The sequence below is a fragment of the Rhizobium sp. BK008 genome (assembly GCF_014197345.1).
In the GTDB taxonomy this organism is placed as follows: domain Bacteria; phylum Pseudomonadota; class Alphaproteobacteria; order Rhizobiales; family Rhizobiaceae; genus Rhizobium; species Rhizobium anhuiense.
In genome coordinates this window covers 109,297-164,677 of record NZ_JACIFK010000004.1, presented here as the reverse complement: position 1 = coordinate 164,677, position 55,381 = coordinate 109,297, and the positions used below count along the sequence as shown (strand labels likewise).

The following is a 55,381-nucleotide window of genomic DNA, read 5'->3' as shown; positions in this document are numbered from 1 at the left end:
GCTGCGGCCACGAAAATCATCAAGTGCGATCTTCCCCTCGCTCGAGATCGCATCAAACACAACGTTCGGGACCCGGTCGCCCGGTTGTAGCGGATGGTCGACATGGCTCGTGGACATTGGACAACCTCCTCGCTCGGGGATCAGTCGAGAAAAGGCGCCGAGTTAGTGCATCGAGGTCGAGATTGAGCGCTGCAAGGCCTGACCTCTCGTCTTACCGCACCGCCTGGATCCGATCTAAGAATGGCCCCACATTGGCCCGCGGGCAAGCGGAAAACAGCGAATCGTGAATTGGAAAAGTCCGTTTTCTGCAAACTCTGATTTTTTTAGCGGCTGTAGAGGCCGACACAGAAAATTGAGCTGGGGAAGCCCCTATCGCAAAGTCTCAGGTTCTGATCGGTTCTTGGCCGTTCGGCAGGGAGTCCGCCAGCCGCAGCCAGAGGATTCGGCCTCGGTAAGGGGCCAGTCTTGCTGGCCCCTATCCCTAATCAGATATCGCTTGCGGCGCTCGACCAGAGATCGGCCGCTTCGGCGGCCGTCATGCGTCGTACCTCGGCCTCATGGCTGCGGCTGGCGAAGAGTTCGCTTGCCATGATCTGCTCGGCAAGATCGGCCGGAAGCGAGAGGATGACGCGGGCTTCGCCATTGTGGAGGCCGCCGAGTTCGGTGCGCTTGCCGGTCACCATGCCGCCGGCGACCGTATTGTTGGTCTCCGGATCGATCAGGATGAAGGACCCGGAAAGCCGGTTCTGCTCATAGGGATCGAAGATCGCCGCTTCGTCGAAGACGAGCCGGACCTTGCCGATGGCGTTCATGTAGAGCCGCTGGGCGGCGTTCCAGCTGCCGGTCTTCAGCTCCAGCTGGCTGAGCGGCTGCACCTGCACACGCTGGCGGCGGCTGCCGCTCTTCAGCCAGTAGCGCTTGCCGGGCTCGATGCCCTCGGGCTGGAGTGCGACGATCTGCGCGTCGAAGGCAAGGCCGACCTGCGGCTGGGCGTCGATCGAGACGATCATGTCGCCGCGTGCCACATCCACCTGGCGGTCGAGCACCAGCGTGATCGCGTCGCCGGCAACGGCGGCATTGCGCACGAGATCGAAGGTGACGATCTTGGAGACGTTGGCGACCATGCCCGACGGCAGGATCATGACGCTGTCGCCTGGTTTGACCGAGCCGCCGGCAACCGTGCCCTGATAGCCGCGGAAGCTTTCGCCGGGACGCGAGACGCGCTGCACGGAAAGACGGAAGCCGACCGTCTGCGACGAGCGCACGGTCGCAAGCTCCAGCGTCTCCACCAGCGTCGGGCCGGTATACCAGGGCATCGCGGCATGGCCGGGATAGACGACGTTTTCGCCCTTCAGCGCCGACATCGGAATGGCGGTGATCTGCTTGACGCCGAGCGACAGGGCAAATTCCCGGAACTCGTGGCTGATCTTGTCGAAGCCGGCGCGGTCGTAGCCCGTCAGGTCGATCTTGTTGACGGCGAGCACGAACTGCTTGATCCCGAGCAGCGAGGCGATCGTCGCGTGGCGGCGCGTCTGCTCGAGAATGCCGAAACGCGCATCGACCAGCAGGATGGCGAGATCGGCGGTTGAGGCGCCGGTCGCCATGTTGCGGGTATACTGTTCATGGCCGGGCGTATCGGCGACGATGAAGGAGCGCTTGTCGGTCGAGAAGTAGCGATAGGCGACATCGATGGTGATGCCCTGTTCGCGTTCGGCCTGCAGGCCGTCGAGCAGCAGCGCGAAATCGGGCAGGCCGAGATCGTTCTGCTTGCCGGTGGAATCGCGCTGCAGGGTGGCGGCCTGGTCTTCCTTGACCGCCTTGGTGTCCCAGAGCAGGCGGCCGATCAGGGTCGACTTGCCGTCATCGACGCTGCCGCAGGTAATCAGGCGCAGCGGGCGCGAGTCGCGCAGAGCTTTCTGCTGCTCGGCGGCGGGCAGGTTGACGACGGTGGCGGCCGAGACGGCGGTTTGGGCTGCGGTCATCTCAGAAATATCCTTCACGCTTCTTCTTTTCCATGGAGCCGGACTGGTCGCGATCGATGGCGCGGCCCTGGCGTTCGGACACAGTTGCAATTTCGAGTTCGGCGATCACCTCTTCGAGGGTGGTGGCCTGGGAGCGGATGGCGCCGGTCAGCGGGAAATCGCCGAGGGTGCGGAAACGGATCATGCCTTCCTGGCGGACCTCGCCGGGCAGCAGCTCCAGGCGCGGGTCTTCGGCGAGGATCATCATGCCGTCGCGCTCCACGAACGGACGCTTCTTGGCGTAGTAGAGCGGCACCAGCGGAATGTCCTCGGCCTGGATGTAGCGCCAGATATCGACTTCGGTCCAGTTCGACAGCGGGAAGGCGCGCACGCTCTCGCCCTTGCGGATCATGCCGTTATAGATGTTCCAGAGTTCCGGCCGCTGGTTGCGCGGATCCCAGCGATGGTCGGGCGTGCGGAAGGAATAGATGCGCTCCTTGGCGCGGCTGGCTTCCTCGTCGCGCCGCGCGCCGCCGAAAGCGGCGTCGAACTGGCCGGCATCGAGCGCCTGGCGCAGGCCTTCGGTCTTCATGATGTCGGTGAAGGCCGCCGATCCATGGGTAAAGGGCGTGATGTTTTCGGCAGCACCGCGCGGATTGATGTGCTCGATCAGATCGAGATCGTATTTCTTCGCGGTCTCGTCGCGGAAGGCGATCATCTCCCTGAACTTCCAGCCGGTATTCACATGCAGCAGCGGGAAAGGCACGCGGCCGGGATAGAAGGCCTTGCGCGCCAGATGCAGCAGCACCGAGGAATCCTTGCCGATCGAATAGAGCATGACGGGACGCTCGAATTCGGCTGCAACCTCGCGGAAGATATGGATGGATTCGTTTTCCAGCGCCTTCAGATGCGGGTCGAGCGGCGCCTTGGCGCTCTGGGGATTGCTGAGTTCCGTATCGAGACGGCTATCGGGCATGTCTTACTCCAGACTGTCGGTCGGTCGTTTGCGGCTCACCGCAAACAATTCCTTGATGTGGCTTCCCCAAGAATGTTGCTTTCCCTGGGAATGTTGGCTTTCCCAAGGCTGCGGCGGTCGCCGCGCCTTGATTTTTGGGAAAGCCGTGGGGTGATTTACTGTGCGGCGATCGCCGCGGCCTCTTCGGCGACATGCAGGCCGCATTCGCGCGTTTCGTCCTGCTCCCACCACCACCGGCCGGCACGTTCCGGCTCGCCGGGCTTGATCGCCCGCGTGCAGGGCTCGCAGCCGATCGAGGGATAGCCGCGCTGATGCAGCGGATTGACCGGCACGCCGTTTGCGGAAACGAAGGCCTTGATCGCCTCCAGGTCCCAATCGGCGAGCGGATTGACCTTCAACAGGTGGCGTTCGGCATCATACTCGGCAAAGGGCGTTTCCGCGCGGTTGGCCGATTGGCCGCGGCGCAGGCCGGTGATCCAGATCGCAGCACCCTCCAGCGCGCGGGCAAGCGGCTTCAGCTTGCGCACGCCGCAACAGGCATGCCGGGCTTCGACGCTCTCGTAGAAACCGTTGAGGCCGTATTGCGCCGCATAGGCGTCAATATCGGCCTTCTCCGGCTCGAAGCGGTGGATGCGGATGTCGTACTGGTTTTCGGTCTCGTCGATCAGCGCCAGCGTTTCGGGAAACAGCCGGCCGGTCTGCAGCGTCGCGACATCGATCGGCAGGCGGTGCGTGCCGATCTCGGCGGTGATCACCTGGTCCTCGATGCCGAGTGACGTCGTGAACACCACGCGGCCGCCGAGGCCGGAGACCAGCGACAGACGTCCGGCAAGGTCGAGGCCCGCCAGCCTGTCATTCAGCGCCTTGGCTTCCGCAATCGGCCCTTCTTCCAAAATTGGATTGATAGCAGTCATGAGAATCCTGTCCTTCGTTGACGGGAGTATCGCAGTTCATACGGGGATCGGACAGAAAAAGGGATTTCGAAAGCTGCGGCCGGAGGAGCAAATATCTCTCCGAAGCTGCCGCGATGCAGAAAAGCAGCCGCATGCGGATGAAAATCCACATCGGCAGCTTGAATGTCTATAGAAATAGTAGAGTTACACGCAGCCTGTCAATCCGAAATCTGAAGTGATGCCGAAAATGGTGCGGAAGGCGCGGTTTTGGCATAGATTAAGAGAGCTTGGCCGAGAGCAAAAAACAAGGCCAAAACGCTTGTCTCTCAAGGCTTTCTCCAGCGCGTTCAAATTCGGTTCATGCTGGTTGTGCCATAGAGGTGAAAGTACTTCCGTAGCAGTGCGGAAATTCGCGCTGCCTGTGTGTGTCGATGGTCAAAAATGATTACGCAAAAGGCGAAATATGCGCTGCGGGCGCTCACGGTCTTGGCTGACGCCGATGCCGGAGAACCGGTGATGATTTCCGATATCGCGGCGCAACAGAAGATCCCGAAGAAGTTTCTCGAACAGATCCTGCTCGACCTGAAACATCACGGCGTCGTCGCCAGCCGCCGCGGCAAGCAGGGCGGTTATCTCCTCCTCAAGCCCGCCCACACGATCACTTTCGGTGAGATCCTGCGCATCATCGACGGCCCGATCGCCCCGCTTCCCTGTCTCTCGATCACCGCCTATCGCCAGTGCGACGATTGCGACGGCGAACAGAACTGCCAGATCCGCCACGTCTTCGCCAAGGTCGCCGACGCCACCCGCAAGGTGCTGTTCTCGACGACCATCGCCGATGCCGTCGCTCCAAAACACAGCGCCGAAGTCACCCGGCTGCTGGCCTGAAGATCGCGCATCTTTCTTCAAGATTTGGTGAAATCCCTTTTCTTCCAGCCGGCATGCTCCACCTGCCTGCCCATAGGGTAGGGAGGACATCATGTTCAGAATCTCAGCACAGCGCATCATCGCTGCGGCCATGCTGTCGACGGCTTTCGCCACCGGCGCCATTGCCCATCATGGCTGGTCCTGGGCCGAGGCGGATCAGATCGAGCTTGCCGGCACCATCGAGAAGATCTCCATGGGCGGGCCGCATCCGACCCTTGACGTCGCCACCGCCAATGACGGCGTCTGGCTGGTCGAGCTCGGCAATCCGCGCCAGACGGAACGCTCCGGCTTCGTCGAAGGTGTCGCTAAGCCCGGCGATAAGGTCGTGGCGCTTGGAAACCGTTCGCAGGATCCAAAGGAGAAGCGGCTGAAGGCGGTGCGCCTCACCATCGGCGAAAAGCGCTACGATATCTATCCCGACCGCATCAAGACGAACTGACCCGGGCCAACCGAGCTGTGATCGACATTCTCGAATGGCTGTCAGCCACGGCACCTGCGGCCGCGCTCCGGCGCTCCGGAACGCTCTACATGTTCGTCAACGCCGCCCATATCCTGGCGATCGGCCTTCTCGTCGGCGCCATCCTGCCGCTTGATCTCAGGCTCGCCGGCCTCTTCCGCAGGGTGCCGGTCGAGATCGTTGCGCTGTTTCTCTCCCGCTGCGCCGGCATCGGCCTTGCCGCGGCTCTTGTCACCGGCTTCTGCCTGTTCAGCGTCCGGGCGGTCGAATATGCCGGCAATCCCGCCTTCCTCGCCAAGCTCGGGCTGATTGCCTTCGGATTACTCAACGTGCTCGTGGTGCATACTGGGCAGGGTTGGCGAACGGCAATCACGGCCGGCATTCTGCGCCCTGCCATAAAGGTTTCGGCGGCTCTGTCGGCGGTGACATGGATCGCCGCACTTGTGGCGGGACGCTGGATCGGATTTCTCTGATGCGATTCGGCGACAAGGGCGGGGGTCAGCGTCTCAGCACGCGCCGCGCCTCGTAAGCTTCCAGGAACTCCGGAGAAGCGACATCATCGGCCAGCGCGCGAAGCGCAGAAGCGGAACGACCCAGGACCACCTCAACGCGTTGGTTAGCGTCAGCCCACAAGACCAAGGCCTCGTGCAGACGATGCTCACCAGACGTCGTCAGCGTCGCATGCTTCGTGCGGCCATCGTGTTCGTCCGGCATGAGCCCGACCAGTCCGTCCCGGACCAGCGGGCGAAGTGCGTGGGTCAACGCGGAGATGCTGACGGCGAGGCGCTCGGCCAGGGATTGCAGGGTAGGCCATTGATGGCCGCCTTCGCGCAACGCAGCTATCTGGGTCAGAAGCCCGACCTGGGTGGCCTTCAGGCCGGTTGGCGCTACCGCATCGTCATAGAGCTGGCCTAGTCGCCGTGACGCGCGTCGAAGAGCGGTGTTTGTGCACACAAGTTCGGACAGGAGTTCGGGCGGGCTCAGCCTGCCCCCACGCAGTTCCTCTCCAAGATTGCCAATCGAAAGTTTCTTACCCATCTCGCCAAAATAGTTGAGCACTCAGCCATTGACAAGAGTCAGATCTAGCCATACTTAAACTTGAGCACTCAACCAAATAGGAATTTGACATGTCTGTATCGCTTAAGCCTGTTGCCGTCGTCACCGGCGCTTCTGCCGGCATCGGCGCTGTGTACGCCCAACGCCTTGCCGAACGGGGCTATGACCTCATCCTCGTAGCCCGGCGCGCCGATCGTCTGAAGGCGCTCTCGGCCAAACTGGACGCTGCCCACGGCACGACAGTCGAGGTCGTGGAAGCAGACCTCACGAAAGATGCCGACGTGACCCGTGTCGAAAATATGCTGAAGGCGAATTCGGCGATCACGCTCCTCGTCAATAACGCCGGCAACTCAACGCTGGCTCCGGTGGCCCAGACCTCGGAGGAAGACGCGGCAGCGATGATCGCACTCAACGTCACCGCGCTCTCGCGCCTGACGCGTGCCATTCTGCCCGCATTCCTCGACCGCAACGACGGCGCGATCATCAATGTCGCTTCCGTCCTGTCCTTCCACGCCCTGCCCATCAGCGCGATCTACAGCGGCACCAAGGGCTATGTGATGAATTTCAGCCGGGGCCTGCAGCAGGAACTGGCTGAGACCAATGTCCGTCTGCAACTCGTCATGCCGGCAGCCACGGCGACCGAACTCTGGGATTTGTCAGGCGTGCCGCTGGCATCGCTCAACCAGGCGACGGTTATGACATCCGAAAACCTGGTCGATGCGGCCCTGGCCGGTTTCGACAAGGGCGAAGACATTACGCTGCCATCCGTTGCCGACGCCACTCTATGGGATAAGTTCGACGAAGCCCGATCCGCGCTCTTCGCCGCGACGCAGACCGGTGAACCTGCGCCCCGTTACCGCGCCGTCTAAGTATCCGAGGGATCGACCGCACGGAGTAACGCCTGCGCCGGCCGGCGTCGGAGGAGCCGTGCGGGAGATCGATATTCATCTTAAGGAGATCCCCTTGCCCAGCTTATTCGACCAATACACGCTGAAAGGCGTGACGCTCCGAAACCGGATCGCAATTTCCCCCATGTGCCAATATTCCGCGATCGATGGCCTTCCCAACGACTGGCACAGCGTCCATCTCACAAGCTTGGCGCGCGGCGGCGCCGGCCTCGTCAACGTCGAAGCCACCGCCGTCTCCCCGGAGGGCCGGATCACGCCGGGCTGCACCGGTCTTTGGAATGATGACCAGGCAGAGGCCTTTGCGCCGATCGTCGCCGGTATCGAAAAGGCCGGCGCGGTCGCGGGGATCCAGATCGGCCATGCCGGCCGCAAGGGCAGTGCAAACCGTCCTTGGGAAGGTGACGATCATATCGCCGACGGCGATCCCCGCGGCTGGGACACCATCGCACCATCCGCCATCGCATTCGGCGGCGGCTTAAAGAAGGTGCCGCGCGCCATGACGAAGGCCGACATCGATCGCGTCCGTGGCGACTTTGTCGCTGCGGCGATCCGCGCGCGTGACATCGGATTCCGCTGGCTCGTGCTGCATTTTGCGCATGGCTACCTCGGCCAAAGCTTCTTCTCGTCGCATTCAAACCAGCGTGACGACGAATATGGCGGCAGCGCCGATAACCGCGGACGCTTCCTCTTGGAGACGCTGGCGGCCGTTCGTGAGGTCTGGCCCGAGGATCGTCCGCTGACGGCTCGCTTCGGCGTCATCGAGTTTGATGGCCGTGACGAGGAAACCCTGCAGGACGCGATAGAACTCGTCGGAAAATTCAAAGTGGCCGGCCTCGACTTCATTGACGTCAGCCTCGGTTTCTCGACCCCCGCCGCCAATATTCCCTGGGGCCCGGGGTTCATCGCGCCTTACGCCGATCGGGTCCGGAAGGCGGCAGCCCTGCCCGGTGCGGCGAGTTGGAACATCACTCAGCCGGAGCAAGCGGACGAGCTCATCCGAAGCGGACAGCTCGACCTGGTGATGGTCGGCAAGGCGATGCTCGCCGATCCGCATTGGCCCTACGCGGCCGCGCGCAAGCTCGGTGTCGAGCGTCCGTCCTGGACATTGCCTGCCCCCTACGCACATTGGCTCGCCGCCTACCGCACTGCCTGAGTGATCGGGGCTCTCGGACTCGTTGAGGGCCCCTCGTTCTCTTCGCTTTGAAAAAACGCGAAGCACGGCCGCTGATTCACGGTTGCGATGTCATAGACACATCGCGCCTCACGTCAGACGGTTGAGCCGTGGCCGGAGCAGGATTTCCTTGATACGACATCTCAGGCACGTTCACCGCGACAGCGACGGTTCGGGCGAACGTGTCGGGACCGACGATCTTGCTTACGAATTCCGTCGTGCCGGCCTGAATGTCCTTCACTGATGTTGGTTTCTCATCGGTCGCTGACCGCCGCGCGCGGATTGATCCACGGTTCCTGGTTCGAGCGTGCCAGCGGCTGTTTGCCGAGGATATGGTCGGCCGCCTTTTCTCCGGTCATGATCGACGGCCCGTTCAGGTTGCCATAGGTCACGTGCGGGAAGATCGAGCTGTCGGCGACACGCAGGCCGTCGACGCCGATCACCCGCGTTTGCGGGTCGACCACCGCCATCGGATCGTCCTTGGCGCCCATGCGGCAGGTGCCGCAAGGGTGATAGGCGCTTTCCAGATGTTCGCGCAGGAAGGCGTCGATTTGTTCATCGCTCTGCACGCCTTCGCCCGGCTGGATCTCCGGGCCGCGATAGTCGTTGAAGGCGCTCTGGCCGAAGATCTCGCGGGTGAGGCGCACGCAGTGGCGGAATTTTTCCCAATCCTCGGCATGGCTCATATAGTTGAAGCGCAGCACCGGATCGGCCTTGGGGTCTGCGGAGCGCAAGCTCACGCTGCCGCGCGATTTCGACAGGTTGTAGCCGACATGGACCTGGAAGCCGTGGCTTTTCGCCGCCGCCTTGCCGTCATAGCTGATCGCCACCGGCAGGAAATGGTATTGGATATCGGGCTGCTTCAGCCCCGGTGCCGAGCGCAGGAAGGCGCAGGCTTCGAACTGGTTGGAGGCGCCGAGACCGCCACGCGAGAGCAGCCATTGCGCGCCGGCCACGCCCTGCCAGAACCATGGTAGCCACGAATAGAGCGACACCGGCTTGGTGCTCACCTGCTGGAAGTAGAATTCCATATGGTCCTGCAGGTTGGCGCCGACGCCCGGCCGGTCGGCTTTGACTTCAATGCCCATGTCCTGCAGATGGCCGCCGGGACCGATGCCCGACAGCATCAGGAGCTTCGGCGAATTGAAGGAGGAGGCCGAGACGATCACCTCGCGGTTCGCCTTCACCACCTCGATCTTGCCCTTGCGTTCGATCTCGACGCCGGTGGCGCGTCCGTCCTCGATCACGATCTTCCGCGCCAGGCCGTAGACGATCCCGACATTATCGCGCTTCAGCGCCGGTTTCAGATAGGCATTGGCGGCAGACCAGCGGCGACCGCCGAAGATGGTCTGCTCCATCAGCCCGAAACCTTCCTGCTTGCTGCCGTTGTAATCCTCTGTCGTCTCGAAGCCTGCCTGTTTGCCGGCCTCGATGAAGGCGCGGAACAGCGGATTGGTGAAGCCGCCGCGCTGCACGTGTAGCGGCCCGTCCGTGCCGCGCCAGCCCTCTTCGCCGCCATGCGAATGCTCCATCCGCTTGAAATAGGGAAGCACGTCGGCATAGGCCCAGCCGCTGGCGCCGAGTTCCTCCCAGCGATTGAAGTCTTCGGCATGGCCGCGCACATAGACCATGCCGTTGATCGAGGAGGAGCCGCCGATCACCTTGCCGCGCGGCGCGGTGATGCGCCTATTGTTGAGGTTTGCCTCCGGCTCGGAGAGATAACCCCAGTTATACCGCTTCATGCTCATCGGCCAGGCAAGGGCTGCCGGCATCTGGATGAACGGCCCGAAATCGCTGCCGCCCGCCTCGATGACAAGGACGCTGTTCTTGCCGTCTTCCGACAGGCGATAGGCGAGGGCGGAACCGGCCGAGCCCGAGCCGATGATGACGAAATCTGCTTGTTGCATGACGTTCCCTTAGATTCTTTGCAACGGTTCCGAAGACCCCGGGCATTAAGACCCCGCCCCAAACCCTTCCCCACAAGGGGGAGGGGCTTAACTTGCGGCACTGCCTCACTTCAAAATCAGCGCCGTAGGCGATGCGATGGAAGGAGGGCAGAACCGGTGCCCCGGATTGGCCCCTCCCTCTTGTGGGGAGGGGTCTTCACTCCTTCAATAAGGCGCCGCCACCGGCCCCATGCCGACATAGACCGTCTTCAGCTCGGAATAATGCTCCAGCGCGGCCAGCGAATTCTCGCGGCCGAAGCCGGATTGTTTCGAGCCGCCGAAGGGGATTTCGACCGGGCAGAGATTATAGGTGTTGATCCAGAGCGTGCCGGCTTCCAGCCGGTCTACGACGCGGTGGGCGCGGGTGAGGTCGGCGGTGAAGACGCCGCCGGAAAGGCCGAATTCGCTGGCATTGGCGCGCGCGATCACCTCGTCTTCGGCGTCGAAATCGAGCACTGACATGACCGGTCCGAAGATCTCTTCGCGGGCGATGCTCATGTCGTCGGTGACATCGGCAAACACCGTCGGCTGCACGTAATAGCCTTCGCCGGAGACATTGTTGGGAATGCCGCCGCCGGCAATCAGCGTTGCGCCCTCGGCCTTGCCCTTCTCGATGTAGGAGATCACCTTCTCGCGCTGTGCCCAGGAGACCATCGGGCCGATCTGCGTCGCCTCGTCCATCGGATCGCCGATCAGCATCGCCTCGGTGCGCGCCTTCAGCCGCTTGAGGAACTCATCCTTGATCGTCTTCTGCACGAAGACGCGCGTGCCGTTCGAGCAGACCTGGCCGGTCGAATAGAAATTGCCGAGCATCGCGCCCCCGACCGCCGAATCGAGATCGGCATCGTCGAAGACGATCAGCGGCGACTTGCCGCCGAGTTCCATCGTCACATGCTTGAGGTTGCCGGCCGCCGCCGCCGCGACCCTGCGGCCCGTCGGCACCGATCCGGTCAGCGATACCTTGGCGACGTCGGGATGGTTGACGAGCAGCGGCCCGGTGTCGCGGTCGCCCTGGATCACATTGAAGAGCCCCTTCGGCAGTCCCGCCTCATAAAGGATCTCGGCGATCTTCAATGCGCCGAGCGGCGTGTTCTCGGACGGTTTGAACACCATGGCATTGCCGCAGACAAGCGCCGGCGCAGCCTTCCAGCAGGCGATCTGCTGCGGATAGTTCCAGGCGCCGATGCCAACGCAGACGCCGAGCGGCACTCGCTTGGTATAGGCAAAGTCCTGGCCGAGCGGGATCTGCGAACCGTTGAGACCGGCCGGCGCAATACCGCCGAAGAATTCGAAGGCATCGGCACCCGAGGTCGGGTCGGCGACGATTGTCTCCTGGATCGGCTTGCCGGTATCGAGCGTTTCCAGTTCGGAGAGTGCCTGGTTTCTCTCGCGCATGATGTCGGCAGCCCGCTTCAGGATGCGCCCGCGCGCCATCGGGCTCATCGCCGCCCACTCCGGTTGGGCGCGTTTGGCCGCCGTGATCGCCCGCTCGACGATCGCAGGCGTTGCGGCATGCAGCCGGGCGATCACTTCGCCGGTCGCGGGATAGAGGCTCTCGATGACGGTGCCGTCGGTATCCTCGACATATTCGCCGTCGATGAAGTGCGACGCTTTCGGCTGGGCTTTCATGTCATTTGTCCTTGGGTGGTTCGATGGGGTCGTCCCTTCTCCCCTCGGGAAGAAGGGGAGGCGGTGGCCAGGAGCGCATTCAGGTAATCCTCGGTCAGCGCGATCGAGGCTTCGATGCCGATCGGCGCGGATTTCAGACTTTGCCTGATATAGAGCCCGTCGATCATCGCCGCAGCGCCTTCGGCGATGCGTTCTGCGGCGTCAGCCGGCAGGAGTGCTTTCAGATCGGCCAAGAGATTGGAACGCAGCCGCCGGGCATAGATCACCAGGAAACGGCGGGTCTCTTCCGAGCGCTGCGCCTCGGCGTAGAAGGCGAGCCAGGCGGCAATCGTCTCCGGCGCGAACTGGTCGGCGTGGAAGCTGACGCGGATGACGGCCGAAAGCCGCGCCCGCGGCGTTCTGACCGCCTTGAGTGCTGCCACCGTATCACTGCGCAGCTGTCGGAGAAGCGAGCGGATCGTCTCGATCAGCAATTGCTCCTTGCTGCCGAAATAATGATGGGCCAGGGCTGGCGACACGCCGGCCTGCCGGGCAATGTCGGACATGGTGACGGCAAGCGAGCCGTGATCGCCGATCACCCGCAGCGCCGCATCGACAAGCGCCTTGCGGCGCATTGGCTCCATTCCGACCTTTGGCAAGCTGCCAGCTCCTGTAAAAATTGAAGCAGGTTATTTTTGATTGACTGATCAATCAATAAAAATCTTTCTCGATTTGATCTGGCGCAGATCTTTCCGTGAAAAATTGCTGCAACATATTCCAAATCTCAGGAGGTGCATCATGGCCGATGTCTTTGAGGGAACACCGACATCTTCACTGCAGTCGAAATGGATCTGGTTCGTCGGCCTCGGCGTGGTGTTGCTCGTCTGCGGTCTGATCGCGCTCGGCAATCTGATGCTCGCCACCGTCGTCTCGGTCTACTATGTCGGCATGCTCATGCTGTTCGGCGGCGTGATCTATCTCGTCCATGCCTTCCAGGTGCGCGGCTGGGATCACGCGCTGTTCTGGGTGCTGAGCGGCCTGCTCTACCTGCTTGCCGGCATCTGCGCCTTCATCAATCCGATCCTCACCTCGGTGGCGCTGACGCTGTTCCTCTCTTTAACCCTCGTCATCGCCGGCGTCTTCCGCACCTGGGTCGGCATGCGCATGAAGCCCACCAAGGGCTGGCGCTGGATCGTCGCAAGCGGCGTCATCACCGCCCTTGCCGGTTTCGTCATTGCGCTTGGCTGGCCGGTGAACAGTCTCTGGATTCTCGGCCTGTTCCTGGCCGCCGACCTCATTATCCAGGGTTGGACGATGATTGCCTTCGGCATCGGCATCCGCAGTGGGGCTGTGGAAAGTGATGCTCCGGCGTCGCTTTCCGACCGTTCTTTTTGACAAGGGGATGACAGGGGATTAGACTTTAAGGGTTAATGCCGGTCCAAAGACAGAGGACCGGCTACGTGCGAATGCACCAAGGCACCGGCTGGTATCGCCGAGAATGCTGAAAATGGTCATGCGTCCCCCAGAGGCAGGGTTCTGCCTGATCAGAAAAGGGAGGAAGTTCATGCCGATGGTCACCGTATCCATCTCTCCGCAACAGGCAGCGGGTATCCGCGCCGCCGTCGACAATGGCGGCTATGCCTCGAGCAGCGAGGTCGTCCGCGAAGCGCTGCGCCTGTGGGATACCGCCCGCAAGCTCAACGAATTCCGGGACGATGTCCTCGACGATGAGGGCGCTCCATCCGGCGGCAGATGTGTCGCCGACATGTTCGCCGATCACGAGGCGGAGCGCCGTCGTTCCGCCTGAGCAAGCATTTGATTGCATTTGAAAAATTGAATAAACGCGGAACGCGCGGCGAGTCTCTGCGCGTTTCATAAAACCTTCACACTGGCGAAAGAGTTCGTTGATCCTTCTGCGGCATGTTCCGGACGAAAAGAACAAGTCACAGTGGAGATCCGCCACAATGAATACCGGCCACGTGAAGACCGACATGTCTTTGGTTGCTACCGTCGAGCCGGGTGTTCTGCGCCGCTACGCCAGCGATCAAATCGTCACGCTTGCCAAGCTCGTGGTCGAGAACGCCTTCCAGCCGATCGTCGAGGCCGGCACCGGCACGGTCTTCGGTTATGAATCCCTGATGCGAGGCCAGGAACGCATCGGCTACGACACGCCGGTCGAACTCCTCGACGAGGCCCATCAGCTCGGCCAGCTGCTGCAGCTCGAACAGATGCTCGCCAGCCGGGCGCTCGCCAAATTCGCCACGCTGTCGAATTTTGCGACCTCCACGCTATTCCTTAATCTCGACGTCCGGCTGATCCCGCATGGCGAACGCCTGGTCGAGAACCTGCTACAGCATCTGCGCAAGGCCAATATTCCGCCATCCTCAGTCTGCTTCGAATTCTCCGAACGTTTCGACAATACCAGCGTGCCGGAATTTTCCGCCCTGGTGTCCAGGCTGCGCAAGGCCGGTTTCAAGCTGGCGATCGACGATTTCGGCGTCGGTCACGGCGAGATGAAGCTGCTCTGCGATTATGCCGTCGATTACCTGAAGATCGATCGACATTTCGTCGCCGAGATCGACCGCAGCCCGCGCAAGCGCCATCTGTTGAAGAGCATCGTCAACATCGCCCATGTGCTCGGTACCCGTGTCATCGCCGAAGGCATCGAGACCGAGGCCGAATTCATCGCCTGCCGCGAATACGGCGTCGACCTCGTCCAGGGCTGGTTCATCTCCCGCCCGACGACGCATATATCGGAGCTGACGCCGTCATTCCCGCATCTGCAGGAGCTCGGCAAGAGCAAGCGGGGCAGCCAATCGCTCGACGAAATCCTCATCCGCAAGCAGATCGAACTGTTGCCGACGGTTTATGAGAACGACAGCATTGACAGCGTCTTCGAACTCTTCCGCCGCAATCCGCGCCAGGCCTTCTTTCCGGTTCTGAATGCCAATGACGAGCCGCGCGGCATCATCCACGAGCATCACCTCAAGGAATATATCTACCAGCCCTTCGGCCGCGATCTCCTGAAGAACAAGATGTATGAGCGCTCCATCTCGCATTTCGTCGAGATGGCGCCGATCGTCGGCCTCGATAGCGATGCCGAGCAGTTGATGGCGATCTTCGCCAATATGGAGGGCAGCAACTGCCTGATCCTGACTGATAATATGCGTTATGCCGGCGTCGTCTCCGCCGCCTCGCTGATCAAGGTCATCAACGAGAAGCAGCTGAAGACCGCCCAGGACCAGAACCCGCTGACCGGCCTGCCGGGCAATCGCGCCATCCGCGATTTCATGCGCCAGTCCGGCCGCGACGGCGATGAGGTCCGCCACTTCTGCTATTGCGACTTCGACAATTTCAAGCCGTTCAACGATGCCTACGGCTTCCATCTCGGCGACCACGCGATCTCGCTGTTTGCCGCGCTGATGCGCCGCTATTTCTTCGCCGAGCGCCATTTCCTCGGCCATGTCGGCGGCGACGATTTCTTTATCGGCGTCGTCGGCTGGACCGAGGAAGAGCTGAAGGAGATCCTCGACCGGCTGATCAGCGATTTCCATGACGATGTGCGCGATCTCTATTCCGACGAGGACCGGGCCGCCGGCCGCATCCTCGGTCACGATCGCACCGGCGCCGAAGCCCTGTTTCCGCTGATGCGCTGCTCGATCGGCGTCATCGAACTGCCGGAAGGCCTCGTCATCGACGATATCAACCGCGTCAGCGCCGAGATCGCCATCATCAAGTCGGCCGCCAAGGAAAGCGAGGAAGGGCTCGTCTTCCACCTCCTACAGCGCCGCGCGTCTTTCTAGACGCGCAAAGGACGCTGTAGCACTGATGCAGTGGCCGAGGCGAATTGACGCCCTTGCCACTTCCAGCCTTCCCAAGCCTCCGGGGCTGATCTATTCCGAACATTCGGGATCAGGAGGGCCGCGACATGTCACTGCCTCAGGAAATGCACTTCGTCGATCTGCCGTCCTTCGGCGGGCCGGAGGTGATGGTGATCGGCAAACGCCCGCTGCCGGTGCCTGGTGAAGGTGAGATTCTCGTGCGCGCCGAGGCCATCGGCGTAAACCGTCCGGATATCGCCCAGCGCCAGGGCAGCTATCCCCCGCCCAAGGGTGCGAGCCCGATCCTCGGCCTGGAACTTGCCGGCGAAATCGTCGCGATCGGCCCAGGCGTCACCGGCTACGCCGTGGGCGACAAGGTCTGCGGCCTTGCCAATGGCGGCGCTTACGCCGAATATTGCCTGCTGCCGGCAGGCCAGATCCTGCCCTTTCCCAAAGGCTATGACGCGGTCAAGGCGGCGGCTCTTCCCGAGACCTTCTTCACCGTCTGGGCCAATCTCTTCCAGATGGCCGGGCTGACGGAAGGCGAGAGCGTGCTGATCCATGGCGGCACGAGCGGCATCGGCACCACGGCGATCCAGCTTGCCCGCGCCTTCGGCGCCGAAGTCTACGCGACGGCAGGTTCGAAGGAGAAATGCGAGGCCTGCGAAAGGCTCGGCGCCAAACGCGCGATCAACTACCGGACCGAGGATTTCGCCGCGGTCATCAAGGCCGAGACCGGTGAGGGCGTCGACATCATCCTCGACATGATCGGTGCAGCCTATTTCGAGCGCAACCTCGCCTCGCTCGCCAGGGACGGTTGCCTGTCGATCATCGCCTTCCTCGGCGGTGCGATCGCCGAAAAGGTCAATCTCTCGCCGATCATGGTCAAGCGCCTGACGGTCACCGGTTCCACCATGCGCCCGCGCACGGCGGAGGAAAAACGCGCCATCCGCGACGATCTGCTCTCGGAGGTCTGGCCGCTGCTCGAAGCCGGCACCGTCGCCCCGGTCATCCACAAGGTCTTCGCCTTCGAAGAGGTCGTGGAGGCGCACCGCCTGATGGAGGACGGCAACCATATCGGCAAGATCGTGCTCACCGTCCGAGGTTAGTGGACAAGGCACAGCGTTCAATTGTGAAAAGGCGCCCCGAACCCGAGGCGCCTCTTTCAATTCCGGCGGTCTCTCAGCGTCATCGCCGCCGCAATCGCGACGATGCCGGGCAGCGCCATCAGCAGATAGAGCCAGTGGGCCGCCGAGATGCTGCCGGCAATACCGCCCGGATCGACGAGGCCGGCGCCATTGGCAATGACCCCTGAGAAGGCCGCGCCGAAAGCCCCGCCGAGCGAACTCATCGTCGGGATCGCCGAAGAGGCCTTGTCCTGCTCATTGTCGGCAACGAGCCTCAGGACCATGGCGACGAGATGCGCCCAGCCGAGACCGATGCCGAAGCCCATCATGAACATGCCGATTGCCGCCGGCACGATGAGGAGCAGGTGCCCTTCCGGATTGTCGCTGCCGAGGAAGACGGCGAGCAACGCGGTCGCCGCCGCCTCGATGAGAGCGCCGATGACGATCGCCGCATGGGCTCGGCCGCCGGTTAGCGAGCCGCTGAGGAAGGCCGCGAATGTCCAGCCGAGGGCGACCAGCGCCACCAGATAACCCGATAGGAGTGGCGTCACCCCATGCAGCGTCTGCAGGAAATAGGGAATGAAGACGTCGCTGACCAGCACGACGGTCAGGGCGAACATCGTCAGATAGACCCGTGCAATCGGCCGGGACAGGCTGACGGCGCCGGAGGGCAGCAACCGGTTCGCGCTTCGCCTCTCGATGAGAAACATGCCGGCGACGGCGGCGACCGCGGCGGCAATCAGCGTCGCTTTTGCGCCCGTCGTCTCGATCGCGCCGGCGGCGCTGACCATCAGCACGGCCGCCAGCAGCAGCCCGATCTGCGCAACCGGCGTTTTCGTCTGCTCGCGATCGTCCTCGACTTCGGGCAACAGCCGCGGCGCCAGCGCCGCCATCAGCAGGCCGAGCGGCACGAGCACGATGAAGGCGTAGCGCCAGTGGCTGCCGGACGAAAAGAAACCGCCGAGCGTCGGCCCGATGACGGTCGCCACACCCCAGATCGCCGCATAGAGCGTCGAGGCCTTCGGCCAGAGCGGCTCGGGATAGACGAAGCGGATGAAGGCATAGCCGAGCGCGGCCAGTGCCCCGGTTCCCAGACCCTGGACGGCGCGTCCGATCAGCACCACCGGCATCGAGGGGGCGGCTGCGGCAATCAGGCTGCCGACGCCGAAGACCAGTGCTGCGATCACATAGACGGTGCGAAGCCCGATCCCTCGCGGCCGCATGGCGACGAAGATCGAGCCAAGCACGGCAGCCGCCACGAACAGGCTGGTGACCCAGGAAAACAGCGCGAGCCCGCCGATATCGCGCACGATCGAAGGCGCGATCGTCGCCATGATGTAACTCTCGACGGCATAAAGCATCACGCCGCCGGCCAGCATCAGCGTTGCCGGCAGGTGCTCGGGCAGGAACAGGCGAAAGACGGAGCCGGGATTCGGGAGGGCTGCGGTCTGGTCGATATTCGACATGGGAGAATCCCCGAGATTTTGACTGGCGAAGGATTATTTTCCAAGTTATAAATTGGAAAATTGCATGCTGTCTCGAATTAAACAAGACTTGACTTGGAAAAATATGCGCCAGTCCCCTGCCAACCGCATTCTGATCCTGATCAAAACCGACGGCCCGCAGCTCGCCGCCGCGATCGGCGATGCGCTCGGCATCTCAGGCGAGGCCGCCCGCCAGCAGCTTTCGAAGATGGCGGAGGAGGGGCTGGTGGAACCGGTCACAACAGCCGCCACCGGCAGGGGCCGGCCGCGCCAGCTCTGGCAGCTCACAGCCGCCGGCAACCGCCAGTTTCCCGATGGCCACGCCGAATTGACGGCAAACCTGCTCGGCACGCTGGTCGAACAGCTCGGACCCGCAGCCCTCGATACCGTCATCTCCGCCCGCGAGGCCGAGACGCTGCAGCGCTATCGGAAAGAGCTGGAGACTGCCGGCGACCTTGCTGCCCGCGTCGAGGGGCTTGCCGGCATCCGCACCCGCGAAGGCTATATGGCCGATCATTGGCAGGAGGCGGACGGCGCCTACATGCTGGTCGAAAACCATTGCCCGATCTGCGCCGCCGCCACCGCCTGCGCCGGCTTCTGCCGCTCCGAACTCGAAACCTTCCGCACCGTCCTTGGCGCCGATGTCGAGCGCAGCGAACACATCCTCCTCGGCGCCCGCCGCTGCGCCTATCGCATCACGCCGCGTTGAGGCGGATTGTTCGGAACGTCGCACTTCATGCCGGCTGCCGCGCCTGACGCTTGCTGCTTTCGAGATAGAGCAGGGCGCCGATCGACGCCAGACCCGCGACCGCACCGACGAAAGCGGTGCCGGAATAATCGGTGATCGCGGTGCCGAAGGCGAAGAGGCCGGCGCTGATGCCAACCCCGATGAAGGTGTTCAGCGAGATCAGCGAGCTTCCGAGCCCCGGCCGATCGGCGATCAGGTCCTGCAGATAGGTGATCGGCACGCTGAGGATCGCTGCCACCCCGCAGGCATTGACCAGCAGCAGCGCATAGATGTGCCAGCGCGCGGACGCAAAGCCGAGCAGCGAGAGATAGACGCAGTAGATCAGCGCGCCGAAGGCGAGCACGTGCACGGTCCGGAAGCGGCGCTGCGCCAAACCCCACATCACCATGAACGGCATTTCGAGAAAGGCCGTCAGCCCGGCCATGAAGCCGACATCGACCACGGTGCCGCCGGCCGCATGGGTGATGATCAGCGGCGAGAGCATGCCGTTCAGCCGCTGCAGCCCGAACAGCATCGACATGACGATGACCCGCGACAGCACATAAGGCTCAAAGATCCGCTTCAGCGACGCAAGGAAGCCGACATGATCGGGGGCAGGGCCGGCGGCACCATTTCCGGGCGCGAAGAAGAAATACAGGCAGAAGCAGGTGCAGCTTGCCAGCGCCGCGATCCCATAGGCCGGCGTCATCGACGGCGAACTGACGAGAGCAAGGCCGATCATCCCCGGCGCCAGCGCCCATGAGCCGGAATAGAGTGCCCGCACCGTCGCGGTGATCGCCGCACCCTGGCCGCGCTCCATCTGGTTGGTCCTGGCGCGCAGGCTGGCAAACAGCAGCGAATAGGTGGAGTTGCTCATCGGCACCAGCAACAGCGTGGAGAAGATGAAGACTGCGGGACTGTGGATGATCGCGATCGACCCGAAGCCGAGCATGCCGGCGACGGAAAGCCCCAGCACCAGCGGCCGCCGCTCTTTCAGCCTGTCCGACCAGATGCCGAGCGTCAGGCTCGTCGTGACGTTGACGATCGCCGAGAAGAACACCAGCGCCGAATAGGCGCCGTTGCTCAAGCCCAGTTCATTGATCCCGATGATCGACTGGTAGGGCACGGTCGAGGCATAGGTGAAGGCGAGCGCGACGAGCGTCACCGTCGGGATGCGGATCCTGCTGTCACGAAGAATCAAGGAAAAACTAGAGGGCATGGCGCGGTTCCTGATGCACCACTCTTAGCTGCATCGGACCTATCAGAGAAACGATAGTTTTCGATCCTCTCCGTCAACTTTTGTGATGGATGTCCGCACGATGTGATCGCCGTCCAAGCCCGCAACAGGGCTGAACGCCTATTTTAGAATTTCGCGAGCAGATTGGAGAGCCAGAAGTCGATTTGCCCGAATGGAAGAACATTTCCCAAAAATCCGACCAGAGTTGATGTGATGATTATCAATGCCAGCCCTAGAAGGACTCCAAGGGTGATTCCAACGCTCGTCTTTGCGGGCCGGCGCGCCAGCCAACACGCCAAGCTCAGAGAGACAATCGTGAAAAGTGCCAGCAATGTGGACTCGGTGATAGATATGCCCGATTGCAAAAACAATTCCTCGGATTGTGAAAACTGGATTGCAAGGCATATCGTCTCGAGGCGTCTAAACTCAAGGGATAATGGAGGTTGGGGAGCGCGGCCGGCGGGAGGGCGCACTTCCGCTGCCGCGGTGACGTCCAGCCACATATAGAGCCGGCACTATCAGCAGGCATCCGCCTAGCCACCTAAACCCGGGCAAAACGTCAACCCCGTTGGCTTTCGCCGCGTGACGCGTTATGGACTGCGCAACCCAGCCAGCATCCGGATGAGAGCCTATGTCCAATCCCGTCACCGTCGAAGTCACCCGCGGCCTGCTCGTCGAAAGCCGCCATCGCGGCGCGGTGGCGGTCGTTGATGGAGACGGCAAGCTTGTCCTTTCGCTGGGCGATATCGAGGCCGCCATCTTCCCGCGCTCGTCCTGCAAGGCGATGCAGGCGCTGCCGCTGGTCGAGAGTGGTGCTGCCGATGCCTATGGCTTCGGCGACAAGGAATTGGCGCTGGCCTGCGCCTCGCATAATGGCGAGGACGCGCATGTGGCGCTGGCCGCTTCGATGCTGTCGCGGGCCGGTCGCGATGCCGAGGCGCTGGAATGCGGCGCCCATTGGTCGATGAGTCAGAAGGTCCTGATCCATCAGGCCCGCACGCTCGATGCGCCGACCGCGCTGCACAACAATTGCTCGGGAAAACATGCGGGCTTTATCTGCGCCTGCTGCCATCAGGATATCGATCCGAAGGGCTATGTCGGCTACCAGCACCCGCTACAGGTCGAAATCCGCGCGGCGATGGAAAGCCTGACCGGCGCCGTGCTCGGAGCGGAAAGCTGCGGCACCGATGGCTGCTCCATTCCGACCTATGCCGTGCCGCTTCGCAGTCTCGCCCACGGTTTTGCCAAAATGGCGACCGGCACCGGCCTGGAACCTCTACGCGCCAAGGCGTCCCGCCGGCTGATCGAAGCCTGCATGGCCGAGCCCTTCTATGTCGCCGGTTCCGGCCGCGCCTGCACGGAATTGATGCAGATCGCCCCCGGCCGCATCTTCGTCAAAACCGGCGCCGAGGGTGTCTTCTGTGCGGCGATCCCGGAAAAGGGCATCGCCATCGCGCTCAAATGCGAGGACGGCACGACCCGTGCTGCCGAAGCCATGGTGGCGGCGACGCTTGCCCGTTTCTTCGAGACGGAGGGCGAGGTGCATGCGGGCCTGATGGCCCATGCCGCATTGCCGATGCGCAATTGGAACGGCATCCATGTCGGCGATGTCAGGGTCACCTCCGCCTTGGCCGGATGAGCGTGGCTCTGCATATATAAGTTATTAGAAAAATAAGAATTACCTAATATAAAAGGGTACGTCCCGCGATCGCGGATGCACCCCTTCGCGGCGGCGTGAGCACAGTCCTGGAAGCCATGAGGGCAGGGCATGTTTGCAGGCCGCTATCTCTGGTGGATGCTGATGGGGATCGGCATCTTCCTATTCGCCGCTCTGAGCCTCGATTATATCACCTGGCTCACCATCCAGCTGTCCGGCTGCGGAGAAATGGCCGGCGCCTGCCAGCCGACCCTCCGGCTGATATCGGGCGTGCTCAAACCCGCCTGCATCTGGACCGCGATCGCCGTGCTCTTCGTCGCCACGCTGCTGCGTCTTCACAGGCTCTCGCTCATCTGGTTCTGGGGGCCTGTTGTCACCGTCTGGTTCGTCGCCTCCACGCCGATCCTTCTCTTCCTGGCCGCGGATGCGGCGGCTCTGACGCAGCCCGCCACCCTCGCCGCACTGCCCGTCGCCTTCCTGTTCCTGGCGGCTTTCGTCGCCTATCTCACGCTTGTGCTCGAGGATGGTGACACGCTGCCGCTTGCCGCCTCGGTGCCGTTGCGCCGCACAATCCGCCTGACGGCGGTCTACGGCGCGCTTGCTGGCGCAGCCTTCATGTCGGAGCTGTCGCGGATCGCCGGGACACTGCTCGACATGCCGGCGCTTGCCGTCGTCATCGCGCTGGCGCAGCCATATCTGCAGACGGTGCTCACCCTTGGAACCGGCAGCATGGCGCCGCCCTATGCCGTGCTGGCGGCCTTCATCGCGGCTCTTGCCGCCAGCCTGCTGCCGCACGCCACGGCGCGGCAACAACCCTCGCGCAGGGCCATCATGCTGCGGCGATCGCGCCGTTGAGATCGCGATAGGGTTTCAGCCGCTCTGCCGTCATCTCCATCGGCACGATCAGCCCTGCCACCTCGGAAATGCCGAGCACCGGGCAGGGCGAGACGAGGTCGAACTTCTCCTCGGTCAGCAGCACATGGGTTTCGGCCGCGCAGTGGGCGATATGCCGCTTGATCGCCGCTTCCTCGAAATCGCCGGTGGAAAGCCCGTGCAGGGGATGGGCGGCGGTGACGCCGAGGAAGAACAGATCGGGGCGCAGCTGCGAGATTGCCGCCATCGCCGCCGCGCCGGTCGCCACCATCGAATGTTTGTAGAGCCGTCCGCCGGTGAGGATCACCTCGGCTGTGGCGTGGTGCTCCAGTTCGGCGGCGATGGTCGGGCTGTGGGTCGCCACCGTCAGCGGCATGTCGCGCGGCAAGTGCCTGGCGATCTCCGCCGTCGTCGTGCCGCCGTCGAGGAAGATCATCTGTCCCGGCCTGACCATCGCTGCCGCCGCGGCCCCCAGCCGCGCCTTGATCTGCGACGAGACGCTGCGCCGGGCGGTGAAATCAGGCAGGTCGGGCGCCAGCGGCATCGCCCCGCCGTGCACCCGTTTCAACAGCCCCTCCGCCGCCATTTCCCGGAGATCGCGGCGGATCGTGTCCTCCGAAAGCGCGAAATCCTCGGCGACACGCTTGGCGATCACCTGTCCGTCACGGCGCAGGATATCGAGAATGAGGGTCTTGCGTTGCGTCGTCAGCATCGGCTCTCTGCACGAAGTTAAACATAATCACCCGATATTGCACGAAGTGACTCGACATTCAAGAAATATCGTGCATTTTCACGACATCCCGTGCATGAGGCCGGGAGTGCTCCCGCAGAAGCGGGGCGAATGGAGTGGATCATGTTGATTTTGATTGCCGGGCCTTACCGGTCCGGAACGGGCGACGACCCGGAGAAGATGGCCGCCAACCTGAAGCGGCTGGAAGAACCCTCGCACGCACTGTTTGCAGCCGGCCACGTGCCGATGATCGGCGAATGGGTGGCCCTGCCGATCTGGCACGCTGCCGGCGGCCGCTCGGTCGGCGACGCGCTCTACGAAGAAATCTTCCACCCGGTCGCCGGCCGGCTGCTGCAGCTCTGCGAGGGCGTGCTGCGCCTGCCGGGCGATTCCAAGGGGGCTGATAACGACGTGCGCATCGCCAGGGAGCGCGGCATCCCCGTCTGGCACCGGCTGGAGGATGTGCCGGGCTGCGGGTGAGGGTGGGCCTGGCTGCGTTAGCTGACAAGGCGAGTTGACGTGCAGGATCTGCCCCTCACCCTAACCTTACCGGGGTCGAGCCACTCGTCTCGCCCCATCCTTCGGACCCCCGTAAAAACGGGGCGAGGGGACGTGCCCTGCGAGAGGTGAGTGAGGAACCGCGAGGTTGCGGCTATCCCCCTTCGCCCCGCCCGCGGGGAGAAGGTGGCGGCAGCCGGATGAGGGGCGCGGCACGGCACACCGATCATGCCCTCACACTCGCACCCACCCTTGTCCCGATGGAGGATCAAAACCCAATCCCCCAGTTCCGGCGCACCCACCGCTACGCTATAACCCTCGCCGAAAGGGAGTCGAACATGCTGACACTGTATTACGCGCCGGGAACCTGTGCGCTCGCAAGCCTTATTGCCCTGGAAGAATCCGGCCTGGCCTTCGACGTAAAGAAGATCAGCCTGCGCGATGGCGAGCAGCGTTCGCCGGACTATTTGAAGATCAACCCGAAGGGCCGTGTGCCGGCACTTGTCACCGATCGCGGCGTGCTGACGGAAACGCCGGCGATCCTGGCTTATATCGCCCAGAGCGCCCCGGCCGCCAAGCTGGCGCCGCTTGGCGATGTCTTCGAATTGGCCAGGCTCCAGTCCTTCAACAGCTATATCTGCTCGACCGTGCATGTGAACCATGCCCATCGCCCGCGCGGCTCCCGCTGGGCCGACGAGCCGGCCGCCATCGAAGCGATGAAAGCGAAAGTGCCGCAAAACATGGCCGATTGCTTCACACTGATCGAGCAGACGATGTTCGAAGGCCCATGGGTGATGGGCGAGGCCTATTCGATCGCCGATCCCTATCTTTTCGTCATGACCGACTGGCTGCCGTCCGACGGCGTCGATCCCACCCGCTTCGAAAAGGCGAGCGACCATCACGCCCGCATGCTGCAGCGCCCCGCCGTCCAGCGGGCGCTGGCCTACGATCGGGCCTGATAGCGGGCAGCAAGCTTCTTCGGCACCCGGAACAGCCAGGCGCCGATCAGCCGCAACCGCAATTCCGCGTCGCCGATCATGGCGGCGCGCACCGGCAGATGCGGCCAGCCGACATAATGATCGGTTTGAAAATAGACGTCGGGCGCCATCTCCAACAAGTGGTCCTTGTCGTCGAGCGAAATCGAGATGACGATCGTCTCGGCGTTCTTCACCGCCACAAAACTCTTGCCGCCGACCTTCAGCGCCGGATTGCCATAGGAGGTGCTCTCCTCGACATCAGGCAGCCCGGCTTCCGCCGTCAGCCGCTTCAGCCGTTCGAAGATCGCATCGACATCACCGGCCATGGTTCCGCCCTTTCTGCCGGGGCGAACCTACCACGTTTTCACGCGCATTTCGCCAGCGGCGGCTTGGCCTCTTTGGGAAAGCCCGCCTGTATCCCGAGCGGCAGATCGGCAATTTCGCGCATCGACATGCGTTCGACCTCGGGATGCCGCAACGGATCGTCCTTCCAGGCCGGGACAATGTCTGCCCTTCCGACGGCAAGGGCAGGTCTCAAGAAAAACTTCAGCAATGACATGGCAGGCCTCGCTTTCTTCGGTGGCGTAGAAGGATGATCGCAAAGTGGCTTCCGCCTGCTGAACTATCTTGCCCGCCTCACGCACTGCGTTCGAATGGATTGCCTATGCTTGCAATGTCGGCCTCTCCAGGCAGAATTTCAATTGAGATTAAAGCGGAGCCGTTATAGAAAAACTATATGAAGAATCTGAATACCGTCCATCTCAACGGACTGCGGGCGCTGGAAACCGTCGGCCGTCTCGGCTCGCTCCAGGCCGCCGCCGAGGAGCTCGGCGTCTCGGTCGGCGCCGTCAGCCAGCAGGTCATCAAAGCCGAAGCCCAGCTCGGCCAGGTGATCTTCGAGCGCACCGCCCGGGGAATGATCGTCACCGAAGCCGGCCGACCGGTTCTCCTGGCGCTGGATGAGGGGTTCGCCCGGCTTTCGGCGGCGGTGTCGATCGCAAACCGCAAGGACGATACCATCCTGACCATATCGGTGGCGCCGGTTTTCGCCGCCCGCTGGCTGGTCTGCCGGCTCGATCGCTTCGCCGAGCGCCACCCAGACATCAAGCTGCGGCTGGATGCGACCACCAACCTCGTCAGCCCGGCGCTTTGCGACGTCGATATCGGCATCCGCGTCGGCAACGGCAAATGGCCTGACGTGAAGGCCGAACTGCTCCTGGAGCAGGAGGTCTTTCCCGTCTGTTCGCCCGAGATGGCGGCGAAATTGAAAGAGCCCGCCGATATCCTCGAACTGCCCGCCATCATCGATGGCCACGCCATGTTCACCTGGGAGGTCTGGATGCGTGAGGCCGGGCTATCGGGTGCGACGCTTTCGACCCGCCACGTTTTCAACGATGCCTCGCTCTGCCTCGATGCGGCGATCGCCGGCCAGGGCGTCATGCTTGCCTGGCAGACCCTGGCCGCCTTCGCGCTTGCCGAAGGCCGGCTCGCCGCCCCCTTCGGCATTCGCGCGCCGACCGGCTTCGGCCACTATTTCGTCACGGCCGAAGGTACACGCGAGCCGAAGAAGGTCAAGGATTTCAAGGCCTGGATCCGCGAGGAAATGGCCGGCACACTGGCTCTCTTCCGGTAGTCCTCACACCTCGATCGGCTCTTTGCCGCGGGTCGCCTGCATCGCCTTGTAGGCCGGGCGGCATTGGCAGCGCTCGATCCAGGCTTTGATATTCGGATGTGCCTGGAACAGCGCCTCCTCGCTCTGGGCGTAGCGCAGCACTTCGGCGAGGTTGAGGTCGGCGACGGTGAAGCGGTCGCCGACGATCCATGGCCGGCCGGCAAGATGGCCTTCGAGAACTTTTAGCGGCCTGCGCAGCGAGCGGCAGGCGACGGCGATCGTCTCTTTGCCGCCTTCGCTGTTTTCAAGCCCATTATCATAGGTGAGCACGATCCGCACCGTATGCGGCTCGACCTCTGCCGCCGCCCAGACCGTCCACATCGTCAACAATCCGTCTTCTTCGACGGTTTGACCGGAAAGCGGCCCGCCGTTTTTGCGGCCGAGGTAGAGATTGATCGCCAGCGACTCGTGCATGACGAGATCGCCGTCCCGAATGCTGGGGATCTGCCCCATCGGATTGACGGCGATGAATTCAGGCGAACGCGTGTTGAGCGGCGCATCCTCCGCCAGCGGATCTGCAAGCCGCCTTGCCTGCAGCACTGGCACCGAGCGGAATTCGAGCCCAAGCTCCTCCGCCATCCAATAGACGCGGGAAGCGCGCGACCGATAGACCCCGTAGATTGTCAGCATGAACGTATCCCCTCGATATTGTCCGCGGGACCGTAAATGCCGGATCGGCGTGGGAAAAGTCCCTGTGGCTGATGGGATGATGAAAGCTTTTGATGGCCTCACCAACTCCAGCAAACGTGTATAGCGGTTTTGCCAGGTAAAGCGCGAAGCGCTTTTGCTTGGAATTGTCTAAACGGTCACGAGACGCGGTTGCGCTCGATGGTCAGTTGCGCATAAGGCGAGCCGCCGCCTGCCATCTCGGCGGAGACTTTCTTCTCCCACTGGAAGCCTAAAACTGCGCCTTCTGTGGTCTCCTGGAAGATGTTGTCGGTGATGACGGCGGTGCCGGCGCCGTCGGCCACCGAGACGGCGCATCCCACGGGTGCCTTGCGCACCACATTGCCTGTGACAACGACGTTGCGCAGATACGGACCCCAGCCGATCTGCAGACCCCAGCGCGGCGCGCCCTCGATCACATTGCCGGAAATCAGCGTATCGGCCTCCGCCGCGATGCCGATGCCGAAACCGACCTCGTGGGTGTAGGGACCCTTCAGCGTCAGGTTGCGCACGACATTGCCGGTGACGCTCGCCAGCCGGCCGCCTTCGTCGAAATTGGCGATCGAAATGCCGTTTGCCGCACCGTCGATCATATTGGCGGAAACCACGGCGCCCTCGAAGGCGAATTCGACATAGATCGCCGTCTCGCCGGAGCGCCGGCACTGGTTGCTGTTGATCTGGATGTTCGAGGCAGAATTGGCGCGGATCGCCGTGAAGGCACAGTCGGAGATATGGTTATCCGTCACCATCACGCCGTCGGCACGGAAGATATTGATGCCGTTACCGTTTTCGCCGGTGCCGCCGTCATTGGCGCGGATGTTGGAGATGCGGTTGCCGGAAACGACGGTGCCGTCCTCCGCCTTCTTCCAGCGATGCACCAGGATGCCGCCATTGCCGCAATCCGAAACCGTGTTGCCGGTGACCGAAAGATTTGCCGATTCCACCGCGTAAAGCCCGGATTGGGCCGCACCCGAAATGCGGCTGCGCTCGATCCGCCCGCCGCAGCGTTCCAGTTGCAGGCCGTGTTTGCGGCTGCCGCCGATCTCGCAATTGTCGATCAGCACCTCGTCGACGCTGGTAAATTGCAGCAGCGCGCCGGCGTAATCGCCAAGCCAGCGATTGCCGCCGTCGATGACGAGATTGGAAAGCTCGATGCGGCGCACGTTTTCGGCCGAAAACAGGTGGCCTTCGCCGGTGTAGACGATCCGCGAGGCGCCGGGCACGCCAGTGATACGGGTATTGTCGGGCAGGGTGAGATTGGAGATCCGGTAGGTGCCGGGCGGAAGGAAGACCGGCACGTTCTCGCGCGCCGCCCGTTCGATCATCTGCTCAAGGTTGCGGGTCTTGCGGTCGCCGCTTTCGGGAACGGCGCGATATTCCACCGCGTCGATCGCACCGCGCAGATCGGGCTGGGCGGCGGCCGTCAGCGGCGAGGCAAGCGCGCGCGATGCCCCTCCCGCCACCGCCGAGGCAGCGAGAAAGAGAAGCATATCGCGGCGTGAAGGCATTCGGCGCACTCCTGTCATAACGCGCCCGTAGCAGGAAACGTGCCAGGTGGGCATGTATTCTTTTGGTACAAGCTTGGCAGAGGTGAGCGAAATTGCAGGTGTAGCCGCCGCCGACGGCAGGATATCGCCGCTTATATTGTCGTCTTGTTCACCCTTTCATTTAAGCAAGCCGAAGGAAATGAGGACTACTTTGAAGGGAAATTCTACGATGACAAGGGCGGGATACGGCCTTCGGCCGCGGGGGAGAATGGCGTTATGCACGAACCGAGTGCCAGGCGATGGGAATCGACCGATGCCCTGACAGCCGAAACGCGGCGCATCGTCGCCGCGACGGAGGCGATGATGGCATCGACCGCCCATCATCTTTCCGAGGGCATCGAGAACCTGCGCCTCAAGGAAATCGTCCACGAGCTTCCGGATTTCCTCTACGTCAAGGATCGTGACAGCCGCTTTGTCTTCGCCAATGCCGTCACCGCCAGCAGCCTCGGCGTGCAGAGCGCGGCGCAGATCACCGGCAAGCGCGATTTCGACCTGTTCGATTTCGAAACGGCGCGCCACCATTTCGATATCGAGCAGCAGATCATGGCGACGGGCGAAGCCCGCATCGACATGGAGGAATCCTACATCCTTCCCGGCGGCAAAAGACCGATATGCCGGCTGACCTCGAAGATACCGTTGCGCAACGATCGCGGCGAGGTCGTCGGTCTGATCGGCGTGTCCCGCGATATCACCGAGCGCAAGCTTCAGGAGGATCTCCATCGCGGCCAGGCAAAACTGCTCGAAATGATCGCCCGCAACGAGCCGTTGCCGATGATCCTCGAGGCGCTGGTGCTGATGATCGAATCGCAGCTGACGGGGATCGACGGATCGGTGCTGCTGCTCGACAGCGAGGGCACCAGGCTCTATCACGGCGCCGCTCCCAATCTGCCCGGCGGTTATAGCCGCCTGATCGACGGCGTCACCATCGGTCCCAAGGTCGGCTCCTGCGGCACCGCCGCATGGCGCGGTCAGACCGTCATCGTCGAGGACGTGATGGTCGATCCGCTGTGGGAGGATTTTCGCGCGCTGATTGCGCCGTTCGGCTTCCGCTCCTGCTGGTCGACGCCGATCGCCACCTCGCAGAACAACGTGCTCGGCACCTTTGCGCTCTATTCCAGGGAAGTCCGCCGTCCCACCGAGCATGAGATGACGCTGGTGGCGCTCGCCACCCACATCGCCGGCATCGCCATCGAGCGCAAGCGCGTCGATGACCGCATCCATTTCATGGCCCATCATGACGATCTCACCGGCCTGCCGAACCGGGCTTTCCTCAAGGAGCGGCTGGCCAATATCCTCGACCAGGCCCGGCGCAACAACCGCAAGGTGACCGTCGCCTATATCGATCTCGACAATTTCAAGGATATCAATGACGGCCGCGGCCATGCCGCCGGCGACGAGGTGCTGAAGGAGGTTGCCGCCCGCATGGCCAACAGCGTGCGGGCCTCCGATATGGTCGTGCGTCTCGGCGGCGATGAATTCCTCGTGGTGCTCGTCCACCAGTCGAGCCATGATGCCGGCATCACGCGCCGCCTTCGCGAGCTGCAGAAGGCGATCAACCGGCCGATCCGCGGTGAGGATGGCGAGCTCACCGTCACCGCCAGCATCGGCGTTGCTGCCTTCCCGTTCGATGGCGCCACCTCGCAAGAGCTTCTCGCCAATGCCGACCGCGCCATGTACCGCGCCAAGGAGCTCGGCCGCAACACATTGCAGCATCATGAGGGCGGCAGCACGCCCGTCGGAATGCCGCTTGGCGAACAGGAGGAGCTGCACCAGGCAATCACCGGCGACCAGCTCTTCCTGCAATACCAGCCGCAGGTCGATGTCGCCACCGGCCGCATCACCGGGCTCGAGGCGCTGGTGCGTTGGAACCATCCGGCCAAGGGCAGGGTGCCGCCGGTCAATTTCATTCCGCTCGCCGAAGAGACCGGCCTGATCGTCCCCCTTGGCCTCTGGGTGCTGAACGAGGCCTGCCGCCAGGCGCGCCAGTGGCAGGATATGGGCCTGACGCCGCTGACGATCGCCGTCAACGTCTCGGCCAAGCAGTTCGCCGATCCGGATTTCGCCACCCATGTCGCCGAGGCGCTCGATCGCCACCGGCTGCAGTCGCGCTGGCTGGAGCTTGAGGTCACCGAAAGCGTGGTGATGCAGGATGCCGAGCGCGCGCTTGCCATGATGGAATCGCTGCGGGCGCTGGGTGTGCGCCTGTCGATCGATGATTTCGGCTCCGGCTATTCCAGCCTTGCGGCACTGAAGACCTTCCCCTTCGACCGGTTGAAGATGGACCGTTCGCTGGTCGAGGCCCTGCCGGGCGACAAGACCGCCGTCGCCATCGCCTCGGCCGTCATTTCACTGGCGCAGACGCTGAAGCTTTCGGTGCTGGCCGAAGGCGTCGAAACCGATGCCCAGATGGATTTCCTGCGCCACGCGCATTGCGAGGAGGCGCAAGGCTACCGCTTCTCCAAGCCCGTCTCTCCGGAGGAGATCCCGGCATTGCTGAAGGCGCGCAGCCTCTAATCGGCCGCCTTGATTTCTAAACGCGAATGACATTGAGCCGCAGAGCGCTGACGACGGCCTGCGTTCGCGTGGTGCATCCCAGTTTCTTGATCGCGCTGCCGATGTGATTGTTCACCGCGTTTTCGGAGAGATCGAGAAGTTTGGCAATTTCATTGCCTTTCCTGCCGCCGGCGGTCAGCCTCAGGCAGTCCAGCTCGCTCGCCGTAAACTCGATGGGCTTGTGTTTCTCGTTCAATGTCAGCTGCGAGAGCCGGTCGTAGATCAGCGTGGCGATGAACAGCAGCTTCGCCATCTCGATCATGCTGAAATTCCGCGACCCTGAAATCGACATGGCGCCGCGTCCGCCCGCGGCATCGTGGACAGGAAAATAGGCGCCTTTTTCCATGCCGTATCGGTTGAACAGCTCGATGACCGTCGACTTCTTGCCTTCGCCGCGATTGGTATTGATTGCTTCGACGTCATAGTTGAACGGGCTGGTCGATCTCAGCATCCGGCGGATGACCGGGCTGTCGATCATCAGGTTATGGGCGTCATAGAAATCCACCATCTCCGCCGGCCAATTGGTGATGATCTTCGTCGCGCCGATTTCGAGGATGTCGACGGTCGGCAGCGTCATGAACAGGAAGGCATTCATTCCAAGGTCTTGCGTGAGACCCTTCATATATTTGAACACCTCGTAATGCGTGTTGAAGCCTGCGGCGACTTCCTCGATTCGATTGAATTCGGCCTCGAGCTTCATGTCTTCTCCATCAGCCGCCGCATCCGGGCGCTTGGCGACGGCCGCCTCATTCCTCAAATCGCAATCGATACAGAGAATGATGCAGCAATTCAAAGTGTTACAGCGTCCTTTGCGCGTCCGAAAGACGTGCAAGGGACGCTGTAATGTGCCGGGCGAATCCGCTCGGATCGGATGTGGATTCTACACGGTTGGAGGACGCTGCAACATGTGGCAGCGGAAGAAAAAGACAAGGCCTCACCTGCCGGGAAAAGTACGCTTACGAGACAACGAGCCCTTAACAAATCGTAAAGGCGCTTTCTGGCTTCCGGGCACAAAAGCGGTGAAAAATCGCCAATGTCGGCATGGAAAATCCACCGCGGCAAATCTTGTATCGAACCGATACGTTCGAAACGAATGCTTATATCAGATTGATTTTATTGACACATTTCTCCTCTGCCTGATTGGCTCGAAGAGCCTGTATGGGTGAATGACCGGGTTAATGGATACTTAAAGAATTTGCCGGATTTTATCTTCAGATTGCTCGTCCAGCGCAAGCTCGCAGTGGGAGCGCTGCTGGCACTCTTTGAGGGGACCGCATACCGACCGCCAATCGACGATGTCTTCCGCCAATTCGTTTTGATCGATGAAATTGTACTAAGTAACTGTAAATATTAGAGGAATATGTCGTGCCCTGGCAAGTCTTGATCGGAAATGTGGCTGCGGTTGCGCTCGTCATTTCGGTGTGGATGCACCTGCATTACAAGTTCTACCGCCTGTCGAAGGTCCAGGCAGAACTTGGTTTCGGCTTGATGATGGGCCTTGGGGCAGTCTTGTCGATGCTGCTGTCCGTCGAGGTCGACAGCGGCTATTATCTCGATCTCCGTTCGACCTTGCTGGCGGTCTCGGCAGTATACGGCGGTCCGCTGGCGGTTCTGACGACAGCCGCCCTCACATCCGTGCAGAGGATCTCCATGGGTGGCGCCGGTGTCGAGCCGGCACTGATCTCGATCATGCTGGTATCCGTGTTTGGACTGGCGGTCCACTTCCTGTTTGGCAGGGGCTCGGCGGATGTCAAAAAGGCTCTGGCTTGTGCCGTAACGGTGGCCGCGGTCACATTGGCGATGAGCATTTTCCATCGAGGCGGCTGGTCGCATATCACGACTGTCAGCCTTGCCGTCATAGGCGTGAAATTCGCCGCGACCTTGGCCGCGGCATCCGTCATTACCTATTTCCATGCCTTTACCCTCGAGCGGGATATCTTGAAGGCCGCGCTGACCCAGGCGCCGGATTTCCACTATGTCAAAGACCGGAATAGCCGCTTCGTCGTCACCAACCTCAACGTCGCGCGAAACCACGACCGCACCAAGTCTTCGGAGATGGTCGGCCTGACGGATTTCGATCTCTATCCCAGCGAAATGGCGCAAGCGTTCTTCGATCACGAACAGGAGATCATGGCGACCGGCGAACCCATCGTCGACTTCGAGGAACCGCTCGTCCAAGAGAATGGCCGGGAACGCTGGTTCATGACGTCGAAGGTCCCGTTGCGGAACCGCCACGGCGATCTGATCGGACTTTCCGGCGTGACCCGCGATATCACCGAGAAAAAGCGTCTCATTCAGGAAGCGCTCGACAGCAAGAACGTGTTGTCCCAAGCGATGACGGAAATGTCCGATGGGCTTGCCATGTTCAATTCCGCGGGCCGGCTGGTGTTTTGCAACGATCAGTATCGCGCCGCCTTTCCCCGTTCAGCCGATGCCAGACGGCCCGGCGCTGCTATAACCGACATTCTGCAGGCCGTTATGCGCAACGGTGAGCGGATCGACGTCGGCCCGGATGCCGGCGAGGATTGGATAGAGACGGAAGCAGCCCAGCTTTTCCTGACCCATGATAGTGACATACCGATGTTCGATGGACGCTGGCTCAGGCAGCGCACCCGTTTGGCGGCCGACGGCTCCGCCCTGGTGGTGGTTTCCGACATCACCTCGATGAAGCACTCCGAGGAACGGCTGACGCAGCTCGCCATGAAGATGAAAGGGCTGGCCGACACCGACGCATTGACCGGTATTGCCAATCGCAGAGTGTTCAACGAGGCGATCTCGGAAGAGTTTGCCCGCGCCCGCCGGGCCGAATCCGCTCTCAGCCTGCTGCTGATCGATGTCGATCACTTCAAGGCCTACAACGATACCTATGGTCATCTCGAAGGAGACAATTGCCTGAGGATGATCGGCGAGGTCCTCAGGTCGATTGCCAAGCGCCCCTGCGACCTCGCGGCGCGATTTGGCGGGGAGGAGTTCGCCATCCTGCTGCCCGGCACGGACAGGGACGGCGCGGTGCGGCTTGCCAAGATGCTGCGCTCGGCATTGCATCGGCGCGCAATCCCGCACAGTGAGAGCAGCAAAATGATCGTGACGGTCAGTATCGGTGTGGCGAACATCTTGGATCGATTTACGACGCCGGCAGAATTGGTCGCGGCCGCAGACCGGGCGCTTTACGCGGCGAAAAAGCACGGTCGCGACCGTATTGAAGCCGCTGCAGTTCAAGCAAGAGCGGCGTGAGTTCCGACACTTCGCACACGTCTCGCCCCTATTTCTCAGCGAGCCTCACTTTGCAAGCTTGCCGATCGCCTCGATCTCGTTCGTCCATATGCCCGCCGCATAGTCCTGTGGCAGCCGTGCCAGTTGCGTGGGGTCGTCGATGCCGCTGGAAAAATCGCTGCCGCGATAGGGGCCGAGCACGAAGACCTCGGTTCCGGCATCCTGCATCCGGTTGAGAAAACGGTCCGGCCAGCCCCAGAGCCACGGCGCGATATTGATCGGCACCAGCATCATCCGATGTTTGCAGACGTCCGGCAGCACGCCGCTCCAGCCATAGCCGATATAGCCGAACAGGCAGCCCTTCAGGCTCTTGCGCGAGGCGGTCCTGATATCGGGCGAAAGCCGGCGCAGGACGTCGATCGGCTCGTCGCCGCCATAGACTGTGATATCAGCCCGTCGCGCGGCGGGAAGCCCGTTGAGCACGGCGGCGAGCTTTTCGCCCTCGGAAGGGTCGCGGCTCTTGACGTTGATGAGGAAGCGCCGATCCGGAAAGGTCGTCAGCACCTCGGCAAGCGTCGGCATCATGCCGATGCCCTGGCCGCGAAAGGGAAAGCTCTTGCCGCCATCGGCCGTATAGCCATAGCCGAGGTCGAGCTTCTTCATGTCGGCCATCGAATGCTCGCGCGTGACGCCGTGCCCGTCGGTGCGGCAGTCGAGCGTCCAATCGTGAAAGACGGCGAATTGCCCATCCGTCGTCGGATGCACGTCGATCTCGACCATATCGGCGCCGGCTGCAAAGCCTGCCTGCATCGAGCGGATGGTATTTTCGAGATAATCGTGTTTCGGCGGCAGCATGCGGGCGGCCGTGCAGGTATCGTTCTTCAGATCGGTTTCGTCGAACCGCTGGGCGATGCCGCGATGGGCGAGCAGCACCGGTTTTCCCGGCCGATGCTCTGCGAGCAGGTTGGTATTGTTGAGGTAGATGCCGGCGGCTGCAGCGGCGATTGCCGCCGCGCAATAGAGAAGCTTCCTGCCCAAGATTTATCCCCCTCCGGTTGCATCGAACGCACAAGGGCTAGAAAGCGATTCCGGTTGTTCTTGGGCCCTTTTCCGGCTTTTCTATGCCATCGCCTATTTGCCGGACGGGAGCCTGATCGCTATGGAACCACAAGACGACGAGCTCATCCATTTTGAAGCGCATGGCGCCGCCCCGTTGCCGCCGGCAGCAGTCGAAGGCCATGTCGAGCACGACGGCGCCCGCATCTGGTATGCGAGCTACGGCGCCGGCCCTCCCGTCATTCTGTTGCATGGCGGCCTCGGCCATAGCGGCAACTGGGGCTATCAGATCCCGGCACTGTTGCTGAGCCGCCGCCGCGTCGTGCTGATCGACAGCCGCGGCCACGGAAGAAGCAGCCGCGATATCAGGCCCTATGCCTATGAGTTGATGGCTGCCGACGTGCTTGCCGTCATGGACGAACTCCATATCGATAAGGCGGCGATCGTCGGCTGGAGCGACGGCGCTTGCATCGCTCTGATCCTGGCCATGACGGCGCCGTCGCGGGTTGAGGGCGTCTTTTTCTTCGCCTGCAACATGGATCCGAGCGGCACGCTGGAATTTCATCCGACCCCGGTCATCGACCGATGCTTCAGCCGGCACGCCAGCGATTATGCCGCCTTGTCCGCCACGCCGGACGATTTCCATCCTTTTGTCGAGGCGGTCAGCCTGATGATGCGGACGGAGCCGAATTATGACGCGGCCGACCTCGGCCGGATCCGCGTGCCGGTCGCCATCGTGCTCGGCGAACATGATGAATTCATCAAGCCCGACCATGCCGAATATCTGGCCCGCAGCATTCGGGACGCTGCGATGATCTATCTCCCGGGCGTCAGCCATTTCGCGCCGCTGCAGCGGCCCGCCGAGTTCAACGCCGCGCTGGTCACCTTCCTCGATGGGATAGGATCACCGGCGTGAGCGGCGCATTCGATCGTGAGCTTTTCCAGCCCCTCTGGCCTCGCGCCCATTTCCCGCTATCTCTCGCTTCATGAGACCTGATGCGCTGCTCTATCCCGCCCCCGAAGGGCTCTATTGCCCCGAAGGCGGCTTCTATGTCGATCCGGTGCGGCCAGTCGAGCAGGCGCTCGTCACCCACGGTCATTCCGATCACGCCCGGCCGGGCCATGTGAATGTGCTTGCCACCCGCCAGACGCTCGACATCATGCGTCTGCGTTACGGCGAGGGTTTTTGCGCCAGCGAGCAGGCCGCCGCCTTCGGCGAGGCGCTGCTGGTCAACGGCGTCAAGGTGAGCTTTCATCCGGCTGGCCATGTGCTCGGCTCGGCCCAGATCGCCATCGAGAAGAACGGCACCCGCATCGTCGTCTCCGGCGATTACAAGCGCCGCCCCGACCCGACCTGCGAGGCCTATGTGCCGGTTCCCTGCGATGTCTTCATCACTGAGGCGACCTTCGGCCTGCCGGTCTTCCATCATCCCGATCCGATGGACGAGATCGGCAAGCTGCTGGCGTCGCTGCGGCAATTTCCCGAGCGCACCCATCTCGTCGGCGCCTATGCGCTGGGCAAGGCCCAGCGTGTCATCCGGCTGCTGCGCGATGCCGGTTATGCCGAACCGATCTATATCCATGGCGCCATGGAAAGGCTCTGCGACTATTATATCGGAGAGGGCATCGATCTCGGCGAGCTGCTGCCGGCCACCATCGAAAGCCGCGACAAATCAGCCTTCAGGGGCGCCGTCGTCATCGGTCCGTCATCGGCCTTCGCCGACCGCTGGGCTCGCCGTTTCAACGAACCGTTGCCGGCCTTCGCCTCCGGCTGGATGATGGTGCGCCAGCGCGCCAAACAGCTCGGCGTCGAACTGCCGCTCGTCATCTCCGATCATTGCGACTGGCCGGAACTGACGGAAACGATCCGGGAACTGCACCCGGCCGAGGTCTGGGTGACGCATGGCCGCGAGGAGGCCCTGGTGCGCTGGTGCCAATTGCAGGGCATCAAGGCGAAACCGCTGCATCTGGTGGGGTATGAGGACGAGGGGGATTGAGGATGGAGTTCGTTGCTGAAAATCCGTCCCCAAACCCTCCCCACAAGGGGGAGGGGATGCCGGGCCTCGCCCGTCGCATTTTACCTCTGACGGCCTTGCATGCAGCGACGTTGCCTTGGGACGAGGCGTTGCCGCAGGTTAGTTCCTCCCCCTTGTGGGGAGGGCTTGGGGAGGGGGCTTTTCCATGCGCCATTGGGGAGGGGTTTTCCTCAAGAGCCGGGAGGCGTCCATGAAAGCCTTCGCCGACCTCCTCGACCGTCTGGTGCTCACCCCCAGCCGCAACGGCAAGCTGAAGCTGCTCACCGATTATTTCCGCGACACGCCGGACCCCGACCGCGGCTATGGCCTTGCCGCCATCGCCGGCACGCTGGAGGTGCGCAACGTCAAGCCCGCCATGCTGCGCGAGCTGGTGCTGGAGCGCATCGACGAGGTGCTGTTCCGCTATTCCTATGACTATGTCGGCGATCTTGCCGAAACCATCTCGCTCGTCTGGGACAATGAGAGGGATATCGACCGTTCGGCACTCGCTCAGCCGCGCCTCGGCGAAGTCGTCACCGGCATGAACGCGCTCGGCCGCACCGAAGTGCGGAGCTTCGTCCGCGACCTGCTCGACCGGCTGGATTCGTCCGGCCGTTTCGCCTTCATCAAGCTGGCGACCGGCGCCATGCGCATCGGCGTTTCCGCCCGCCTTGCCAAGCAGGCGCTCGCCGATCTCGGCGGCAAGGACGTGACCGAGATCGAAACCCTCTGGCATGGCCTGCAGCCACCTTACGAGACCTTGTTCACATGGCTGGCAGGCGGCGGCGAAAAGCCGGTGCTGGCCACACCGGCGATCTTCCATTCCGTCATGCTCGCCAATGCGGTGGAGGAGGGCGATCTGGCCGGCCTCGATCCGGCCGGCTACGCCGCTGAGTGGAAATGGGACGGCATCCGCGTCCAGCTCTCCCGCTCGGGCGACAGGCGCAAGATTTATTCCCGTTCCGGCGACGACATTTCAGGCGCCTTTCCCGATATTCTCGACGCGATCAATTTTTCCGGCGTCGTCGACGGCGAGCTGCTGGTCGGCGGCACCGCCCGCTCCAACAGCCCGACCCGAACCTTCTCCGACCTGCAACAGCGCCTGAACCGTAAGACGGTGACGGCGAAGATGCTTGGCGATTACCCCGCCTTCATCCGCACCTATGACCTGCTCTTCGACGGCGAGGAGGATGTCCGCGGCCGCTCCTATATCGATCGCCGCGACCGGCTGACCGAGATCATCGATCGCGCCCCCCATGACCGTTTCGACCTCTCGCCGCTCGTGCCGTTCTCCTCATGGGAGGAACTCGACGCCCTACGCGCCGCCCCGCCCGATCCCGTCATCGAAGGCGTGATGATCAAGCGCCGCGACAGCATCTACCAGGCCGGCCGCATGAAGGGTCCCTGGTTCAAGTGGAAGCGCAATCCTTACAATGTCGATGCGGTGCTGATGTATGCCCAGCGCGGCCATGGCAAGCGCTCCAGTTATTATTCCGATTTCACCTTCGGCGTCTGGGCCGACGACGAGGACGGCGAACAGCTGGTGCCGGTGGGCAAGGCCTATTTCGGCTTTACCGATGCCGAACTCGAGGTGCTCGACAAATTCGTGCGCAACAATACCACCGAGCGTTTCGGCCCGGTGCGGGCCGTGCGCGCCGACAGGGATTTCGGCTTCGTCGTCGAAGTGGCTTTCGAGGGCATCAACCGCTCGACCCGGCACAAATCCGGTGTCGCCATGCGTTTTCCCCGCATCGCCCGCCTGCGCCCCGACAAACCCTCCTACGAGGCAGACCGGTTGCGCACGCTGATCGCCATGATCGACGCCAAACCGGCGTGACCGGATGGATAATGAATGACGCAGACTGGGGCAGAAGCCGTCAAGCGATCCGCCTACAGGTCCCAGGCGATGATTTCAAGATCCGGCCACAGCGTGCCCCACCGCGCGATCTTCTTCTCGTAGATTTCCCGGGTAATCTGCTTCTTGTTGGCTCGCACCACCGGGGCCAGGAGGTCCTTCAGGCCGTAGGGTGCAAACAGATCCAGCCCCTTGTCCACGGGGCGAATGCCGACGGCAGCGGCCGTGGTCGGAAAGGTCGTGATCGCCTCATCTGTGGATGTATACGGCGTTATCGAATGCCCGAACTTTTCCTTGTACCAAATATGAACTCTGGCCTGGTTCTTCACGTCTATCCAGACAGGCAGATTGGATAATAGCCCCCGAATACGGGCAGAGTGATCTGCTTCGGCGCTTTCGGACAGATCATTGCCATCGAAATAAACAATATCGATGTCATTGATGCCGTGATCGTGGGCAAAGCCAAAGGCGTGGTTCCATACTGTCTGGGCGATCGCCCCGGCCACCAATCGCGCATCAGGCAACCCGATACGGTCCCAGTGATCGAGCACCGTCGAGAGAAGCGGACTGTCCGAAATGATCGCCTGGAGTTCCATGTGCGGATTCAGCGTCAATTCCCCCTTTTCGCTTATCCAACGCGATTCCCGATATAAGATTGTTGCGATAAGGTTTGCGTGGCAACCTGCGCAACAATGACGCAGGGCAATATTTTCAACACCATGTGTATTGGCGGCAACGATCTTCCGGTGCAGATTTTGCATGCCGGGGAGATGATTTGGGTGCTGCGTTATGAGCTCGCGTGAACAAAATTCCTTTTTCCTCCAACGCCGTGCCGTGCTGGCGGGTCTTGCCGGTGCATTCGTCCTGCCGCGGATGGCGGCCGCCTTCGATGTCCCGGACGAGCCGCGCCTCGCCAAAGGCGACTATGCCAAAGTCCGCCACCATTTTCGCACCAAGCTGTTGCAGAAGGGCCCGGCGCCCGACAAATACGAACCGCTGAATGCGCCTGCCGATGCAGACAAGATCTTCTACCGCTCCGGCTACGGCGAGTTGGAACTGGCGGCCTGGGTTTCGAAATACAAGCGCGAGCGCGCCGCCAAACCGGCCGTGCTCTTCCTGCACGGCGGCAATGCCATGGGCATCGGCCACTGGCAGTTGATGAAGCCCTATATGGATGCCGGTTATGTCGTGATGATGCCATCGCTGCGCGGCGAAAACGGCCAGATGGGCAATTTCTCCGGTTTCTATGACGAGGTCGACGATGTGCTCGCCGCCGCCGAGCGCCTGGCGCATCTGCCGGGTGTCGATCCCGAACGCCTGTTCATCGCCGGCCACAGCATCGGCGGCACGCTGACCATGCTGGCGGCGATGAGCACCGATAAGTTCCGTGCCGCGGCGCCGATTTCGGGCAATCCCAATGCTTTCCGCTTCTTCAGCCGCTATCCCCAGGATATCCGCTTCGACGACAGCAATGCGCATGAGTTCGAGGTGCGGTCGGCGCTGTGTTACGCCCACAGCTTCAAATGCCCGGTCCGTGTCGTCCACGGCACCGAAGAGGCCCATTTCAATGACCGCGCCGATCTGCTTGCCCGCCGCGCCCGCGCCGCCGGCATCCATATCGAAACCGATACCGTCGCCGGCAACCACACCTCGGCGCTGCCGGCCGAGATCGAACAGAGCATCCGCTTCTTCCACGGGGTGGCGGCCTGAGTTTTGCCGATACCGGCAGCAGCGAGAAGTGTGACGGATGATTGATTGCGATCCCGCCGCCGCCCACGGTGGCGGGTTCATCGTTTGCTGATCTTGCTTTTCCCACCCCAACACCAGCCTCGCGCCAGCCGCAGATGCCATCGTCCCGGCAGATGTCGTTGTCTGCCGATCGTTGATAAGGGTGGTTCCATGAATTTTCTGCGCCGGGTCTTCCCGATTGCCGGGCTTGTGATTGCCGTTGCGTCGCTGAGCGGCTGCAACATTCTCATTCCCGATGTCGCCGCCGATTCGCCCGCCCGCTTCGTCCAGGAAACCTCGCCGGTGTTTTATCAGCCGCCCGGCGTCGATCCGCGCCGGGTGCGGCCCATTCCCGATCAGCCGGTGCCGCAGACGCGCGAACTCTACAAGACCCAGTTCCATCAGACCTACGGCCTGCCGGTCACCAATCCCGTGCACATGGCGATGTATGGCCAGCTTCGCGACGAGGATTTCACCCTGCCGGCGATCCCGATCAGCCGCGTGCAGCCGCAGTTCCTGCGCCAGGAGGTCGATTACCAGACGACAGAGCGGCCCGGCACCGTGATCGTCGATACCAAGACGCGCTTTCTTTATTTCGTCGAGGGCAACGGCAAGGCGATGCGCTACGGCGTCGGCCTCGGCCGCGACGGTTACGCCTGGTCGGGCCGCGGCACCATCCAGTGGAAGCAGAAATGGCCGCGCTGGACGCCGTCAGTCGAAATGGTCTCGCGCCAGCCTGAGGTTCGCCCCTTCGGCGCGGAGAATGGCGGCATGAATCCGGGACTGATGAACCCGCTCGGCGCCCGCGCCATGTATATCTTCAAGGGCGGGCAGGACACGCTCTACCGCATCCATGGCACGCCCGACTGGCAGTCGATCGGCAAGGCCACTTCATCTGGCTGCGTGCGCATGCTGAACCAGGACGTCATCGATCTCTACGACCGCGTTCCGGCCAAGGCTGAGATCGTTGTGATGTAGCGCTGCAACAGCGCGCCCCATATCGTCTGCCCCAGGCCGGACACGTCTGCGTGAAGCTATGGTTTATTTGGCGCAAGCCGATAGATTCACTGATGTCGTTATCCCAGGATTCCCGCATCAAAGGAAATCAGTCCCGCGTCATGAGCTTCGATAGACATCTTTCCCGCCGTAGCTTTCTTTCCTTTTCGGCATTGACCGCAGCCTCCGCACTCACCGGCTGCGCCTCCAGCGCCAACACGGTGACATCAGGCGATACAACGATCATTTACCGTTCGCCCATGCGCCTGTTCCAGTCCCCGGGGGCGTCGAGCGTGCCGAGCGGAGCCGAGCTTGCCGTCATGTATGGCCCCATCGAGGACGGCGGCTTTCTCATTCCCGCCGTTCCCTACGAACAGATCGATCCGCGCTATTATCGCCAGCGCGTCGTCGATCCCACCGGCCAGCCGCCGGGCACCATCGTCGTCGATACGCCATCGCGTTTCCTCTATCTCGTCCAGAGCGATGGCATGGCGATGCGTTACGGGGTCGGCATCGGCCGCGAGGGTTTTGCCTGGCAGGGCTCGGGCGTTATCCAGTGGCGGCAGAAATGGCCGCGCTGGAAGCCGCCGAACGAGATGGTCGCCCGCCAGCCGGAACTCGTCAAATATTCGATCGACAACGGCGGCATGGAGCCGGGCCTGAAGAACCCGCTCGGCGCCCGCGCGCTCTATATCTTCTCGAATGGCGAGGACACGCTCTACCGCCTGCACGGCAATCCCGACTGGCGCTCGATCGGCAAGGCCGTCTCATCGGGCTGCGTGCGGCTGATGAACCAGGATATCATCGATCTCTACGACCGCGTGCCGACAAAGGCGCCGATCGTCGTCTGGCAGTAATGATCACCAGGGCGGCCCACAATCCGGCCGCCCCGGATCGATCCTTTTCCCCGAGGAAGTCGTTGCTTCCGCCCAAAAGCACCAGCTTTCGCTTGAGCAAGAGTTTTCATTTTGCGCCGCCAGGGGATTTTATTTTTCGAAATACCATTGCTTAATTCGATAAATATCCTACATGGTGCGTATCGAATTGCTTGCGACCTTTGTCCACGCGCTGAAGCGCTCCGTCAGATATCCTCTCAACATCGATACGGCTTGTCGGATATCTCTCCGCAGGCGAATACAAACGGTTGAAAAGGAGATCGTTATGAATTCAGGCGTCGTCAAGTGGTTCAATGGCACCAAGGGCTTTGGCTTCATCCAGCCCGATGATGGTTCTACCGACGTTTTCGTTCACATTTCAGCGGTTGAACGCGCCGGCATGCGCGAACTCGTTGAAGGCCAGAAGATCCGCTACGATCTCGTCCGCGACAAGAAGTCCGGCAAGAACTCGGCTGATAATCTTCAGGCCGCATGATTTGTCATTCGCCTGCGCTGACCATGAACATGGCGGCGGGCTGACCAAATGCTGGCAGCGAGCTGACCACGGATGTACTGGCAGCGAACTGACCAAAGATTGGCAGCGGGCTGAGTGACTGGAAGAGGTCGGGTCCGAGCCCGGCCTTTTTGCTTTGATCGCCTGGCTTTGCTGATTTGATCGCCCGGCCTTTGATTGATCGATTGCGCAGCCGAAGAGTCGAAGGGACGCTGAAATGGGCAGACCAAACTATAAAGTCGGCGACATGATCGTGCTGAAATCCGGCCTCACCCGCACGGCGAAAGCCGACAAGCGGTGCCGGATTTCCAGCATACTGCCCAACGACCACGGGCATGTGCAATATCGGGTCCAGTTCGATGCGGAGAATTTCGAGCGCCGCATCACTGAGGCCGATATCGATACGGGGGAAACGCCATCCAGGGTTTCTCCCGAGGCGGCGGCCAAGTCCGATGGCGCCGAGCCATGGCTGAAGTTTTCGAGCATCAAGATCGGGAAGTAGTCCCGCCGTTTTTACTATGACAGCGCGGCCTTGCCGCCGACAGGAAGGATATCGTTTTGCAGGTTCTCGTCAGGGATAACAACGTCGATCAGGCGCTCCGCGTGCTCAAGAAGAAGATGCAGCGGGAAGGTCTGTTCCGGGAAATGAAGGCGCGCAGCGCCTTTGAGAAGCCGTCCGAGAAGCGCGCCCGCGAAAAGGCCGAAGCCATTCGCCGCCAGCGCAAGCTTGCCCGCAAGAAGCTGCAGCGCGAAGGTCTGCTGCCGGCACCGAAGAAGGTTCTTCGCGCCCGCTAAACCTAGCCGTGGAATCACGGCGCCTGCCGTGGAATCGTGGCGCCAAACATGGAGCCGCGGTTCCAGCCGCGGAGCCACGACTCTAGCGCCGCCATCACCTGAGAAAGGGGCACATGACCGCCACCAAGGGAGAATTCTTCAATCCCGCCAAGCTCTCGTCTCGCGACAAGGCGGAAGCGACCGATCATACGGCGCGCGCCATCATCGCCGCTGAGGCATCGGCTCGTGACAAGAAGACGGAGAAGCTGAAAGCACTGCGCCTGCAGCAGGAGGCCGAAGCCGAACCTAAGGCGCCGCCTGCAAAGAAGCGCCGGTCGCCGGCCAAGCCGGCTGCGGGACGGCCCTAATCCTCGGTGGGTGCCCTTATTTAGGCTGACCGGGTGGATGCGTTCAGCCGTCCGTGCCGGCGTGGGCGAGATTGCCGCGCAGCCGATGCAGCATGTCGCGCATCTCGGCCATTTCCTTGAGCGTGCAGCCGGCGGCTTGCCCGATCGCCGTCATGATCGTATCGATCTCCCCCTTCATCGCCTCACCTCTCGGGGTCAGTGACACGATTACCTGCCGTTCGTCGCGCAGGTCGCGGATGCGCTTGATCAGTCCGCCCTGTTCCAGCCGTTTCAACAGCGGCGACAGCGTGCCGGAATCGAGATCGAGCTGCTCGCCGATCGTCTTCACCGGCAACTCGCTGCGTTCCCAGAGCACCAGCATCACCAGATATTGCGGATAAGTCAGCCCGACCCGGTCGAGGATTGGCTTGTAGGCGCGGGTGAAAGCATGCGCCGTCGCATAGACCGCGAAGCACAACTGCTTTTCCAGTCGTTTCTCCTCTTGCGGTATCTCCATCGTCTTCGTCGTGTGCGCTTTCATATCCATCATCCTTGAGGCCTTATTGTCCTCTTTTCGAATTCGAAATGCAATTTGCAAAATTCACTTGCGTACAATTTAATTGTGCGATATTGAAAGTCCAACCCGATCGAAGGGCCAATCAAAGGAGATCGTCATGCCTATTCTCTATACGACCAAAGCCTCTGCCACCGGCGGCCGCGCAGGCCGCGCCGTTTCCGAAAACGGCGTTCTGGACGTGACGCTGACCGTTCCCAAGGAACTCGGCGGCGACGGCGCGACCGGCACCAATCCCGAACAGCTCTTCGCTGCCGGTTACTCCGCCTGCTTCCTCGGTGCTTTGAAATTTGTCGCGGGCCAGCAGAAGGTCAAGATTCCGGAAGAGACGACGGTTTCCGCCAAGGTCGGCATCGGCCCGCGTGAAGATGGCGGCGGCTTCGGCATCGAAGTGGCGCTGACGGTCAATATCCCCGGTCTCGACCGTGAAACCGCCGAAAAGCTCGCCGCCGCGGCCCACATCGTCTGCCCCTACAGCCACGCCATGCGCACCTCGACCGAAGTTCCGGTTACGGTTGCCTGATCGGCTTTAAGAAAGGCGGCAGCCGCGATGGCTGCCGCAATCTGCCGGTAGGGCAGGGCCATTGACCTGGTGGGAAATCGGTTCGATTTCAGCTCCGCATCGCGATCAGCGCCGCCGAACCCGCCATCAGCCCTGCCGCCGACCGGTTCACCGCCCGCATCTGGCGTGGTGAGCGGATAAAGGCGCGGGCTCTTGCCGCGACCATGAGATAGGCGAGTTGCACGCCGAGATCGATCGCAAGGCCGAGAGCGACGATCACGGCAATCTGCGATACCGACAGCGCCGTCAGATCGAAGGCCTGTGGCAGCACCGCCCCGAAAAACACCACCGCCTTCGGATTGCCGAGCGTCAGCAGCATGCCGGCGACCAGGTCGCGCTTGCCGCCCGCCTGCGCCTGGATGCCATCAGGCGCGCTCGTCCAGAGCTTCCAGGCTATGAACAGCAGATAGGCGACCCCCAGCCATTTGACGATGACGAAGGCGGCTTCGAAGCGCAATGCCAGCGCCGAAAGCCCTGAGATCGCTGCCACCAGCCAGAGCGAATTGCCGGCGATCATGCCGAGGATGAAGGTAAGCGTCGAGCGCCCGCCACGCGTAAGCACCTGCGCGATCAGCGCGCCCTGGGCCGGTCCCGGAAGGGCGGCGGCGAGTGTGAAGGGAATGATGAAGAACCAGATGCTCATAGCCCGCCTATTCCGCCGTTGTCCGCCTGTTATGACGGGACGGCCGCGGCGACGCAGCGGCCTTCAGCGTTTCGGCCGGCATGGATGATAGCGCCTGCAGGTCCTGCCGCAGCCGCGCGGAACCGCTATCCGAGAGCCTGCCGTCAAGCAGCGCATGCGTCGCTTCCCAGATCGGCAGCGCCTTTGCCAGCGCCGCCTTGCCATCGGCGGTGAGGCTCAGCAGCCGGCCGCGCCTATCCCGGGGGTTCTCCATCACTGCGACCCAGCCCTTGCGCTGCAGCGGCTTCAGCGCCGCCGTCAGCGTTGTCTGGTCCATCGCGAGCAGGGCGGCGACCGGTCCCATCGGCGGCGGTTCCGGCCGGTTCAGCGACATCATCAGCGAAAACTGCCCGTTGGTCAGCCCCGCCGGCCTCAGCGCATCGTCGAACAGCCGGGCAAGTGCGCGCGCCGCCCGCTGCACATGCAGGCAGAGGCAGGTGTCGCGCACCATCAGCGTCGTGGAAAAGGGAATCTCGATCGAATTTGACATGCTCCATTTCTATTGATATCAATGTAATTAGTCAAGGAAAAGGAGCGTGCCGGAGGAGGGCGCATTCCATGCAGAATGAGGTTGTTTCCCGAGAAGAATGGCTCGAAGCTCGCCGCGCCCTGCTGGTAAAGGAGAAGGAGGCGACGCGGCTGCGCGACAGCGTCAACGCCGCCCGTCTGGCGCTGCCCTGGGTGAAGGTCGACAAGGATTATGTCTTCGACACGCCGGAGGGAAAGAAATCGCTCGCCGATCTTTTCGACGGCCGCAGCCAGTTGCTGGTCTATCATTTCATGCTCGGCCCCGATTGGGATGCCGGCTGCACCGGCTGCTCCTTCCTGTCGGATCATGTCGACGGCGCCCTGCCGCATCTGAACCATCACGACGTCACCTGGGTCGCCGTTTCGCGCGCGCCGCTCGACAAGATCGCCGCCTACAAGCGGCGCATGGGCTGGCAATTTCCCTGGGTCTCTTCCTTCGGCAGCGATTTCAATTTCGATTATCACGTTTCTTTCAGCCCGGAGGATCTTGCCAAAGACAAGGTCTTTTACAATTTCACGCCTATGCCGCCGGCTGATGCCAATGACGAGCTGCCGGGCCTCAGCGCCTTCTACCGCGACGACAAGGGCGAGGTCTTCCATACCTATTCGAGTTATGCCCGCGGCCCGGAAGAACTGATCGGCACCCTGATGATCCTCGACCGCGCCCCGAAGGGCCGTAACGAGGACAGCACGATGAATTTCGTGCGCCGCCACGACGAATATGAGGGGGCCCCGAAGGCGCCATCCTGCTGTCACTGAGCCGGGATGCGGAAAGACGACGCCACCATCACTCAAGGGAGAAGAGGACGATGAAGACCGCTGAAGTGCTGAAGGAACATTCCTTCCTGGAAAGACTGATCGGCGAATGGACCGTCACCGCACCCGATATGACCGGCAGCGAGCCTTGGACGGAAACCGTGCGCTCGCTGCACGGCATCTGGTTCGTCGCCGAAGGGACCGGCCGCATGCCGGATGGTAAAGAGGCGACCAGCATCCTGACGCTTGGCTACAACGCCGCAAAAGGCAAATATATCGGCAGCTGGATCGGCAGCATGATGGACTATATGTGGGTCTATGAGGGCGAGCTCGACGCATCCGGCAATGTGCTGGACCTCTATACGACAGGTCCCGACTTCAATGGCGAGGGACTTGCCGATTACTGCGAGCAGATCACCTTCACCGACGCCGATCACCGCACCTTCATCTCCAGCGCCAAGCAGCCTGACGGTTCCTGGAAGCAGTTCATGGAAGCACATTACGCCCGCAAGATCTGACAATCACGGCGCTCGACCTTGAAAGAAGGGGTTTCGAAAAAGAGGCCTCGGGAAAGGAGCGTCGAAAAAGGGAGAGTAGGATGTCCGAGACGCATGGAAAGTTCATCTGGTGCGAGTTGATGACCCCCGACACAGCGGTTGCTGCGAAATTCTACAGCTCCGTCGTCGGCTGGACGACCTCCGAGATGAAAATGGAGGGCATGCCGACCTATACGATCTTCGAGGCGAACGGCATCGGCGTCGCCGGCCTGATGGAGTTTCCGGCCGAACTCGAGGGCAAGGGCATTCCACCGAACTGGACGGGTTATGTTGATGTCGACGACGTCGATCAGTCGGCCAAGGATTTCGCCGCCAATGGCGGTTCGGTCCGCCGTCCGCCGGAAGACATCCCGACCATCGGCCGCTTCGCCGTCGTCGCCGATCCGGGTGGCGCGGTGATCTGTATCATGACGCCGGCGCCGATGGACAAAACCTGGCCGGAACTGGCCTTCGACGCGCCCGGCAATATCGGCTGGCACGAACTCTACGCCGGCAATGGCGAACAGGCGCTGGCCTTCTATTCCAAGCTGTTCGGCTGGACGAAGCACAGCGATTTCGACATGGGTCCGATGGGCGTCTACCATCTCTTCGCCCATGGTGGCCGGCAGATCGGCGGCATGATGACCAAGCCGGACAATATGCCGATGCCCTTCTGGTGCTACTATTTCATCGTGCCGGCGATCGACGCCGCGATCGAACGCGTCACCTCAGGCGGCGGCAAGGTCGTCAACGGCCCGATGGAAGTCCCCGGCGGCAGCTGGATCATCCAGGCCACCGACCCGCAAGGCGCCTTCTTCTGCCTGGTGGCGCCGAAGCGGTAGGTTTTGCCGCATTTTTGGCGGTGTGGCGTAAAGCCCCCTTATCCGCCCTACGGGCACCTTCTCCCCGGGGAGAGAAGGGGGAATCGAGACGTCGCCACGAGTCCCTTCTCCCCGCGGGGAGAAGGGCGGCAGCCGGATGAGGTGGCTTCACGGCACACGGCCAACACCAATCACACCCATCCATCACCCCGCAACCGAAGCAAAGAACCCTTCCGGGCTCTCCACCTCCACCAGCCGCTTCTTCTCGATCAGCCAGAACCGGTTGCCCACCGCCCGCACGAAACTGCGGTCGTGTGAGACCAGCAGGCAGCTCGCTTCATGCGACATCAGTTCGCCCTCCAGCGCTTCCTGTCCATCGATGTCGAGGTGATTGGTCGGCTCGTCGAGCAGATAGAAGTTCGGCTCGGTCAGCCGCAGCACCAGCATGCCGAGCCGCGCCTTCTGGCCACCGGACAGCTGGCCGATCGGTTTTGCCTGCATGTCGATCGTCATGCCGGCGCCGGCCAGCAGGGCCCGTGCCCGCTGGTCGCCGACATCGAAGCGGCGGATGATCGTGCCAATCGGCGTGTCGCTGTCGGCGAGATCGGCAAGCGCCTGGTCGCCATAGCCGAGCACGAGCGAAGGCGTCGCCTTGATGCTGTCGCGCGCCGTCTCCGGCCTTTCGATCGCCTGCTTCAGCATCGACACCAGCCGCGACTTGCCGGCGCCGTTGAGGCCGAGCAGCACGATGCGGTCGCCCTGGCAGATGAATTGCCGGCCGGTCTTGAATAGAGGCGTCCCATCCGGCGTCGTCACGGCCGCATCCTCCAGCGTCACGAGCACCTTGGCATGCGTGCCGCGATTGGCGAGCCGGATGGCGCCGGCCGAGCGCTCGAGATGCGCCGGTTTTGCCGCATCCTCCAGCTTCTCCGCCCGCTGCTTGAGCTGCTTCGTCTTGACGACGAGCAGGTCGCTGCCCGAATTGATGCCGATATTGTTGAGCTTCGCCGCCTGCTTGCGCAACTGCTCCGCCACTTTCATGTCGCGCTCGTAGCGCCGCGCCTCGGACGCATCGGCTTCGTCGAGGGCGGCGCGCGCTCGTGTGTAGGGCAGGGCGAAGACCGGCGATTGCTCCGGCCGCAGGAACAGCGTCCGGTTGGTCGTCGCATCGAGGAAGGCGCGGTCGTGGCTGGACAGGATCACCGGCACGTCGCGCGGCAGCGCATTCAGCCAGCCTTCGAGCTGGGCGATCTTTTCAAGGTCGAGATGGTTGGTCGGCTCGTCGAGCAGAAGCACGTCGGGCTCGCTCACCCAGGTGCGGGCAAGCATGGCCAGCCGTTGCCATCCGCCGCTCAGCTGCTTCAGCGGCCGCTGGCGCATGGCCTCCGGCACCTCGAGCGATTCCAGCACCACATCGACGCGCCAGCTCTCGCTTTCGGCCTGATCGGCCGGCAGCGCCTGCAGCACGGCATCATAGAACGGCGTGTCGAAAAGCCCCGGCGGCACATTCTGCGCGACATGGCCGACGGTCAGCCCGCGCGCCTTGGTGATCTCGCCCTCGCTCGGCTCCAGCGCGCCGGTGATGCAGGCAAGCAGCGTCGATTTCCCCCGCCCGTTGGCGGCGACGAGGCCGATGCGATCGCCAGTGTTGACGACGAGATTGAGCTTGGAAAACAACGGATTGCCCAGCGTCACGCCGAGATTGCGGATATTGATGAGTGTCATGATCGTTCTCTGGTCTTGACCGGGTATCACGCGCGATCCGGGGCATTCAGCCATCACGGGATTGCGTGTATCGGGCCCGGAAATTGAGAAAAATGCGCGCTGTCAGCTACGGCGCCGCATTGGCCACGAAGGGCAGACCAGGAAGAGATGTCGAGAAACGGCCTCTGGTCAGCCCTGCAAACGCATCTGCAGGGCGTTGACGGGACCACGCTGGCGATTAAACCGAAAATAATACTGCATTGCGTGATCCTCCTTTCTCAAAAAAGGTTGCCGGATCCAAATAACATTGCCCGCAAAAAGAGGCAAGTGAGCCGGCCCTGTGCCGATTCTAGCCATAAACCGCGCATAGTGGATTCTTCGGGACCGACCGGGAGAATAAGACGCATGCTCATTGCCCATTTGCCTGCAGGCTACCTTCTCGGGAGCGCCGTGCGGCAACGGTCCGCCGCACCTGGCATCATGACTGCAGCCTTGATCGGCAGCGTATTGCCGGATTTCGACATGGTCTATTTCTTCCTGACCGGCGGCAAAGTCCACCATCACGACTATGTCTCCCACTGGCCGCTTTTTTGGCTCGGCTTCGCCGCCACGGCCCTGCCGGCCATCAGTCGACTGGCGCCGGACTGGCTTCCCACGGTCGCCGCGTTTTTCGCAGCCGTCACACTTCATATGATTATGGATACCGTCGCTGCGCCGATGCTTTGGCTCGCGCCATTCGATTGGTCGAAATTCGAGCTGACGACGGTGCCGGCGACCTACAGCAATTGGATCGTGAGTTTCATGCTGCATTGGACCTTCGTTCTCGAACTCCTGATCTGCGTCACCGCGTTGATCGTTGCCGTCTGCCGAAACCGTCACGTTGGAGGCCGGCAGCAGGCGTGAGCCGGAATTATCCCGGGTCGCCGGCAGGTAATTCCAGCCGCTGCTCTATCCCGATACTCTCGAGAAACGTCTCGTCATGGCTGACCACCAGCAGCGCCCCGTCATAAGCGCGCAGTCCGGCCTCAACCGCAGCAATCGAGTCGATGTCGAGATGATTGGTCGGCTCGTCGAGGATCAGGAGCGGCGGCGGTGCTGAGCCCAGGACGCAGGCAAGGCCGGCGCGCAGCAATTGCCCGCCGCTGAGCGCCGAGACGGTCTGCAGCGCCGCATCCGCCCTGAACATGAAGCGGGCAAGGGCCGCCCGGCAAGTATTCTCATCGGAAAGCGGATTGATCCGGCGGAAATTGTCGCGGATCGAGGCCGAGGGGTCGAGCAAGCTGACCTTCTGATCGAGCATCGTGAAAGCGGTCATGACGGCGACGGTGCCGGCCCAGGGTTCCAGTTCGCCGGTGATGAGCGCCAGCAAGGTGGTCTTGCCCGAGCCGTTGGGGCCGGTGACGGCGATCCGTTCCGGCCCCGTCACGTCGAAGGAGAGATCGCGGATGACGGGATCACCCGGCTGGTAGCCCGATGTCACGTCATCCATCCTGAGCACGATCTTGCTGGCGGGCAGCCCGGTCGGCGGCAAGGTGACCGACAAGGGTTGCAGGATCTCGATCTTTTCGCGCGCCGCCTTTGCCTCTTCCAGCGCCTGGGCGCGCCGCCGTTCGGCAAGCCGCGCGTTGTCGCCGCCCGTCGTTTGGCTCCGCTCCTTCATGCCACCGAGCATGATGCGCGGTATGCCGCCCTTGGCGGCCATCTTCCGCCCGGTACTGTCCCTGTGCGCCTGACGCTCCACCGTCGCCTGCGCCTTCCGTGCCACCTCGGCCACGCGTTTATCGGCTTCAGTGAGATCATGTTGTGCCGCCGCCAGCTCGAGCGCCTTGCGCTCGCGATAATGGCTCCAGTTGCCGCCATAGCGCGTGGCGCTGAGCGAGGTCAGTTCGACGATCGCATCGACGCTTTCAAGCAATTCCCGGTCATGGCTGACGATGATGGCGCCGGCCCGCCAGCCTGAAATCAGGCCGATCACCGCCTCGCGGCCATCGCGATCGAGATTGTTTGTGGGTTCGTCGAGCAGCAGGAAATCCGGTTCGGTGAAAACAAGCGCCGCAAGCCCGGCACGTGTGCGCTGCCCGCCCGAGAGTGCCGCAAGCGGGGTCTGCGCGGCCACGTCGAGGCCGGTGCGATTGAGCGCTGCGGCCATGCGTGCCTCCAGCGTCCAGTCGGCCGATGCCAGCTCGTCGGCCGTCGCCTCGCCGGCTTCGGCACGATGCAGAATAGCCAGCGCATCGGTGACGCCGAAGAGATCGCCGACCGTCTCGTCAGACGCCACCTGAACGCTCTGCCGCAGCACGCCGAGGCTGCCGCTGACGGAAACCGTCCCCGAATGCGGTTGGATATCGCCGCAGACGAGCTTCAGCAGCGTCGTCTTGCCGACGCCGTTGCGCCCGACAAGACCGGTGCGCTCCGACCCGAAGCTGAGGTCGAGATTGGAAAAAAGCGGCCGCCCGTCAGGCGCGGACCATGAAATCTGGAAGAGGGTGATGGATGCAGGCATGGATGTGGATTTCCTCGTTGGCAAGGCGAACTGGCGTTGCGATCGAGTTGAAATCCATTGCGGCACACATCCTGTTGAAATGATCGATGGCGGGGAATTTAGGGAAGAAAGGCGGAAGGTTCAAGGCAAAGAGCCAACTGACCGCCCGCTTTCCTTGGCGGGCTTCGTCAGGAGATTGCCCCTCACCCTAACCCTCTCCCCGTAAACGGGGCGAGGGAACGTGCCCTGCGAGAGGGTGGTGGGGAACGGAAAGGTCGAGACACGTGGCCCGACCCCGGACGGTGCCGGCAGGCGGATGAGGGGCTTGCGGCGCGCCGCAAACCTACCGCTTCAAGCTCCCCAATATTCCGCGCACCAGCGCCCGGCCGACTTGGGTCGCCACCGTGCGCGCCACGCTCTTCATCGCCGCTTCCACCACCGTTTCGCGCTGGTAGCCGGAAGTCCTGCCACGCGATTGGCCGCGGCCCCGGTTGTCGTCGTCATTGCCGCCGCCGAAGCCCGGCAGGTTCCAGCCCGAGGTGCTGCTTCCCGGCTGCTGGGCCGCTTCTTCCTGCGCCCGCTTGGCGGCCTCGGCATCCGCCGCCTTCTTCGCCTTTGCCGCCAGCAGCTCGAAGGCGGATTCGCGGTCGATATCCTCGTCATAGACGCCGAGAACCGGACTCCTGTCCATGATCTGCTGGCGCTCGGCATCCGTCACCGGGCCGACGCGGCCCGACGGCGGGCGGATCAGCGTGCGCTCGACGATCGACGGCGCGCCCTTGGCTTCCAACGTCGAGACCAGCGCTTCGCCAGTGCCGAGATTGGTGATGACGGTGGCGCAATCGAAGGCCGGGTTGGCGCGGAAGGTATCGGCCGCCGTCCTCACCGCCTTCTGCTCGCGCGGCGAATAGGCGCGCAACGCATGCTGCGCCCGGTTGCCGAGCTGGGCGAGCACCGTTTCCGGCACGTCGAGCGGATTCTGGGTGACGAAATAGACGCCGACGCCCTTGGAGCGGATCAGCCGCACCACCTGCTCGACGCGTTCGGTCAGCACCTTCGGCGCATCGTTGAAGAGCAGATGCGCCTCGTCGAAGAAGAAGACGAGCTTCGGCTTTTCCGGATCGCCCACCTCGGGCAGTTCCTCGAAGAGCTCCGAGAGCAGCCAGAGCAGGAAGGTGGCGTAGAGGCGCGGGTTCATCATCAGCTTGTCGGCGGCGAGCACCGAGATCTGGCCATAGCCATTGTTGCTGGTGCGCATGATGTCGGTGATCTTCAGCGCCGGTTCGCCGAAGAAATGCTCGGCGCCCTGCTGTTCGAGAACGAGCAGCGCCCGCTGGATCGAGCCGACCGAGGCCCTGGAGATCAGGCCGTATTGGTTGGAAAGCTCGGTGGCATTCTCGCCCATATAGTTGAGCAGCGAGGTGAAATCCTTGAGGTCGAGCAGCGGCAGCCCGGCCTGGTCGGCGATCTTGAAGGCGATGTTGATGACGCCTTCCTGCGGTTCGGAGGCATCCATCAGCCGGGCGAGCAGCAGCGGCCCCATCTCGGCGACCGTGGTGCGCACCCGGTGGCCCTTCTCGCCGAACAGATCCCAGAAGATCACCGGAAACTGGTCGAATTCATAATCGGTGAAACCGATCTGCTCGGCGCGTTTCGTCAGGAAATCCTTGGGCTCGCCCTTGGCGGCGATGCCGGAAAGATCGCCCTTGATATCGGCCGCAAAGACCGGAACGCCGGCCCGCGAAAAGCCTTCGGCGAGCACCTGCAGCGTCACCGTCTTGCCGGTGCCGGTGGCGCCGGTGACGAGGCCGTGGCGGTTGCCGAACTTCAGGTCGAGATATTCCGGCTTGTTGATGCTGTCATCGGGATTGCGGCTCGCGCCGATGAAAAT

Annotated in this window: 56 protein-coding genes and 1 pseudogene (2 of these 57 running past the window's edge); 33 read left to right on the top strand and 24 right to left on the bottom strand. The window is 62.4% G+C overall.

The genetic code is table 11. The annotated features are described in order from the left end of the window. From FHT69_RS18575 to FHT69_RS18560, 4 genes are all read right to left on the bottom strand, one after another. A protein-coding gene (locus FHT69_RS18575; protein WP_063476602.1) for a peroxiredoxin-like family protein crosses the window boundary here: on the bottom strand, window positions 1–117 show its beginning. It extends 525 nt beyond the left edge of the window; only the first 117 of its 642 coding nucleotides appear in the window; its start codon is at window positions 115–117; its stop codon lies off the left edge, out of view. A 368-nt stretch (window positions 118–485) separates the two neighbouring features. Then, on the bottom strand, window positions 486–1,982 hold the full coding sequence (gene cysN / locus FHT69_RS18570) for a sulfate adenylyltransferase subunit CysN (RefSeq protein ID WP_047614164.1): 1,497 nt from the start codon (window positions 1,980–1,982) through the stop codon (window positions 486–488). Window position 1,983: 1 nt separating this feature from the next. Continuing rightward, window positions 1,984–2,937, bottom strand: a complete 954-nt coding sequence (gene cysD / locus FHT69_RS18565) for a sulfate adenylyltransferase subunit CysD (protein WP_047614166.1) — start codon at window positions 2,935–2,937, stop codon at window positions 1,984–1,986. A 155-nt stretch (window positions 2,938–3,092) separates the two neighbouring features. Next, on the bottom strand, window positions 3,093–3,851 hold the full coding sequence (locus tag FHT69_RS18560; protein WP_047614167.1) for a phosphoadenylyl-sulfate reductase: 759 nt from the start codon (window positions 3,849–3,851) through the stop codon (window positions 3,093–3,095). A 420-nt stretch (window positions 3,852–4,271) separates the two neighbouring features. On the opposite strand from FHT69_RS18560, the gene FHT69_RS18555 reads away from it, so the two are divergent. From FHT69_RS18555 to FHT69_RS18545, 3 genes are all read left to right on the top strand, one after another. After that, entirely contained in the window at window positions 4,272–4,718 is a 447-nt protein-coding gene (locus FHT69_RS18555) for an RrF2 family transcriptional regulator (RefSeq protein ID WP_047614168.1), read from the top strand. Between the two features lie 91 nt (window positions 4,719–4,809). Further along, window positions 4,810–5,196 carry a DUF6152 family protein gene (locus FHT69_RS18550; RefSeq protein WP_025554871.1) on the top strand — a complete coding sequence of 129 codons (387 nt, stop codon included), beginning with the start codon at window positions 4,810–4,812 and terminating at the stop codon, window positions 5,194–5,196. A gap of 17 nt (window positions 5,197–5,213) precedes the next feature. Further along, on the top strand, window positions 5,214–5,687 hold the full coding sequence (locus tag FHT69_RS18545; RefSeq protein ID WP_029723151.1) for a DUF6644 family protein: 474 nt from the start codon (window positions 5,214–5,216) through the stop codon (window positions 5,685–5,687). 25 nt (window positions 5,688–5,712) lie between these two features. Here the strand turns inward: FHT69_RS18545 and FHT69_RS18540 are convergent, their stop codons facing one another. Then, window positions 5,713–6,252, bottom strand: coding sequence for a MarR family winged helix-turn-helix transcriptional regulator (locus tag FHT69_RS18540; RefSeq protein ID WP_025554875.1), 540 nt, complete (start codon window positions 6,250–6,252; stop codon window positions 5,713–5,715). Window positions 6,253–6,341: 89 nt separating this feature from the next. Between FHT69_RS18540 and FHT69_RS18535 the strand changes: the two genes are divergently transcribed. Beyond that, complete coding sequence (locus tag FHT69_RS18535) at window positions 6,342–7,139, top strand: SDR family NAD(P)-dependent oxidoreductase (protein ID WP_063476606.1); 798 nt, start codon at window positions 6,342–6,344, stop codon at window positions 7,137–7,139. A gap of 94 nt (window positions 7,140–7,233) precedes the next feature. Continuing rightward, window positions 7,234–8,331 (top strand): NADH:flavin oxidoreductase/NADH oxidase, encoded by a 1,098-nt coding sequence (locus tag FHT69_RS18530; protein ID WP_063476607.1) that lies wholly within the window; start codon window positions 7,234–7,236, stop codon window positions 8,329–8,331. A 272-nt stretch (window positions 8,332–8,603) separates the two neighbouring features. Here FHT69_RS18530 and betA read toward each other — a convergent pair whose 3' ends face one another. The 3 genes and pseudogenes from betA to betI form a co-directional block, all read right to left on the bottom strand. Next, window positions 8,604–10,256 (bottom strand): choline dehydrogenase, encoded by a 1,653-nt coding sequence (gene betA, locus FHT69_RS18525; protein ID WP_063476608.1) that lies wholly within the window; start codon window positions 10,254–10,256, stop codon window positions 8,604–8,606. A gap of 204 nt (window positions 10,257–10,460) precedes the next feature. After that, on the bottom strand, window positions 10,461–11,924 hold the full coding sequence (gene betB, locus FHT69_RS18520; RefSeq protein ID WP_063476609.1) for a betaine-aldehyde dehydrogenase: 1,464 nt from the start codon (window positions 11,922–11,924) through the stop codon (window positions 10,461–10,463). A 1-nt stretch (window position 11,925) separates the two neighbouring features. Further along, window positions 11,926–12,562: pseudogene (gene betI, locus FHT69_RS18515) on the bottom strand (transcriptional regulator BetI). A 139-nt stretch (window positions 12,563–12,701) separates the two neighbouring features. On the opposite strand from betI, the gene FHT69_RS18510 reads away from it, so the two are divergent. From FHT69_RS18510 to FHT69_RS18495, 4 genes are all read left to right on the top strand, one after another. Next, a complete protein-coding gene (locus FHT69_RS18510) occupies window positions 12,702–13,298 on the top strand; it encodes an HdeD family acid-resistance protein (RefSeq protein ID WP_063476611.1) in 597 nt (198 codons plus the stop codon). Window positions 13,299–13,467: 169 nt separating this feature from the next. Beyond that, on the top strand, window positions 13,468–13,710 hold the full coding sequence (locus FHT69_RS18505) for a type II toxin-antitoxin system ParD family antitoxin (protein WP_047614177.1): 243 nt from the start codon (window positions 13,468–13,470) through the stop codon (window positions 13,708–13,710). Between the two features lie 157 nt (window positions 13,711–13,867). Beyond that, window positions 13,868–15,706 carry a GGDEF domain-containing protein gene (locus FHT69_RS18500; protein ID WP_183905772.1) on the top strand — a complete coding sequence of 613 codons (1,839 nt, stop codon included), beginning with the start codon at window positions 13,868–13,870 and terminating at the stop codon, window positions 15,704–15,706. Between the two features lie 125 nt (window positions 15,707–15,831). Further along, complete coding sequence (locus FHT69_RS18495; protein ID WP_063476613.1) at window positions 15,832–16,833, top strand: NAD(P)H-quinone oxidoreductase; 1,002 nt, start codon at window positions 15,832–15,834, stop codon at window positions 16,831–16,833. Between the two features lie 56 nt (window positions 16,834–16,889). Here FHT69_RS18495 and FHT69_RS18490 read toward each other — a convergent pair whose 3' ends face one another. Then, on the bottom strand, window positions 16,890–18,317 hold the full coding sequence (locus tag FHT69_RS18490) for an MFS transporter (protein ID WP_097542752.1): 1,428 nt from the start codon (window positions 18,315–18,317) through the stop codon (window positions 16,890–16,892). A 103-nt stretch (window positions 18,318–18,420) separates the two neighbouring features. Between FHT69_RS18490 and FHT69_RS18485 the strand changes: the two genes are divergently transcribed. Further along, on the top strand, window positions 18,421–19,044 hold the full coding sequence (locus FHT69_RS18485) for a helix-turn-helix transcriptional regulator (protein WP_047614181.1): 624 nt from the start codon (window positions 18,421–18,423) through the stop codon (window positions 19,042–19,044). Between the two features lie 25 nt (window positions 19,045–19,069). Here the strand turns inward: FHT69_RS18485 and FHT69_RS18480 are convergent, their stop codons facing one another. Then, window positions 19,070–20,281 carry an MFS transporter gene (locus FHT69_RS18480; RefSeq protein ID WP_063476615.1) on the bottom strand — a complete coding sequence of 404 codons (1,212 nt, stop codon included), beginning with the start codon at window positions 20,279–20,281 and terminating at the stop codon, window positions 19,070–19,072. A gap of 649 nt (window positions 20,282–20,930) precedes the next feature. Between FHT69_RS18480 and FHT69_RS18475 the strand changes: the two genes are divergently transcribed. Continuing rightward, window positions 20,931–21,938, top strand: coding sequence for an asparaginase (locus tag FHT69_RS18475; protein ID WP_063476616.1), 1,008 nt, complete (start codon window positions 20,931–20,933; stop codon window positions 21,936–21,938). Window positions 21,939–22,067: 129 nt separating this feature from the next. After that, window positions 22,068–22,811, top strand: a complete 744-nt coding sequence (locus FHT69_RS18470) for a hypothetical protein (protein ID WP_063476617.1) — start codon at window positions 22,068–22,070, stop codon at window positions 22,809–22,811. Here the strand turns inward: FHT69_RS18470 and FHT69_RS18465 are convergent. Beyond that, complete coding sequence (locus FHT69_RS18465; RefSeq protein ID WP_168334134.1) at window positions 22,786–23,541, bottom strand: DeoR/GlpR family DNA-binding transcription regulator; 756 nt, start codon at window positions 23,539–23,541, stop codon at window positions 22,786–22,788. The two genes, FHT69_RS18470 and FHT69_RS18465, sit on opposite strands and share 26 nt — an antisense overlap. Window positions 23,542–23,682: 141 nt before the next feature. Between FHT69_RS18465 and FHT69_RS18460 the strand changes: the two genes are divergently transcribed. Both FHT69_RS18460 and FHT69_RS18455 read left to right on the top strand, forming a co-directional pair. After that, entirely contained in the window at window positions 23,683–24,039 is a 357-nt protein-coding gene (locus FHT69_RS18460) for an NUDIX hydrolase (RefSeq protein ID WP_047614493.1), read from the top strand. Window positions 24,040–24,395: 356 nt separating this feature from the next. Then, window positions 24,396–25,016 carry a glutathione S-transferase family protein gene (locus FHT69_RS18455; RefSeq protein ID WP_047614494.1) on the top strand — a complete coding sequence of 207 codons (621 nt, stop codon included), beginning with the start codon at window positions 24,396–24,398 and terminating at the stop codon, window positions 25,014–25,016. Here the strand turns inward: FHT69_RS18455 and FHT69_RS18450 are convergent. Both FHT69_RS18450 and FHT69_RS18445 read right to left on the bottom strand, forming a co-directional pair. Further along, a complete protein-coding gene (locus FHT69_RS18450) occupies window positions 25,001–25,360 on the bottom strand; it encodes an MmcQ/YjbR family DNA-binding protein (RefSeq protein ID WP_047614187.1) in 360 nt (119 codons plus the stop codon). The two genes, FHT69_RS18455 and FHT69_RS18450, sit on opposite strands and share 16 nt — an antisense overlap. Window positions 25,361–25,398: 38 nt before the next feature. Next, window positions 25,399–25,593, bottom strand: a complete 195-nt coding sequence (locus FHT69_RS18445) for a hypothetical protein (RefSeq protein ID WP_047614189.1) — start codon at window positions 25,591–25,593, stop codon at window positions 25,399–25,401. A 177-nt stretch (window positions 25,594–25,770) separates the two neighbouring features. Between FHT69_RS18445 and FHT69_RS18440 the strand changes: the two genes are divergently transcribed. Continuing rightward, entirely contained in the window at window positions 25,771–26,667 is an 897-nt protein-coding gene (locus FHT69_RS18440) for a LysR substrate-binding domain-containing protein (protein WP_047614191.1), read from the top strand. 3 nt (window positions 26,668–26,670) lie between these two features. On the opposite strand, the gene FHT69_RS18435 is transcribed toward FHT69_RS18440, so the two are convergent. Together FHT69_RS18435 and FHT69_RS18430 are read right to left on the bottom strand one after the other, a co-directional pair. Beyond that, the gene (locus FHT69_RS18435) at window positions 26,671–27,336 is read right to left on the bottom strand and encodes a glutathione S-transferase family protein (protein ID WP_047614193.1); all 666 of its coding nucleotides are present in this window, start codon (window positions 27,334–27,336) and stop codon (window positions 26,671–26,673) included. A 176-nt stretch (window positions 27,337–27,512) separates the two neighbouring features. Then, window positions 27,513–28,880, bottom strand: a complete 1,368-nt coding sequence (locus FHT69_RS18430) for a TIGR03808 family TAT-translocated repetitive protein (protein WP_063476618.1) — start codon at window positions 28,878–28,880, stop codon at window positions 27,513–27,515. A 255-nt stretch (window positions 28,881–29,135) separates the two neighbouring features. Here FHT69_RS18430 and FHT69_RS18425 point away from each other — a divergent pair, with 255 nt between their 5' ends. Continuing rightward, the gene (locus FHT69_RS18425; protein WP_047614196.1) at window positions 29,136–31,433 is read left to right on the top strand and encodes an EAL domain-containing protein; all 2,298 of its coding nucleotides are present in this window, start codon (window positions 29,136–29,138) and stop codon (window positions 31,431–31,433) included. Window positions 31,434–31,449: 16 nt separating this feature from the next. Here FHT69_RS18425 and FHT69_RS18420 read toward each other — a convergent pair whose 3' ends face one another. Next, the gene (locus tag FHT69_RS18420; protein ID WP_047614496.1) at window positions 31,450–32,172 is read right to left on the bottom strand and encodes a helix-turn-helix transcriptional regulator; all 723 of its coding nucleotides are present in this window, start codon (window positions 32,170–32,172) and stop codon (window positions 31,450–31,452) included. 665 nt (window positions 32,173–32,837) lie between these two features. On the opposite strand from FHT69_RS18420, the gene FHT69_RS18415 reads away from it, so the two are divergent. Beyond that, on the top strand, window positions 32,838–34,706 hold the full coding sequence (locus FHT69_RS18415) for a diguanylate cyclase (protein ID WP_097542740.1): 1,869 nt from the start codon (window positions 32,838–32,840) through the stop codon (window positions 34,704–34,706). 45 nt (window positions 34,707–34,751) lie between these two features. Here the strand turns inward: FHT69_RS18415 and FHT69_RS18410 are convergent, their stop codons facing one another. Further along, the gene (locus FHT69_RS18410) at window positions 34,752–35,723 is read right to left on the bottom strand and encodes a glycerophosphodiester phosphodiesterase family protein (RefSeq protein WP_183905771.1); all 972 of its coding nucleotides are present in this window, start codon (window positions 35,721–35,723) and stop codon (window positions 34,752–34,754) included. A 121-nt stretch (window positions 35,724–35,844) separates the two neighbouring features. Between FHT69_RS18410 and FHT69_RS18405 the strand changes: the two genes are divergently transcribed. From FHT69_RS18405 to FHT69_RS18395, 3 genes are all read left to right on the top strand, one after another. Further along, on the top strand, window positions 35,845–36,657 hold the full coding sequence (locus tag FHT69_RS18405; RefSeq protein ID WP_097542738.1) for an alpha/beta fold hydrolase: 813 nt from the start codon (window positions 35,845–35,847) through the stop codon (window positions 36,655–36,657). A gap of 70 nt (window positions 36,658–36,727) precedes the next feature. Next, a complete protein-coding gene (locus tag FHT69_RS18400) occupies window positions 36,728–37,738 on the top strand; it encodes a ligase-associated DNA damage response exonuclease (RefSeq protein WP_048338326.1) in 1,011 nt (336 codons plus the stop codon). Between the two features lie 229 nt (window positions 37,739–37,967). Then, complete coding sequence (locus FHT69_RS18395; RefSeq protein WP_168333952.1) at window positions 37,968–39,593, top strand: cisplatin damage response ATP-dependent DNA ligase; 1,626 nt, start codon at window positions 37,968–37,970, stop codon at window positions 39,591–39,593. A gap of 53 nt (window positions 39,594–39,646) precedes the next feature. Here the strand turns inward: FHT69_RS18395 and FHT69_RS18390 are convergent, their stop codons facing one another. Further along, a complete protein-coding gene (locus FHT69_RS18390; protein ID WP_246721380.1) occupies window positions 39,647–40,225 on the bottom strand; it encodes a nucleotidyltransferase family protein in 579 nt (192 codons plus the stop codon). Window positions 40,226–40,400: 175 nt separating this feature from the next. Between FHT69_RS18390 and FHT69_RS18385 the strand changes: the two genes are divergently transcribed. The 7 genes from FHT69_RS18385 (at window position 40,401) to FHT69_RS18355 (ending at window position 44,866) form a co-directional block, all read left to right on the top strand. After that, complete coding sequence (locus FHT69_RS18385; RefSeq protein ID WP_029868116.1) at window positions 40,401–41,321, top strand: alpha/beta hydrolase family protein; 921 nt, start codon at window positions 40,401–40,403, stop codon at window positions 41,319–41,321. A gap of 189 nt (window positions 41,322–41,510) precedes the next feature. Beyond that, complete coding sequence (locus tag FHT69_RS18380; protein ID WP_029868115.1) at window positions 41,511–42,317, top strand: L,D-transpeptidase; 807 nt, start codon at window positions 41,511–41,513, stop codon at window positions 42,315–42,317. A 140-nt stretch (window positions 42,318–42,457) separates the two neighbouring features. After that, complete coding sequence (locus FHT69_RS18375) at window positions 42,458–43,192, top strand: L,D-transpeptidase (RefSeq protein ID WP_029868114.1); 735 nt, start codon at window positions 42,458–42,460, stop codon at window positions 43,190–43,192. Between the two features lie 304 nt (window positions 43,193–43,496). Continuing rightward, window positions 43,497–43,706, top strand: a complete 210-nt coding sequence (locus tag FHT69_RS18370) for a cold-shock protein (protein WP_003546468.1) — start codon at window positions 43,497–43,499, stop codon at window positions 43,704–43,706. 235 nt (window positions 43,707–43,941) lie between these two features. After that, on the top strand, window positions 43,942–44,226 hold the full coding sequence (locus FHT69_RS18365; RefSeq protein ID WP_029868111.1) for a hypothetical protein: 285 nt from the start codon (window positions 43,942–43,944) through the stop codon (window positions 44,224–44,226). Window positions 44,227–44,282: 56 nt separating this feature from the next. Beyond that, a complete protein-coding gene (rpsU, locus tag FHT69_RS18360) occupies window positions 44,283–44,519 on the top strand; it encodes a 30S ribosomal protein S21 (protein ID WP_003569533.1) in 237 nt (78 codons plus the stop codon). Between the two features lie 113 nt (window positions 44,520–44,632). After that, on the top strand, window positions 44,633–44,866 hold the full coding sequence (locus tag FHT69_RS18355; protein ID WP_029868110.1) for a hypothetical protein: 234 nt from the start codon (window positions 44,633–44,635) through the stop codon (window positions 44,864–44,866). A gap of 43 nt (window positions 44,867–44,909) precedes the next feature. Here the strand turns inward: FHT69_RS18355 and FHT69_RS18350 are convergent, their stop codons facing one another. Then, the gene (locus FHT69_RS18350) at window positions 44,910–45,395 is read right to left on the bottom strand and encodes a MarR family winged helix-turn-helix transcriptional regulator (protein ID WP_047614211.1); all 486 of its coding nucleotides are present in this window, start codon (window positions 45,393–45,395) and stop codon (window positions 44,910–44,912) included. Between the two features lie 124 nt (window positions 45,396–45,519). On the opposite strand from FHT69_RS18350, the gene FHT69_RS18345 reads away from it, so the two are divergent. After that, entirely contained in the window at window positions 45,520–45,942 is a 423-nt protein-coding gene (locus tag FHT69_RS18345; RefSeq protein WP_029868108.1) for an organic hydroperoxide resistance protein, read from the top strand. Between the two features lie 88 nt (window positions 45,943–46,030). Here FHT69_RS18345 and FHT69_RS18340 read toward each other — a convergent pair whose 3' ends face one another. Both FHT69_RS18340 and FHT69_RS18335 read right to left on the bottom strand, forming a co-directional pair. Further along, entirely contained in the window at window positions 46,031–46,624 is a 594-nt protein-coding gene (locus FHT69_RS18340; RefSeq protein WP_168333954.1) for a LysE family translocator, read from the bottom strand. 7 nt (window positions 46,625–46,631) lie between these two features. Next, entirely contained in the window at window positions 46,632–47,153 is a 522-nt protein-coding gene (locus FHT69_RS18335) for a MarR family winged helix-turn-helix transcriptional regulator (protein WP_168333955.1), read from the bottom strand. A 68-nt stretch (window positions 47,154–47,221) separates the two neighbouring features. Here FHT69_RS18335 and FHT69_RS18330 point away from each other — a divergent pair, with 68 nt between their 5' ends. The 3 genes from FHT69_RS18330 to FHT69_RS18320 all read left to right on the top strand — a co-directional run bounded on the left by FHT69_RS18330 (window position 47,222) and on the right by FHT69_RS18320 (window position 49,325). After that, entirely contained in the window at window positions 47,222–47,950 is a 729-nt protein-coding gene (locus FHT69_RS18330; protein ID WP_029868105.1) for a DUF899 domain-containing protein, read from the top strand. Between the two features lie 50 nt (window positions 47,951–48,000). After that, window positions 48,001–48,465, top strand: coding sequence for a DUF1579 domain-containing protein (locus FHT69_RS18325; protein ID WP_029868104.1), 465 nt, complete (start codon window positions 48,001–48,003; stop codon window positions 48,463–48,465). Between the two features lie 80 nt (window positions 48,466–48,545). Further along, a complete protein-coding gene (locus tag FHT69_RS18320; RefSeq protein ID WP_168333956.1) occupies window positions 48,546–49,325 on the top strand; it encodes a VOC family protein in 780 nt (259 codons plus the stop codon). 183 nt (window positions 49,326–49,508) lie between these two features. On the opposite strand, the gene FHT69_RS18315 is transcribed toward FHT69_RS18320, so the two are convergent. After that, entirely contained in the window at window positions 49,509–51,029 is a 1,521-nt protein-coding gene (locus FHT69_RS18315; RefSeq protein ID WP_183905770.1) for an ABC-F family ATP-binding cassette domain-containing protein, read from the bottom strand. A 384-nt stretch (window positions 51,030–51,413) separates the two neighbouring features. Here FHT69_RS18315 and FHT69_RS18310 point away from each other — a divergent pair, with 384 nt between their 5' ends. Next, window positions 51,414–51,911, top strand: a complete 498-nt coding sequence (locus FHT69_RS18310) for a metal-dependent hydrolase (RefSeq protein WP_183905873.1) — start codon at window positions 51,414–51,416, stop codon at window positions 51,909–51,911. 7 nt (window positions 51,912–51,918) lie between these two features. Here the strand turns inward: FHT69_RS18310 and FHT69_RS18305 are convergent, their stop codons facing one another. Beyond that, window positions 51,919–53,511: an ABC-F family ATP-binding cassette domain-containing protein gene (locus FHT69_RS18305; protein ID WP_183905769.1), complete on the bottom strand. Its 1,593-nt coding sequence runs from the start codon at window positions 53,509–53,511 to the stop codon at window positions 51,919–51,921. On the opposite strand from FHT69_RS18305, the gene FHT69_RS18300 reads away from it, so the two are divergent. Then, a complete protein-coding gene (locus FHT69_RS18300; RefSeq protein WP_183905768.1) occupies window positions 53,510–53,716 on the top strand; it encodes a hypothetical protein in 207 nt (68 codons plus the stop codon). The two genes, FHT69_RS18305 and FHT69_RS18300, sit on opposite strands and share 2 nt — an antisense overlap. 117 nt (window positions 53,717–53,833) lie before the next feature. Here the strand turns inward: FHT69_RS18300 and FHT69_RS18295 are convergent, their stop codons facing one another. Then, window positions 53,834–55,381, bottom strand: the 3' portion of a protein-coding gene (locus FHT69_RS18295; RefSeq protein ID WP_183905767.1) for a helicase HerA-like C-terminal domain-containing protein. The gene runs 18 nt beyond the window's last position; the window shows 1,548 of its 1,566 coding nt (coding positions 19–1,566); its start codon lies off the right edge, out of view — the gene reads right to left on this strand; it ends in the stop codon at window positions 53,834–53,836.

Bases quoted from the DNA above. Each gene is read 5' to 3' on its own strand.
- FHT69_RS18335 (WP_168333955.1), bottom strand. From the start codon at position 47,153: ATGTCAAATTCGATCGAGATTCCCTTTTCCACGACGCTGATGGTGCGC.
- FHT69_RS18345 (WP_029868108.1), top strand. From the start codon at position 45,520: ATGCCTATTCTCTATACGACCAAAGCCTCTGCCACCGGCGGCCGCGCA.
- FHT69_RS18535 (WP_063476606.1), top strand. From the start codon at position 6,342: ATGTCTGTATCGCTTAAGCCTGTTGCCGTCGTCACCGGCGCTTCTGCC.
- cysN (WP_047614164.1), bottom strand. From the start codon at position 1,982: ATGACCGCAGCCCAAACCGCCGTCTCGGCCGCCACCGTCGTCAACCTG.
- FHT69_RS18315 (WP_183905770.1), bottom strand. From the start codon at position 51,029: ATGACACTCATCAATATCCGCAATCTCGGCGTGACGCTGGGCAATCCG.
- FHT69_RS18330 (WP_029868105.1), top strand. From the start codon at position 47,222: ATGCAGAATGAGGTTGTTTCCCGAGAAGAATGGCTCGAAGCTCGCCGC.
- FHT69_RS18420 (WP_047614496.1), bottom strand. From the start codon at position 32,172: ATGAAGCTCGAGGCCGAATTCAATCGAATCGAGGAAGTCGCCGCAGGC.
- FHT69_RS18445 (WP_047614189.1), bottom strand. From the start codon at position 25,593: ATGTCATTGCTGAAGTTTTTCTTGAGACCTGCCCTTGCCGTCGGAAGG.
- FHT69_RS18395 (WP_168333952.1), top strand. From the start codon at position 37,968: ATGAAAGCCTTCGCCGACCTCCTCGACCGTCTGGTGCTCACCCCCAGC.
- FHT69_RS18375 (WP_029868114.1), top strand. From the start codon at position 42,458: ATGAGCTTCGATAGACATCTTTCCCGCCGTAGCTTTCTTTCCTTTTCG.
- FHT69_RS18450 (WP_047614187.1), bottom strand. From the start codon at position 25,360: ATGGCCGGTGATGTCGATGCGATCTTCGAACGGCTGAAGCGGCTGACG.
- FHT69_RS18350 (WP_047614211.1), bottom strand. From the start codon at position 45,395: ATGATGGATATGAAAGCGCACACGACGAAGACGATGGAGATACCGCAA.
- FHT69_RS18400 (WP_048338326.1), top strand. From the start codon at position 36,728: ATGAGACCTGATGCGCTGCTCTATCCCGCCCCCGAAGGGCTCTATTGC.
- FHT69_RS18430 (WP_063476618.1), bottom strand. From the start codon at position 28,880: ATGCCTTCACGCCGCGATATGCTTCTCTTTCTCGCTGCCTCGGCGGTG.
- betA (WP_063476608.1), bottom strand. From the start codon at position 10,256: ATGCAACAAGCAGATTTCGTCATCATCGGCTCGGGCTCGGCCGGTTCC.
- FHT69_RS18505 (WP_047614177.1), top strand. From the start codon at position 13,468: ATGCCGATGGTCACCGTATCCATCTCTCCGCAACAGGCAGCGGGTATC.
- FHT69_RS18370 (WP_003546468.1), top strand. From the start codon at position 43,497: ATGAATTCAGGCGTCGTCAAGTGGTTCAATGGCACCAAGGGCTTTGGC.
- FHT69_RS18555 (WP_047614168.1), top strand. From the start codon at position 4,272: ATGATTACGCAAAAGGCGAAATATGCGCTGCGGGCGCTCACGGTCTTG.
- FHT69_RS18475 (WP_063476616.1), top strand. From the start codon at position 20,931: ATGTCCAATCCCGTCACCGTCGAAGTCACCCGCGGCCTGCTCGTCGAA.
- FHT69_RS18485 (WP_047614181.1), top strand. From the start codon at position 18,421: ATGCGCCAGTCCCCTGCCAACCGCATTCTGATCCTGATCAAAACCGAC.
- FHT69_RS18480 (WP_063476615.1), bottom strand. From the start codon at position 20,281: ATGCCCTCTAGTTTTTCCTTGATTCTTCGTGACAGCAGGATCCGCATC.
- FHT69_RS18355 (WP_029868110.1), top strand. From the start codon at position 44,633: ATGACCGCCACCAAGGGAGAATTCTTCAATCCCGCCAAGCTCTCGTCT.
- FHT69_RS18440 (WP_047614191.1), top strand. From the start codon at position 25,771: ATGAAGAATCTGAATACCGTCCATCTCAACGGACTGCGGGCGCTGGAA.
- FHT69_RS18460 (WP_047614493.1), top strand. From the start codon at position 23,683: ATGTTGATTTTGATTGCCGGGCCTTACCGGTCCGGAACGGGCGACGAC.
- FHT69_RS18340 (WP_168333954.1), bottom strand. From the start codon at position 46,624: ATGAGCATCTGGTTCTTCATCATTCCCTTCACACTCGCCGCCGCCCTT.
- FHT69_RS18385 (WP_029868116.1), top strand. From the start codon at position 40,401: ATGAGCTCGCGTGAACAAAATTCCTTTTTCCTCCAACGCCGTGCCGTG.
- FHT69_RS18500 (WP_183905772.1), top strand. From the start codon at position 13,868: ATGAATACCGGCCACGTGAAGACCGACATGTCTTTGGTTGCTACCGTC.
- FHT69_RS18320 (WP_168333956.1), top strand. From the start codon at position 48,546: ATGTCCGAGACGCATGGAAAGTTCATCTGGTGCGAGTTGATGACCCCC.
- FHT69_RS18435 (WP_047614193.1), bottom strand. From the start codon at position 27,336: ATGCTGACAATCTACGGGGTCTATCGGTCGCGCGCTTCCCGCGTCTAT.
- FHT69_RS18540 (WP_025554875.1), bottom strand. From the start codon at position 6,252: ATGGGTAAGAAACTTTCGATTGGCAATCTTGGAGAGGAACTGCGTGGG.
- FHT69_RS18490 (WP_097542752.1), bottom strand. From the start codon at position 18,317: ATGTCGAATATCGACCAGACCGCAGCCCTCCCGAATCCCGGCTCCGTC.
- FHT69_RS18550 (WP_025554871.1), top strand. From the start codon at position 4,810: ATGTTCAGAATCTCAGCACAGCGCATCATCGCTGCGGCCATGCTGTCG.
- FHT69_RS18365 (WP_029868111.1), top strand. From the start codon at position 43,942: ATGGGCAGACCAAACTATAAAGTCGGCGACATGATCGTGCTGAAATCC.
- FHT69_RS18405 (WP_097542738.1), top strand. From the start codon at position 35,845: ATGGAACCACAAGACGACGAGCTCATCCATTTTGAAGCGCATGGCGCC.
- FHT69_RS18560 (WP_047614167.1), bottom strand. From the start codon at position 3,851: ATGACTGCTATCAATCCAATTTTGGAAGAAGGGCCGATTGCGGAAGCC.
- FHT69_RS18325 (WP_029868104.1), top strand. From the start codon at position 48,001: ATGAAGACCGCTGAAGTGCTGAAGGAACATTCCTTCCTGGAAAGACTG.
- FHT69_RS18305 (WP_183905769.1), bottom strand. From the start codon at position 53,511: ATGCCTGCATCCATCACCCTCTTCCAGATTTCATGGTCCGCGCCTGAC.
- FHT69_RS18465 (WP_168334134.1), bottom strand. From the start codon at position 23,541: ATGCTGACGACGCAACGCAAGACCCTCATTCTCGATATCCTGCGCCGT.
- cysD (WP_047614166.1), bottom strand. From the start codon at position 2,937: ATGCCCGATAGCCGTCTCGATACGGAACTCAGCAATCCCCAGAGCGCC.
- FHT69_RS18470 (WP_063476617.1), top strand. From the start codon at position 22,068: ATGTTTGCAGGCCGCTATCTCTGGTGGATGCTGATGGGGATCGGCATC.
- FHT69_RS18455 (WP_047614494.1), top strand. From the start codon at position 24,396: ATGCTGACACTGTATTACGCGCCGGGAACCTGTGCGCTCGCAAGCCTT.
- FHT69_RS18510 (WP_063476611.1), top strand. From the start codon at position 12,702: ATGGCCGATGTCTTTGAGGGAACACCGACATCTTCACTGCAGTCGAAA.
- FHT69_RS18310 (WP_183905873.1), top strand. From the start codon at position 51,414: ATGCTCATTGCCCATTTGCCTGCAGGCTACCTTCTCGGGAGCGCCGTG.
- FHT69_RS18425 (WP_047614196.1), top strand. From the start codon at position 29,136: ATGCACGAACCGAGTGCCAGGCGATGGGAATCGACCGATGCCCTGACA.
- FHT69_RS18495 (WP_063476613.1), top strand. From the start codon at position 15,832: ATGTCACTGCCTCAGGAAATGCACTTCGTCGATCTGCCGTCCTTCGGC.
- FHT69_RS18380 (WP_029868115.1), top strand. From the start codon at position 41,511: ATGAATTTTCTGCGCCGGGTCTTCCCGATTGCCGGGCTTGTGATTGCC.
- betB (WP_063476609.1), bottom strand. From the start codon at position 11,924: ATGAAAGCCCAGCCGAAAGCGTCGCACTTCATCGACGGCGAATATGTC.
- FHT69_RS18300 (WP_183905768.1), top strand. From the start codon at position 53,510: ATGGATGTGGATTTCCTCGTTGGCAAGGCGAACTGGCGTTGCGATCGA.